At 45.7% G+C, this 53,151-nt stretch carries 44 protein-coding genes and 4 pseudogenes; 21 read left to right on the forward strand and 27 right to left on the reverse strand.

The features are described 5' to 3' along the window. Window positions 1-207 (forward strand): hypothetical protein (locus tag ACE1CM_RS03445; RefSeq protein ID WP_374876014.1); only part of this gene is annotated, 207 nt, incomplete at its 5' end. A gap of 30 nt (window positions 208-237) precedes the next feature. Here ACE1CM_RS03445 and ACE1CM_RS03450 read toward each other — a convergent pair. The 3 genes from ACE1CM_RS03450 to gpmI all read right to left on the reverse strand — a co-directional run bounded on the left by ACE1CM_RS03450 (window position 238) and on the right by gpmI (window position 3,070). Next, on the reverse strand, window positions 238-1,065 hold the full coding sequence (locus ACE1CM_RS03450; RefSeq protein WP_374876015.1) for a peptidase: 828 nt from the start codon (window positions 1,063-1,065) through the stop codon (window positions 238-240). An 11-nt stretch (window positions 1,066-1,076) separates the two neighbouring features. Next, window positions 1,077-1,310, reverse strand: a complete 234-nt coding sequence (gene secG / locus ACE1CM_RS03455) for a preprotein translocase subunit SecG (protein WP_374876016.1) — start codon at window positions 1,308-1,310, stop codon at window positions 1,077-1,079. A 161-nt stretch (window positions 1,311-1,471) separates the two neighbouring features. Further along, the gene (gpmI, locus tag ACE1CM_RS03460; RefSeq protein WP_374876017.1) at window positions 1,472-3,070 is read right to left on the reverse strand and encodes a 2,3-bisphosphoglycerate-independent phosphoglycerate mutase; all 1,599 of its coding nucleotides are present in this window, start codon (window positions 3,068-3,070) and stop codon (window positions 1,472-1,474) included. 595 nt (window positions 3,071-3,665) lie between these two features. On the opposite strand from gpmI, the gene ACE1CM_RS03465 reads away from it, so the two are divergent. Then, entirely contained in the window at window positions 3,666-5,048 is a 1,383-nt protein-coding gene (locus tag ACE1CM_RS03465) for a cytochrome P450 (protein WP_374876018.1), read from the forward strand. Window positions 5,049-5,139: 91 nt separating this feature from the next. On the opposite strand, the gene ACE1CM_RS03470 is transcribed toward ACE1CM_RS03465, so the two are convergent. Then, window positions 5,140-5,556 carry a hypothetical protein gene (locus tag ACE1CM_RS03470; RefSeq protein ID WP_374876019.1) on the reverse strand — a complete coding sequence of 139 codons (417 nt, stop codon included), beginning with the start codon at window positions 5,554-5,556 and terminating at the stop codon, window positions 5,140-5,142. Window positions 5,557-5,747: 191 nt separating this feature from the next. Between ACE1CM_RS03470 and ACE1CM_RS03475 the strand changes: the two genes are divergently transcribed. Both ACE1CM_RS03475 and ACE1CM_RS03480 read left to right on the forward strand, forming a co-directional pair. Continuing rightward, window positions 5,748-5,903, forward strand: a complete 156-nt coding sequence (locus tag ACE1CM_RS03475) for a plasmid partition protein ParG (RefSeq protein WP_374876020.1) — start codon at window positions 5,748-5,750, stop codon at window positions 5,901-5,903. 411 nt (window positions 5,904-6,314) lie between these two features. Then, the gene (locus ACE1CM_RS03480) at window positions 6,315-6,479 is read left to right on the forward strand and encodes a ribbon-helix-helix protein, CopG family (protein ID WP_374876021.1); all 165 of its coding nucleotides are present in this window, start codon (window positions 6,315-6,317) and stop codon (window positions 6,477-6,479) included. 11 nt (window positions 6,480-6,490) lie between these two features. On the opposite strand, the gene ACE1CM_RS03485 is transcribed toward ACE1CM_RS03480, so the two are convergent. The 6 genes and pseudogenes from ACE1CM_RS03485 to ACE1CM_RS03510 form a co-directional block, all read right to left on the reverse strand. Next, window positions 6,491-6,844: a hypothetical protein gene (locus ACE1CM_RS03485; RefSeq protein ID WP_374876022.1), complete on the reverse strand. Its 354-nt coding sequence runs from the start codon at window positions 6,842-6,844 to the stop codon at window positions 6,491-6,493. Between the two features lie 148 nt (window positions 6,845-6,992). Further along, on the reverse strand, window positions 6,993-7,466 hold the full coding sequence (locus tag ACE1CM_RS03490; RefSeq protein WP_374876023.1) for a helix-turn-helix domain-containing protein: 474 nt from the start codon (window positions 7,464-7,466) through the stop codon (window positions 6,993-6,995). A 79-nt stretch (window positions 7,467-7,545) separates the two neighbouring features. Then, window positions 7,546-7,872: pseudogene (locus ACE1CM_RS03495) on the reverse strand (ATPase domain-containing protein); the annotation flags it as partial. A 41-nt stretch (window positions 7,873-7,913) separates the two neighbouring features. Then, window positions 7,914-8,399 carry a helix-turn-helix domain-containing protein gene (locus ACE1CM_RS03500; protein ID WP_374876024.1) on the reverse strand — a complete coding sequence of 162 codons (486 nt, stop codon included), beginning with the start codon at window positions 8,397-8,399 and terminating at the stop codon, window positions 7,914-7,916. Between the two features lie 93 nt (window positions 8,400-8,492). After that, a complete protein-coding gene (locus ACE1CM_RS03505) occupies window positions 8,493-8,978 on the reverse strand; it encodes a helix-turn-helix domain-containing protein (RefSeq protein WP_374876025.1) in 486 nt (161 codons plus the stop codon). A gap of 324 nt (window positions 8,979-9,302) precedes the next feature. After that, window positions 9,303-11,009, reverse strand: a complete 1,707-nt coding sequence (locus ACE1CM_RS03510) for an ABC-F family ATP-binding cassette domain-containing protein (protein ID WP_374876026.1) — start codon at window positions 11,007-11,009, stop codon at window positions 9,303-9,305. A 185-nt stretch (window positions 11,010-11,194) separates the two neighbouring features. Here ACE1CM_RS03510 and ACE1CM_RS03515 point away from each other — a divergent pair, with 185 nt between their 5' ends. Continuing rightward, the gene (locus ACE1CM_RS03515) at window positions 11,195-12,184 is read left to right on the forward strand and encodes a transposase (protein WP_374876027.1); all 990 of its coding nucleotides are present in this window, start codon (window positions 11,195-11,197) and stop codon (window positions 12,182-12,184) included. A 285-nt stretch (window positions 12,185-12,469) separates the two neighbouring features. On the opposite strand, the gene ACE1CM_RS03520 is transcribed toward ACE1CM_RS03515, so the two are convergent. After that, the gene (locus ACE1CM_RS03520; protein WP_374876028.1) at window positions 12,470-15,217 is read right to left on the reverse strand and encodes a C2 family cysteine protease; all 2,748 of its coding nucleotides are present in this window, start codon (window positions 15,215-15,217) and stop codon (window positions 12,470-12,472) included. Between the two features lie 236 nt (window positions 15,218-15,453). Continuing rightward, window positions 15,454-17,136, reverse strand: coding sequence for an iron uptake porin (locus tag ACE1CM_RS03525; protein ID WP_374876029.1), 1,683 nt, complete (start codon window positions 17,134-17,136; stop codon window positions 15,454-15,456). Window positions 17,137-17,482: 346 nt separating this feature from the next. Here ACE1CM_RS03525 and ACE1CM_RS03530 point away from each other — a divergent pair, with 346 nt between their 5' ends. Then, window positions 17,483-17,758: a hypothetical protein gene (locus tag ACE1CM_RS03530; RefSeq protein WP_374876030.1), complete on the forward strand. Its 276-nt coding sequence runs from the start codon at window positions 17,483-17,485 to the stop codon at window positions 17,756-17,758. Between the two features lies 1 nt (window position 17,759). Here the strand turns inward: ACE1CM_RS03530 and ACE1CM_RS03535 are convergent, their stop codons facing one another. The 4 genes from ACE1CM_RS03535 to deoC form a co-directional block, all read right to left on the reverse strand. Continuing rightward, the gene (locus tag ACE1CM_RS03535; RefSeq protein WP_374876031.1) at window positions 17,760-18,908 is read right to left on the reverse strand and encodes a glycosyltransferase family 4 protein; all 1,149 of its coding nucleotides are present in this window, start codon (window positions 18,906-18,908) and stop codon (window positions 17,760-17,762) included. A 164-nt stretch (window positions 18,909-19,072) separates the two neighbouring features. Further along, window positions 19,073-20,710 carry an MFS transporter gene (locus ACE1CM_RS03540; protein ID WP_374876032.1) on the reverse strand — a complete coding sequence of 546 codons (1,638 nt, stop codon included), beginning with the start codon at window positions 20,708-20,710 and terminating at the stop codon, window positions 19,073-19,075. Next, on the reverse strand, window positions 20,694-21,539 hold the full coding sequence (gene recO / locus ACE1CM_RS03545; protein WP_374876033.1) for a DNA repair protein RecO: 846 nt from the start codon (window positions 21,537-21,539) through the stop codon (window positions 20,694-20,696). The genes ACE1CM_RS03540 and recO overlap by 17 nt, the downstream gene beginning before the upstream one ends. A 66-nt stretch (window positions 21,540-21,605) precedes the next feature. Further along, window positions 21,606-22,298, reverse strand: coding sequence for a deoxyribose-phosphate aldolase (gene deoC / locus ACE1CM_RS03550; protein ID WP_374876034.1), 693 nt, complete (start codon window positions 22,296-22,298; stop codon window positions 21,606-21,608). A 154-nt stretch (window positions 22,299-22,452) separates the two neighbouring features. Between deoC and ACE1CM_RS03555 the strand changes: the two genes are divergently transcribed. From ACE1CM_RS03555 to ACE1CM_RS03585, 7 genes and pseudogenes are all read left to right on the forward strand, one after another. Next, entirely contained in the window at window positions 22,453-23,313 is an 861-nt protein-coding gene (locus ACE1CM_RS03555) for a class I SAM-dependent methyltransferase (protein WP_374876035.1), read from the forward strand. Window positions 23,314-23,437: 124 nt separating this feature from the next. Next, a pseudogene (locus ACE1CM_RS03560) lies at window positions 23,438-24,790 on the forward strand (selenium-binding family protein). 164 nt (window positions 24,791-24,954) lie between these two features. Further along, a pseudogene (locus ACE1CM_RS03565) lies at window positions 24,955-25,278 on the forward strand (2Fe-2S iron-sulfur cluster-binding protein). Between the two features lie 324 nt (window positions 25,279-25,602). Beyond that, entirely contained in the window at window positions 25,603-25,854 is a 252-nt protein-coding gene (locus ACE1CM_RS03570) for a hypothetical protein (protein ID WP_374876036.1), read from the forward strand. 8 nt (window positions 25,855-25,862) lie between these two features. Next, window positions 25,863-26,078: pseudogene (locus ACE1CM_RS03575) on the forward strand (sensor histidine kinase); the annotation flags it as partial. 159 nt (window positions 26,079-26,237) lie between these two features. After that, on the forward strand, window positions 26,238-27,197 hold the full coding sequence (gene cysK, locus ACE1CM_RS03580) for a cysteine synthase A (RefSeq protein WP_374876037.1): 960 nt from the start codon (window positions 26,238-26,240) through the stop codon (window positions 27,195-27,197). 397 nt (window positions 27,198-27,594) lie between these two features. Further along, on the forward strand, window positions 27,595-28,380 hold the full coding sequence (locus tag ACE1CM_RS03585) for a phosphate/phosphite/phosphonate ABC transporter substrate-binding protein (protein WP_374876038.1): 786 nt from the start codon (window positions 27,595-27,597) through the stop codon (window positions 28,378-28,380). Between the two features lie 100 nt (window positions 28,381-28,480). On the opposite strand, the gene ACE1CM_RS03590 is transcribed toward ACE1CM_RS03585, so the two are convergent. Next, window positions 28,481-28,879 (reverse strand): hypothetical protein, encoded by a 399-nt coding sequence (locus tag ACE1CM_RS03590; RefSeq protein ID WP_374876039.1) that lies wholly within the window; start codon window positions 28,877-28,879, stop codon window positions 28,481-28,483. Next, a complete protein-coding gene (locus ACE1CM_RS03595; RefSeq protein WP_374876040.1) occupies window positions 28,880-29,701 on the reverse strand; it encodes a hypothetical protein in 822 nt (273 codons plus the stop codon). It abuts the gene before it with no gap. A gap of 425 nt (window positions 29,702-30,126) precedes the next feature. On the opposite strand from ACE1CM_RS03595, the gene ACE1CM_RS03600 reads away from it, so the two are divergent. Continuing rightward, a complete protein-coding gene (locus ACE1CM_RS03600; protein WP_374876041.1) occupies window positions 30,127-30,744 on the forward strand; it encodes a beta-class carbonic anhydrase in 618 nt (205 codons plus the stop codon). Between the two features lie 119 nt (window positions 30,745-30,863). Beyond that, on the forward strand, window positions 30,864-31,355 hold the full coding sequence (locus ACE1CM_RS03605) for an NIL domain-containing protein (protein ID WP_374876042.1): 492 nt from the start codon (window positions 30,864-30,866) through the stop codon (window positions 31,353-31,355). Between the two features lie 217 nt (window positions 31,356-31,572). On the opposite strand, the gene ACE1CM_RS03610 is transcribed toward ACE1CM_RS03605, so the two are convergent. From ACE1CM_RS03610 to ACE1CM_RS03625, 4 genes are all read right to left on the reverse strand, one after another. Further along, a complete protein-coding gene (locus tag ACE1CM_RS03610; protein WP_374876043.1) occupies window positions 31,573-33,642 on the reverse strand; it encodes a response regulator in 2,070 nt (689 codons plus the stop codon). Between the two features lie 11 nt (window positions 33,643-33,653). After that, on the reverse strand, window positions 33,654-34,121 hold the full coding sequence (locus tag ACE1CM_RS03615) for a response regulator (protein ID WP_374876044.1): 468 nt from the start codon (window positions 34,119-34,121) through the stop codon (window positions 33,654-33,656). A 325-nt stretch (window positions 34,122-34,446) separates the two neighbouring features. Continuing rightward, a complete protein-coding gene (locus tag ACE1CM_RS03620; protein WP_374876045.1) occupies window positions 34,447-38,457 on the reverse strand; it encodes a PAS domain S-box protein in 4,011 nt (1,336 codons plus the stop codon). Window positions 38,458-38,903: 446 nt separating this feature from the next. Beyond that, on the reverse strand, window positions 38,904-39,866 hold the full coding sequence (locus ACE1CM_RS03625; protein WP_374876046.1) for a metal ABC transporter substrate-binding protein: 963 nt from the start codon (window positions 39,864-39,866) through the stop codon (window positions 38,904-38,906). Between the two features lie 102 nt (window positions 39,867-39,968). Here ACE1CM_RS03625 and ACE1CM_RS03630 point away from each other — a divergent pair, with 102 nt between their 5' ends. From ACE1CM_RS03630 to ACE1CM_RS03640, 3 genes are all read left to right on the forward strand, one after another. Further along, a complete protein-coding gene (locus tag ACE1CM_RS03630) occupies window positions 39,969-40,781 on the forward strand; it encodes a metal ABC transporter ATP-binding protein (RefSeq protein ID WP_374876047.1) in 813 nt (270 codons plus the stop codon). A 4-nt stretch (window positions 40,782-40,785) separates the two neighbouring features. Next, the gene (locus ACE1CM_RS03635) at window positions 40,786-41,631 is read left to right on the forward strand and encodes a phytanoyl-CoA dioxygenase family protein (RefSeq protein WP_374876048.1); all 846 of its coding nucleotides are present in this window, start codon (window positions 40,786-40,788) and stop codon (window positions 41,629-41,631) included. A gap of 119 nt (window positions 41,632-41,750) precedes the next feature. Further along, entirely contained in the window at window positions 41,751-42,641 is an 891-nt protein-coding gene (locus tag ACE1CM_RS03640; RefSeq protein WP_374876049.1) for a metal ABC transporter permease, read from the forward strand. A gap of 99 nt (window positions 42,642-42,740) precedes the next feature. Here the strand turns inward: ACE1CM_RS03640 and ACE1CM_RS03645 are convergent, their stop codons facing one another. Both ACE1CM_RS03645 and ACE1CM_RS03650 read right to left on the reverse strand, forming a co-directional pair. After that, window positions 42,741-43,517, reverse strand: a complete 777-nt coding sequence (locus ACE1CM_RS03645) for a choice-of-anchor E domain-containing protein (RefSeq protein ID WP_374876050.1) — start codon at window positions 43,515-43,517, stop codon at window positions 42,741-42,743. An 807-nt stretch (window positions 43,518-44,324) separates the two neighbouring features. Further along, window positions 44,325-45,083, reverse strand: a complete 759-nt coding sequence (locus ACE1CM_RS03650; protein WP_374876051.1) for a choice-of-anchor E domain-containing protein — start codon at window positions 45,081-45,083, stop codon at window positions 44,325-44,327. A gap of 338 nt (window positions 45,084-45,421) precedes the next feature. Between ACE1CM_RS03650 and ACE1CM_RS03655 the strand changes: the two genes are divergently transcribed. Further along, a complete protein-coding gene (locus ACE1CM_RS03655) occupies window positions 45,422-45,883 on the forward strand; it encodes a peroxiredoxin (protein ID WP_226593685.1) in 462 nt (153 codons plus the stop codon). A 519-nt stretch (window positions 45,884-46,402) separates the two neighbouring features. On the opposite strand, the gene hpf is transcribed toward ACE1CM_RS03655, so the two are convergent. Continuing rightward, window positions 46,403-47,044 (reverse strand): ribosome hibernation-promoting factor, HPF/YfiA family, encoded by a 642-nt coding sequence (gene hpf / locus ACE1CM_RS03660; protein ID WP_374876052.1) that lies wholly within the window; start codon window positions 47,042-47,044, stop codon window positions 46,403-46,405. Window positions 47,045-47,632: 588 nt separating this feature from the next. Here hpf and lipB point away from each other — a divergent pair. Together lipB and ACE1CM_RS03670 are read left to right on the forward strand one after the other, a co-directional pair. Further along, the gene (gene lipB / locus ACE1CM_RS03665; protein WP_374876053.1) at window positions 47,633-48,316 is read left to right on the forward strand and encodes a lipoyl(octanoyl) transferase LipB; all 684 of its coding nucleotides are present in this window, start codon (window positions 47,633-47,635) and stop codon (window positions 48,314-48,316) included. Between the two features lie 6 nt (window positions 48,317-48,322). Continuing rightward, entirely contained in the window at window positions 48,323-49,612 is a 1,290-nt protein-coding gene (locus tag ACE1CM_RS03670; protein WP_374876054.1) for an endonuclease/exonuclease/phosphatase family protein, read from the forward strand. Between the two features lie 648 nt (window positions 49,613-50,260). Here the strand turns inward: ACE1CM_RS03670 and ACE1CM_RS03675 are convergent. Further along, on the reverse strand, window positions 50,261-51,223 hold the full coding sequence (locus ACE1CM_RS03675) for an aldo/keto reductase (protein WP_374876055.1): 963 nt from the start codon (window positions 51,221-51,223) through the stop codon (window positions 50,261-50,263). A 91-nt stretch (window positions 51,224-51,314) separates the two neighbouring features. Further along, a complete protein-coding gene (locus ACE1CM_RS03680) occupies window positions 51,315-52,922 on the reverse strand; it encodes an alpha/beta hydrolase (protein WP_374876056.1) in 1,608 nt (535 codons plus the stop codon). Between the last annotated feature and the right edge of the window lie 229 nt (window positions 52,923-53,151).

Below are 53,151 nucleotides of genomic sequence, written 5' to 3' on the forward strand. Positions count from 1 at the left end.
CGGCAGCAGAAAACCTTCGCGTTTTGGGCAAAGCTTATTGATGCCTTGTCCCTACATGACAATCAAAATTGGCGGTCGGGACACGGCAGCAGAAAACCTTCGCGTTTTGGGCAAAGCTTATTGATGCCTTGTCCCTACATGACAATCAAAATTGGCGGTCGGGACACGGCAGCAGAAAACCTTCGCGTTTTGGGCAAAGCTTATTGATGCCTTGTCCCTACATTTTGACGGCTGGTTTTATTCTGGTAAATGCCATCCTAGTCGCGTTGACTGTTGGTAAATCCGCTTGAGAGTGTTGATATCTCTGGGGGAAATTAAGGGAGGATTCCGAACTTGGGAAAAGTAAAGCGCATCTGTTTCTAACGGGCTGTGTCCCCAAATACCTAATGCATGACCGAGTTCGTGACGGGCGCTGGCTAAGATCGATTGTGGTGAAGCGTTAGGATTTAAATTGATTGTAAATCGGTGCGATAAAATTCCTGATGGGCGAATGTATAATTCGTAACGCGCTTCTGCTGAACGGGCACGTTCGATTTGAAATTGTCCGGTATTGCGATTAAAAGATGCTTGGAGGGGAGGGCGCGATCGCACTACCACAATATCCGCCCCAGCAGCCTCGCTAACCACCTGCAAAGGCAAGTATACCCCCCACTCCCGCACCGCCTGTAACACTGCGTCAACCCATGCTTGAGACGCATCAGAGTTCAGCTTCGGACTCAGGAGGCAGAGCCTCCCTAACTCGTTCCCAGGCTGAGCCTGGGAACGAGATCCCAGAGGCTCTGCCTCGCTACCCTTGCGTGAATGCGGCTCAGACAGGCTTGTAGCTGGCTCTAGGTAGATTTTTACGGGGAAATCCGACCAAACTAAATAACCGACTTCCGTCGGTTTTACAGCAGAAAAATAATCGCCGCTATTGGTTGAATCTTGCCATTGTACCAGGGTTGACGGCACGGGATGTTGTTGGAGGGGGGGTAAATTTGCTGGAATTGCCGCTAATTTATCCGCTGCCAAACATAAAACGGCGGTGCTGATGGCTAGTGCGATCGCGATCGATAACCGCCCCATTCTCAACCTAACTATTTAGGTAACCAACCGGCACTTAAAACCACAGTTAAACCCATAAAAATGGCTGTCAGCGTCCAAGTGATGCGGTTGAGGGTGGTTTCTGCACTCTTAGTGCTGCTAAACAACTGCGCTTGTCCCCCAATGGCTGCAATTCCATCGCCTTTGGGACTGTGCAGCAGCACTAAAATAACTATACCTAAAGCAGAGATTGCCCAAATAATTTCTACAACGTTGGTGATGGTCATGGGTTTGGTAATGGGTAATGGGTAATGGGTAATTGCTAATTGCTAATTGCTAATTGGGAGAAGGACTGGGGTAGAGGGAAGTTAATTTCTGTTTTCCCTTGTCCTGTTTCTTTTCTTTTTTCCTATTAGCCATTAGCCATTAGCCATTAGCCATTACCCAATTATAGAGAAAGACGCACGGGGGTTCGATTCAGTTTGACTTGAAATTCTGCTGGTAGCAGCATCGAGTTACCTGTCATTTCCGCCGGTTGCGGTAGTCGTAAAATTTCTAAGATGGTGGGAGCGATATCGCACAGACGACCATCGCTTCGCAAGTTGACTTCGGTGCCGTATCCGGGAATTTTCACCCCTTCGCCTTCTACCAGGATAAAGGGAACCGGGTTGGTTGTGTGCGCTGTCCAGGGGTTGCCTTGAGAGTCCCACATGTATTCGGCGTTACCGTGGTCGGCGGTGATTATCGCTGTTCCCCCGGCTTTAATAATGCTTTCTAGCAGGTGTCCCAAACTGCGATCGACGGCTTCTAAGGCGCTAATGGTGGCTTCCCAGATGCCTGTATGTCCCACCATGTCTGGGTTAGCGTAGTTGATGACAATTAGGGAGTATATGCGTTTTTCGATGGCGGCGATCGCCACATCGGTCACTTGTTCGGCAGACATCCTGGGTGCTTTATCATAGGTCGCCACCATCGGACTTTGCACTAATTCTCGATCTTCTCCTGGAAATGGGTCTTCTAAACCGCCGTTGAAGAAATAGGTAACGTGGGCGTATTTTTCCGTTTCTGCGGTGCGTAACTGCTTTAAACCCTGCTGGGAAATGACTTCTCCCAGCAAATTTGTCAGGTTCTGGGGTTCAAATGCCACCAATACGGGAAATTCTGGATCGTATTGAGTAAAGGTAACGTAGGTCAGGGGTTGGATAAGACTGCGCTCAAACCCGGTAAAATCTGAACTAACAAATGCTTGCGTTAACTGTCGCGCTCGATCTGGGCGGAAGTTAAAGAAAATAATCCCATCTCCCGCTTCTACTGCACCCGGTGCAATGCGAGTCGGGATCGCAAACTCATCCGTCACCCCTGCTGCGTAAGAAGCTTGTAAAACCTCAACCGCAGAACGTCCATCGCCTTCGCCTTCTTGGGTCATCAAGTCGTAAGCAAGTTTAACCCGATCCCATCGTCTGTCGCGATCCATCGCGTAATAGCGACCGCTAATAGTAACGATACGCCCTACACCGATGCTGTCGATGTGGTCTTGAATCTTTTGAATCGCTCGATCGCCTTCTTTGGGATTGGTATCCCGCCCATCGGTAATCGCGTGAACGCACACTTGGGAAATTCCCCATGCTTTGGCGAGATCTAGCAATCCCAGTAGATGACTTAGATGGGAATGCACCCCACCGTCCGAACACAATCCCATCAGGTGCAGCTTGCTTCCCCGACTTTTCACATCTTGGCAAACTTTCACCAACGCTGGGTTACTTTGTATGCTGCCATCTTCCACAGCATCCGAAATCCGAACTAATTCTTGCGGGACGACTCTGCCTGCGCCTATATTTAGGTGTCCGACTTCCGAGTTACCCATTTGGCCTTCTGGTAACCCCACAGCCTTCCCGGAAGTGCGGATCAGCGTGTGGGGATAGGCTGCCCAGAGGCTATCCATTACGGGTGTGTTAGCAGCCGCTATGGCGTTTCCTTCGGTTTCTTCTCGGTAACCCCAGCCATCCAGTATTATTAGCACTACTGGAGAAACAGGCGCTTGCGCCATACTAAATCGCCCTTTGTTCAAGTCTTACTTCGGAAATGATACCACCCACTTTGGGGTTCTTACTTCAGGTTATACCTAGTTTCTTAGCTTTTATATCTACCCCTTGGAGTGTTTTACCAGTCCACAAACCCTTTTTTATCGGGAATGCTTGACCATTTCTCAGTCGCTTACCTCCTGGTTCTTCCCTTGAGCCTTGTTAAATCTAGAACATTCTCAATATTAGTTTACTAAATTTACTCGTTCTTAAATTGTTTCTCAGAAAGCGCTCTAGTACGGCAGTAGGGAATTCTTCAGGATGTTAGTGTATCGAATAAGTCATTTGATTGAGATGTTGCACCAATCTAATAACCCGCCAGGGAATAAATTCCCACAGCGAGCAGCGCCAGACCGTTAAAACAAACTGGTTTGATGGCATTGAGTCGGTTTTAACCGACTTGAGCTAAAAGCCTTTGAAATTTATTTCCGGGCGGGTTGGGAGACTGATGCCAGATCTGAATTGACAAAAATATCTCCTACCAAATCTCTCTTTGTGATGAGGACTTCAATTCAAGAAGCAATTATTTCTTAAAGCAGTTGGCAGCGGAGGCTTTTCTCTATGACTCAGGATGTGTTTGAACTACCAGGACCAGAGGGTAACTCAATTGTTGGTAATTTGCTAGACCTGGGACAAGATCCGTTAGGATTTCTAGAGCGTTGTCGCGATTATGGTGATATTGTACCTTTGCGTCTGGGACTCACACCTGTTTGCTTATTATTTAATCCTGACTACATTGAAGAAGTGCTAAAAGAGCGGGACGCTTTTATTAAAAGTAGGGGATTTCGCGTCTTAAAAACGCTTTTAGGTGAAGGGTTGTTAACTGCTGAGGGAGAATCTTGGTTTTGGCAGCGTCGTCTTGCTCAACCTGTATTTCAGCAAAAGCGGATTAATGCCTATGGCGAAATTATGGTGGAATACGCCGCTAGGATGTTGCAAACTTGGAAAGACGGCGAAGTCCGCGATATTCACGCAGATATGATGCGCCTGACTTTGCAAATTGTGATGAAGTGTATTTTCAACGCCGATGTGGATAATCGAGAAGCTCAAGTCGTCGCGAATGCTTTGGATGTGGCGATGCATTGGTTTGAGAGCAAGCGCAGGCAAAATTTCCTCGTGTGGGAATGGTTTCCCAGACCAGAAAATATTCGGTATCGCCATGCGATCGCCCAAATGGACGAAGCAATTTACAACCTGATTCGCCACAGTCGCAACCGCACCGAAAAAACAAACGATCTGCTCTCAATGCTAATCGAAGCCCGCGATGAAGAAACGGGTCAGCAAATGGATGATAAACTGTTGCGCGATGAAGTTGCAACCCTCATGTTAGCAGGTCACGAAACTACCGCTAATGCCCTTAGTTGGACGTGGATGCTGTTAGCTCAACATCCCGAAGTTAAAGAGAAACTGCAAGCGGAACTAAAACAAGTTTTGTCAGGCAAGTTGCCAACTGTAGCTGATATTAAAAGCTTGCGCTATACCGACCAAATCATTAAAGAATCGATGCGTCTTTATCCTCCCGTCGCGATGTTTGGGCGCGAAGCCGCACGGGATGCCACAATTGGCGATTACTCGATTCCTGAAGGCACAACAGTGATGATTAGTCAATGGGTAATGCATCGACATCCAAAGTATTTTGACCAGCCAGAAAAATTTATGCCGGAACGCTGGACAGATGAGTTTGAAAAACAACTGCCGCGAGGTGTTTATATTCCCTTTGGCGATGGTCCGCGTATTTGTATAGGTAAAGGTTTTGCTCAGATGGAAGCGACTTTGCTTTTGGCTGCGATCGCGCAACAATTCGAGTTAGAGTTAGTGCCGGGATTCCCCATCGTCCCTCAACCCTCTATTACCCTACGTCCTGAATACGGAATAAAGGTGCAGATCAAGCAAATCAGCAACCCGCCTAAATCTGAATCAAGAGAAGTAGCCGCATCTTTGTAGAGTATCAATAAATTGAACACCGGGCGGGCGAGACGCCCACCCCACAAGAGATGTGAAATTCTTCTGGGATAAGCATTGGAGCTTGCCCTTGTTAAATTGATTCAGATGCCTCAAACACAATTTCAAATACTCCATTTGGCACATATCGCCGCAAGGATCTTGCATGGTCTTCGGCGTCTTGGCGGTTGGCGAAACGCGCGATCTGGTGCGTTTTGGTCTGAGGCAAGATTTGCACGATCGCCCAAGGTCGTTGCAATTTTTCGCGGTTTCTGACAATGTTCAAGTAACTGGCAAGTACCGAGCCTTCGACGTTTACACACAACTGCTCAATTAGCAACGTGGCAATGCTTTGAATTTCTGGTGCTTTTAGACACATCCGCTGGGCATCGAAATCGCGATCGCTATAATTCCCAATCCGCGATAGTAGCTGCAAGACGCCAAAATCGCTCAATGCTTGGTGATAGCCTTGGGGGCGATCGCTTAAAAAACCGCCAATCGGTTCTACCATTGTTATAGTCTCCTTTGATTTTTGGAGCCAAAAGCCAGCGTCAGCCCTCGGAAAGTTGAGCGCTGGCTTTTGACATTTTGAGAGTACGTTTGGTCTTTAAGGTAAGTATAGTACTTTTAGCCCATAAGTACCATAAAATATTTCGTAGCCAGATGAGACAATAGGGCTAAAGGTTATATTTGGTCTTGAAATTGAGCGAAAAGCAAAAGCTAGTCATAGTAAAAACCTCGATTCCCGAAGAGTTGCGGAACTCTTTCAAAGCTGTTTGTGCTAAGGAAGGCAGAAACATGAACGATGTATTGTCCAACTTGATCGAGCAATATGTAAAGCAGCGCGAAGACAAGTAGACTCGTACAATGCTTGGTGATAGCCTTGCGGGCGATCGCTTAAAAAACCGCCAATCGGTTCTACCATTGTTATAGTCTCCTTTGATTTTTGGAGCCATAAGCCAGCGTCAGCCGTCGGAAAGTTGAGCGCTGGCTTTTGACATTTTGAGTCTACATTTAGCCCCAGTTAGGGCTAATCTGACGATTACGCTTAATTTTTTAACTGTTTAATGGTCAGTTTGTATCACCTGTTTAAGAGTTTTCAGCCTCTTTAAGAGTTACAAATATCGCACTAAACAAGCGTAATAGCAGTATACGACTGAGCTTTAAACTTGTCAACAAAAACCTCGATAAAATTGAGTAAAAATACACGGGTTTTGTGTGTTTCTGTGTGGGTTTGTTTATTTAAGGTTAAAACACACAGTAAAGCGTATGATTCATAACATGGCTAAAGTGACGGTAACAATTTACGTGGATGAACAAGACAAAGAAGCTCTGCAAAAATTGGCAGATGCTCAAGAGCGGTCTTTATCTAAAATGGCATTGTTAATCATTAGGCAAGCCATTAGAAAAGCCGAACAGGAAGGAAAAATTTAGATGCGATCGCATTACGTTTGTTGACGGAGCGATAAATCCGCATATCGTTGCTGGTACATGGTTTTGAGGCGCGCGATCGCATCTTCCTGATATCGCTCCTCTTCTGGCAAAATCGACTGCCAAAGCTCGTTAAGCGTGCTTAAGCTTGAGCAACAGCGAATCAGAGTGCGACAAGCGGCAATCCATTGCTCTAATTGGCGGTAACTGACAAAGTAACCGCCAATTCCTTTAATATGTACCCATAAAACGTTATGCCATTTTTCCCAGTTGAGAATCCGCTCTTGGCTGATTTTCAGGAATTTGGCAACTTGTCTGAGGGTGATAACAAAGGTTTTGGGGTCAATCCTGCGGCGTAGAGGTTGCATGGCTATTTTCCTTCACTTCTAGGCATTCCGTCAGCGGGAAAATATACAGCTTGGGATTTGCTACAATGAATTTTCATACTTTACCGAATATTTTGTTCGATATATATGCATGATATTCGGTAAGGTTTAATATGTAAATACCCTAGTTTCAGATTTGGAATCCAGCCTGCTCTGCAATTAGGGTGAGATATTTTGATGTAGCCAGGGTTGGCTCATAAGCACTGTTTTCCCACTGGCTAACCGTTGCCTGACGCACACCAAGCGTTTTGGCAAACTCTGCCTGTGTGAGTCCCATATGGAGACGCAGTGCTTTGATCAGCATACTGTTCCAAAGTACGGTGCCATCGACGCGCTGAACTTGGTAGCTAGTAGGAGGTTTGCGAAAGGTTACGCACTTTTGATTAAAATCGACATCCTCAACGCGATAGCCTGCTTCCATCCATGCTTCAGCATGGAGTGCCCCTTTGGTGCGATTGCTCCACCATGCTTTATTGCTCTTCGCTGAGTTAGGCAAGGTGTCATTCATCAGCGCCTCGATTTCGGCAAAGGTCAGGATGACTTCGTTTTGATTGCTGCCACGCAGAAATTCGAGGAGTGGCTGGTATTTGCTGCCCTCCCTCATGCCGTTTGTCTTTTTTCTATGTAGTAGGTCACAGATTCAACGGTAGCAAAATTTGAGGCTCCTGCTTAGCGATCGCACTCTATTCATCCTCATCTCCCGTTTTACCCTGAACCCCCTTAACAATGCGGGACAACTGAGTTTTCTCATCCACGGTAATCCGAGAGGGAGAACCGCTAATAATTCGCTCGTAGTTGCGGAAGGAATCTCTAATTTCAGCCCCGCGTTCGCTGATGGTATATTCCCGAATGCCTTTATCGTGCCAGGAACCTCGCATTTTAAACACGTTAATCGCCCGCGACATTTCGCCGCGAATTTCTACATATTGCAGCATTAAAATCGTATCTGTAATTGTAGAAATATGGGAATCTGTAATCGAATGCGACCCCATAAACTGAGCGGTCGTGTTATAACGTTACCGGCAAATTGTCAATAATGAAATTGAAACCTTCAGCTTTCTTCTTCTGGTGCGAAACCAGCTTTCTCAGCTACTAGATCCAAATGTTTGGACGTTGAGCGAGTCGGTTCATACAGTCCTCGTTCCCATTCGCTGACTGTTTGGTGACGCACACCTAGCTGTTTGGCAAACTCTGTCTGTGTCAATCCCATATGGAGACGTAACAATTTGATAGAGTAGCTGTTCCATAACAAATTACCATCTAGACGCTGTACTTGATGGTTGGTCGTAAATTTACGAAATGTAACCCTTTGCTCGATCAGATCGACATCTTCAACCTGATAACTCGCTGCCATCCAAGCTTCAGCTTGTAGTGCGCCTTTGGTACGATTGCTCCACCATGCCCGTTGTTCTTTGGCTGATTTGGGTAAGCGATCGTTTATCAGCGCTTCGATTTCGGCAAAGCTTAGGGTGACTTCTTCTTGATTGCTGCCACGCAAAAACTCCAGGAGTGCCTGATATTTGCTGCCCTCCCTCATGTCGCTTGTCTTTCTTATTCTCTAGAGTTAACAGATTTAACCGTAACAAAATTTGACACAACCAACAGTTATCTCGGAGGCGCCAATGTTGCTCTAGTCTCCGTTGATCGGTTTAAAACCAGCCTGCTGGGCGACTAAGGTTAGGTACTTTGATGTAGCGCGGGTTGGCTCATAGGCTCCTTTCTCCCACTGGCTAACTGTTTGCTGATAGACGCCCAGCTTTTCGGCAAACTCTGCCTGTGTCATCCCCATGTGACGGCGCAGGGCTTTGATTAGCACGCCATTCCAAAGAACCGTGTCACCTTTGCGCTTAACTTGATAATTGCTAGAAGGTTTGCAAAATGTAACACGCTGCTCGATCAGATCGACATCCTCAACGCGATATCCAGCTTCCATCCATGCTGAAGCTTGGAGTGCGCCTTTGGTGCGATTGCTCCACCATGCACGTTTTTCCTTCGCTGAGTCGGGCAAGGTGTCGTTCATGAGTGCCTCGATTTCAGCAAAGGAAAGGATAATTTCGTTTTGATTGCTCCCGCGCAGAAATTCGAGGAGTGGCTGGTATTTGCTGCCCTCCCTCATGCTGTTTGTCTTTTTTCTATGTAGTTCACAGATTCAACGGTAGCAAAATTTGACACTCTTACCCCTGATGCACTCACCTGACAAATGCCTGATAGCTCTTACAAAAGTTTTTTGCCGATAAAATTGTGGGGCAGGCGGGACGCCTACCCCACAAGAATCATTTTTTCTTGTGGGATGGGCATCCTGCCCGCGCCTACCCCACAAGAATCATTTTTTCTTGTGGGATGGGCATCCTGCCCGCCTACCCCACAAGAATCATTTTTTCTTGTGGGATGGGCATCCTGCCCGTCCGATCTATTTTTGTCAGAGATATGATCGCTAACACTATTTCCGCTTAGCAGCTTCTTTGGCTTTTTTGGCAGCATCTTTAGCTGCTTTTTTGGCGGCTTTTTCGGCAGCTTCTGCCGCCAACCTTGCCTGCTCTTTTTCTTCTGCTATTTTATCCAAATAGTAGTGATAATCTCCCAAATAAACCCGAAACTCCCCATCTCTTATTTCCACAATTTTGTTCGCCACTTGGGAAATAAAATAGCGGTCGTGAGACACTAAAATTGCTGTTCCGTCGTAGTTTTTTAGTGCTTCTTCCAGCATTTCTTTAGCGGGAATATCCAAATGGTTTGTCGGTTCGTCCAAAATTAATAAATTAGCTGGACGCAGGAGCATTTTAGCTAAAGCTAAACGGGCTTTTTCACCTCCACTGAGTGCTTCAACTTTTTTGAATACAGTATCGCCGCTAAATAGAAACTTTCCTAACAGGGTGCGGACTTCTTCATTATTCCAATCTGGCACTTCATCGTGAATTGTTTCCATGACAGTTTTGGACAGGTCTAAAGCTTCGGCTTGATTCTGTTCAAAATAGCCGGTAATGACGTTATGATCGCCTAATTTTACCTGGCCTTCCGAGGGTTTTTCCATGCCCATAATCAGGCGCAACAGGGTAGATTTACCGCAACCGTTGGGGCCGAGGAAGGCTATGCGATCGCCCCGTTCAATTAACAATTCCGCCCCTAAAAATAGAATCTTGTCGTCGTAAGTATGCACCAAATCTTTAATGATTACAACTTCTCTACCGCTGCGGGGTGCGGTCGGAAATCGGAAGTGCAGCGTTCTTAAATCAGAAATTGGCGCTTCAATTCTTTCGACTTTTTCTAATAGTTTCTCGCGACTTTTCGCTTGATTACTGCGCGTGGCACTGGCGCGAAATCTATCGACAAATGCTTGTTGTTTTTCCAGTTCTTTTTGCTGGCGTTCGTAGGCGCTTAATTGGGCTGTTTTGGCTTCTTCTTTTTGTTGTAAATAAGCAGAATAATTCCCCAAATAACTTGTAGAAACGCCCCGTTCTGTTTCGACAATTTGGTTGCAAAGACGGTCGAGAAACTCCCGGTCGTGGGAAACGATGACCATCGGGGTGGTTAAGCCTTTGAGGTAATTTTCTAACCACTCAATCGTTTCTAAATCTAAGTGGTTCGTCGGTTCGTCTAAGAGCAATAAATCGGGTTTTTGCAGCAATATTTTAGCCAAACCCATCCGCATTTGCCAGCCGCCGCTAAAGGCGCTGACCAAGCGATCGCCGTCTGCCGTCTCAAACCCCATTTCGGGTAAAATCTTGTCAATCTGGGCTTCTAACCCATAGCCGTCGAGGGCTTCAAATTGCCGCTGCAACTTATCCATTTTGTTGATCAGTTTGTCTAACTGTTCAGGCGTGGCAGTTTCCATGTCCCGATGCACCTGGGATAAAGCTTCGTGGACTTGGTTCGCTGCAGCGAAAGCCCGCCATAATTCTTCTTTTACGGTGCGACAGGGGTCTACGTCAAATTCTTGATTCAGGTAGGCGATGTGCAAACTGGCGGGACGGATGACTTCACCGGCGGTGGGTTCGATTTCACCGGCGATAATTTTGAGTTGGGTAGATTTACCCGCACCGTTGACGCCGACTAAACCGATGCGATCGCCAATTTTAACTTCCCAGTTAACATCCTTGAGGACTTCGCCAGTAGGGTAGATTTTACAGATATGTTCCAGTCGCAGCATTCAGAATCTCCGGGGAAGCAGGTGTGCAGGTGGGCAGGTGTGCAGGTGGGATAAATAATTGACTTGGGAGGGGTTAGCGCTCCATAGCCAGAGTCAATCTTAACAAAATTTAATCCAGGTTGAATATAGGGAGGCAACACCGTCCCGCTACGATAGATGATTCCGCTGCCAGAATTAAGGAATTTATGACTGAGCAACGCACGGATTACGATAGTCCTTGGAAAGAGGTGATAGAGGCATATTTTCCCCAGTTTTTGGAGTTCTTTTTCTCCTCAGCCTATACTGTCATCGATTGGACGCGCCCTTACGAATTTCTGGATACAGAACTGCAACAGCTAGAACCAGATGCAGAAATTGGTAAGCTTTTGGTAGATAAAGTGGCGAAAGTTTGGCTGCTTGATGGCGCAGAAGCTTGGGTATTGGTGCATGTGGAAGTCCAAGGCAGATATGATACCGAGTTTGCCAAGCGGATGTACACATATAATTACCGCCTATTTGACCGACATCAACAGCGGGTGATTAGTTTGGCAGTTTTGGCAGACGAACGACCAAATTGGCGTCCTTCAAGCTATGGTTACGAACTAGGGGGATGTCGCGTCAGCTTAGAGTTCCCCGCCGCGAAAATTTTGGACTACGAAGCGCAATGGGAAAGTCTAGAACAAAACACCAATCCCTTCGCGGTGGTGGTGATGGCGCATTTGAAGACTAAGGCAACGCAACAAAACCCAGAGAGTCGTTTACAGTGGAAAGTAAGCCTGGTTAGAAGTTTGTACGAACGAGGCTATAGCCGGGACGATGTTCTGCAATTGTTTCGGTTTATCGACTGGATAATGGTATTGCCAGAAGCATTGGCTCGTGGTTTTAAAGAAGTAGTGAAAAGTTACGAGGAGGCAGATAGAATGCGTTACGTAACCAGTATTGAAAGGTTGGCAATTGAGGAAGGAATTGAGCAAGGAATTGAACAAGGCATTGAACAAGGCATTGTCCAAGCGAGTCGAAACTATATCATTCAATTCCTACAGATTCGGTTTGGAGAAGTACCAAGTTCTATTGTCGATGTCATCAACGGGATAAACGATTCGGGTATACTGCGAAGTCTTTTTACTAGAGCGATCGTAATGAATTCGCTGGCAGAATTCCAGCAAGTATTAGATGAGGTTGTACCTGGGGAATAAGCGACGACTTTTGGCAGAAAACTAAAATTTAATCGCAGAAGTTTTCCGCCAGCATTGAGAAACCGGGTTTCTTTAGATAATACCTTCGCCTTGCATTCGACACCCGCGCATGGTGTCGCTATACAAACTTTGGCTGCCAGAGCAGCCTTCAAAAATTTTAGCCCACGAAGGTGTTGCTCTGTTTGTGAGCAAGAGGCTAAAGCCTGGGGGCGCGTTTCTGGGGGCGCGTTTCAGAAAATTGGCAAAGGTATTATTTAGAGAAACCCGGTTTCTACGCCTCACAAATTAAGCGATACCAGCGTCTTCAAAGTAGGTCTTGAATTCGTCGAAGGACAGGTCAACAAATCCATCGTCACGATCGTCTCGGCTGGTATAACCATCCCGTCCCCAAGGATTGCGTACCACAATCCGCTGTTCGCCAGATTGATTGACGTAGGCATTGGTTAAGGAATAAGCATGAGTGTCAACAATCAAACCCGCTGTAGTCTTCTTCACACCTTCGGGCGTGCCTACCTGAATCAACTGACCGCCAGCAAGAGCTGTTTGGATTTGCTCGAAGGTGAGATTGGCAGTGGAAAATTGCGTGGCGCGTCGTCCGGTGATGCGAGTCAGCGGCGGCGCTACGCCATCACCATTACCAATAGCGTTAAACCCTGGTTGACCAGTTTGGCTTGGATCTTGTCGATATTGAGCATAAGCGCGTTCAACCAGCGACACCCAGATTGCACCATTCGTCGGGTTAAGCGGATCTAACTGTTCTCCAGCTATGTTGGCACCAAATATGTTTCCTGGTTCGATGCCTGCATCTGGGTCTGAAACTGTTGCTACTGCGATGCGCCGATCGACGGTGACGTATTCAGCTTGTAACGTTCTGTCGTTGTAAAAGCGCACCGTGTAAGTGTTATCGCCATTGTCAACAATCATGTTGTTGATGATAGCGCTGGTTTGGTTGCCCGCATTATCAAATTGCGGCGCAAACGTTGCCCCTAAAGCAGCTAAGAAGGCACAGTTGCCCAATTGACCTTGGTTAATGTCACCAATCCTTGGTTGTCCAATGTTAATACCAAACAACGGGCCAGAGAGAGCGGCGTATTGTAACCGGAACTCTTTAGCCGGTTCACCCGTATCGGTTCGTGCTTCTTGATTGAATATGGCAGTTGGTGCTTCAGTTCCCCGGAACCAACGACCCACTATCGACTCAAATTCATCTGCACCTAAATCGGGGGATGCATCTTGAGTTACTCGATTGGTCAGGTAGCGGACAGAATCGGGAGCATTAAACAGAGTACTGTTGTTAACGATGAGTTTGAAATCGCTCAACTCATTAGCACTGACTATGCGATCGCCGCTAACTGAGTTATCGAACAAACTGAGCAAGTCGTTGCGATTTAAGCTGCCATCGGCGACTAGGTTCAGGGTGAGGTTTCGCAGTCCCGGATCGTTAAAGTTGTTGTTAATAAATTGCGTGACATCAGATGGAGTGTCATCGGGTGGAGCAGACGAAAGCAGAGGTGCAATGCTGAGGGTGTAATTGCCCGTCACTTCGTTTTCGTAAGAACTCACCCGAACTAGGTATTCTACCCCAGCTGCGGCGGTAAATGTTAGCTGAGAATTGATTGTATCCGGGTTCGCATCATCGTTAAAGCTAATAACTTGTCCCGTCGCTGCATTGACCAGTTGTAAGTAAGTATCAAATTCAGCCGAGTTGAGGTTAATTTGGACTATCTCACCCGCATTAATTCCGTTTAACTGATAGTCATCGCTAAAGCTACCTTCGTCTCCAGCATCTCGCAAATCGGTCTTGCTTAATGTGCCATTGATAGTTTGATCGGGAGCGATCGCACCTACAATCGGGCTACTGGTGCTAGTAGTTAGCGTGTAATTCCCCACGCCTTCGGCATCTTGGTCAAAACTCGTTACCCGAATCGCGTACTCTGCATCGGGTTCTACGGTAAAAGTCAGCCTAGAGTTAGTGTTGTCATCCGAGACATCATCATTTTCGACAATCAACTCATTGGTGATGATATTTACTACTTGGATATAAGTGTCGAACTCGCTCGAATTGAGGTTAACCGTTACTTCCTGACCAGCTCTAACATCAGTTAGCAGATATTCATCTGCGAAACTGCCAACCCGATCCCGATTGTCTGAATCGCTGCTTTCTAACGTCTCCTGAATCGTTTGATTGCCGCTAATGGTACGGAATACTTCTTGTGCGATCGCGCTGTCAGGATCGGCGAACAACCCCAACTGGTAAGCTGTATTGCCCTCAAATTGCGACACCCGCGCATAATAGGTCCCCGATGCCAATCTTCCCACACTCAGATATTCTGCTTCGGTTTCCCCACCTTCGGAGAAATCCAGCACTTCATTATCTTCCACCAACCCATTGTTGTTGATGTCTTGAATCAGTTCTATATCCGCATCAGCAGCTAAGCCAGTTAAGTAAGCTCCGAAACGGCTATCTCTGTCAATGGTAAAGCGATAGCAGTCATTGGTATCAGCAGTTCCTACAAAATCGCTCAATCTGACATCCACACCCAAAATGCCCAAATCGCGAGCATTACCCAGGGTATTACCAGCTCGATCTGGTGGGTCATTCAAGCGCGTTGCCTGTAAGTTCAACCTGTAGTTAGTATCCCCCTCAAACTGCTCGACGGAAACAATATAATTACCCGCATTTAAAAGAATGTCGAGTTGTTCTGCCTCAGTTCCAGCATTTTCAGAACTACCGATCAGCTCATCAACTTCGATCTCGCCATTGTTATTAGCATCCTGGTACAGATATACATCTGCATCTGCACTCAGGTTATTCATATTCAACACGAAATTACTCAATCCATCGACGCTGAAGCGATAAAAATCAAACGGTTCTGCATCCCCCACAAAACCGCCAACAGTGCGATTCCTGCTAAGATTCCCCAGATTCAACGCCGTATCTGGCGTTTCCCCAGCAGTGGGGGGTTCTGGCAAACCAAAAATCTTGGAGAACTCAGAAAATTTTGGCTCTCCTAAAAAGCGGTTATCGGTCATGACTCAATTATTTCCTTTTTCGTTAATTTTGAGCGATGAATTTGCTATTTCAGATTTTATATTTCAGATTTTAGATTTTTTCGATTAAACAAAACTTCGGTTGCAATCCAAAATCCTTGCATCCAAAATCTATCTATTCTAGAACCTGCGGCTAATCGCTATGTCAGGAAAAATGCTAAATTAGCCAGATGCCAATTAGCAATTAGCAATTAGCAATTAGCAATTAGCAACTTGCGTTAGAACCTAAATGTGGTTCGGATTGTACCGATGATGATGTCATCATTATCGGCATCTTGATTAGGCGCTGTGAGCCAGATTACACCAGGAGTAATAGAGATGTTATTTGTCACTTGAATCTTGTAGAAGCCTTCAACGTGAAAAGGAATATCATCCTTAAATAAATCATTGAGTTCATCAAGATTGGTCAGATAAGGTTCTACTCCCACAACAAGTGCAGCCACATTTCCTCGCTTACCTGCATCGGGGAATGCTAAAGCAACAGCACCATTCCAAATTTTGCCATCGATATCGTCATCGATCAGGTGTACATTGGTATAACCCGCCCAAGCATTTAGTTGAACGTGGCGATGAAGGCGCGCCGCCATTTGAATGCCTATCGAGTCGCTAGTAACCGGACTTCCAGTACCAATTAGGTTGGCTAAATTTGTGCCTGTAAAACCATTGCCAATGCCGTTGAGTGCGCCGTTATCAAACCCAAATTCTCTTCTACCAAAGTAAGCGCGATTGTAGGTAGCGGCGATGCCAAAACGACTGATAGGAGTCCAAGTAATTTGTCCTAATGCTGCATAAGATCCGTTAAACAAACCCCTTCCATCTAACGGACTCGATCCTTCAGGCGCTAGGTAACCCGCTGTGATTTCTAAACTCCGCGCTGGTTTGAAACTCAACCCGATGCCTTGTCCGCCGCCGATGCGATAAATTGGGTTGCGTTGGGCGAAGGCAGAAATCGATCCGCTACCGCCATCAAAGTCTTCTAAAAATGGGTTCAAAGTCGGGGTAAAATCTTCAAACCTACCGCGATTTGCTAGCAAAGTCAGAGTGAAGACATTCCCCACCGGAACTGAATACAACAGGGTGTCTAAAACAATATCGTTGCCGTTATTGCCAAACACTTGATGCGCTTGAAAACCTTCGCGAGTCGTGTTAATAAACTCGATGCCGTTGTTTGTGTTGGTAAAGTCTAAAGGATTGCCGTTTCCAGCTTGGAGGCGGGTTAGCAGCAAATCTCTACCGGAAAAACTGGTATTTAAGTTCAACCGGACTCGATTTTGAAAGACTGTATTGTTGTCGTTATCTTCCCCAAATGAATCTGTGAGGGCGAAAATTGCTTCTCCCGTCAGTTTGGTGGTGGTGGAAAACTGCTGCGCTTCCAGTTTGGCGGTGCGTGCTTCTAGCGAGTCTACGCGCCCCCGCAGGGTTGCGAGTTCGGCGGCAAATTCTTCTTGCAACCGCCGGATGGCGGCGATATCTTCTTTACTCGGTAAGTCGGCTACCGCTGCGGCGATTAGTTCTTGAATCCGGTCTAAGCAAGCATTTAACCCGGCGGCGAATTCGTAGCGTGTCAGCGCCCGGTTGCCTCTGTAAGTGCGGTCTGGGTATCCTTCTATACACCCATAACGCTCGACGAGGGATTGCAGTGCTTGAAATGCCCAGTGTGTCGGGTCTACGTCGGTCAACTGAGATACGGAAGTTACTTGCCCCAAGGGGTCGCTTTGCTCAAAACTGCTATTGGCTGGAGCAGATAAAGGTAGGTCTGACACTTGGGCTAGTTGGGTTTCCCCTGTTTGGGGTATATTTTGCGACAGTTCTTCTGCTGCTGCTGCCCCCGTACTAACCAAAAGCGCTGCAACCAATAGAGCTGGACTGACCAACCAAGCGCTATGAGTATATCTGGTCATTTTTTTTACCTCACACCCTTTGAAGTTTTACGGATACGGAACCCGGTAACACCTCGTAGTTTTTGAGTTCGCTAACCATCAACTGTGGGATGATGTATGGCGAAGCACATTAAGAATTGTAGCTCGATTAATTTCCACCAGTCTGAAATATTTGCGCTCGCAGATAATTTTGCCATATCGTCGAACCCTGACAAAAGGGTCAAATAGGTAACGACGATACAGAATTCAAAACACTTTTGACGTAAATAAAAGGAAAAGCACAACCCTAAATCGCTTCAGCATGAGCAGACATCTGGGGTTGAGTGCTTTGATTGGGACTTGGCCTTGCTCGTGAGGAGTGGTATCGATGGCCTTTCATATTTCAACCCTGGGAGCCGTCAGCGCTAAACTTCAGAGATATGCTGACGAGGATGGTTTTGTGCCAGAAATAGGCGATCGCTGGCAAAATTTCTCCTGGGAACGCGAAGTTATAGCGGTTTTTGCCGATAAAAAAGTTGGCGAAGCTTGCTGGCAAGTCTTTGTAGCAGACGCCCAAATGCAGATCGCCAAAGCACTCCGGGAACTAGAAGACCTAGAATGGAGCAACACCAAGCGCCTGAGGGTCCTTAGCTTCACCCGTTAAATCAGACGCGGCGACTCAGTTGAAGCCGAGGTTGCTGCAATACCTGGATATAAAGTTTTTCCAACTGAGCGATATTGCGGCTGAGGGTGTAACGCTCTAAAATCCGCTGACGCGCCTTTTGTCCTAAGCGGGCGGTAAATTCTGTATGCTCTCGCATTAAAGGCAGTAGCGTTTGCAACTCGGTTACCACCCGCTGGGGATTGATAATTACACCTGCTTGCCCTTGCAAAACTTCGCCATCTGCTCCCACATCTGTGGCGATGCAAGCTAGACCGCAAGCCATTGCTTCTAACAGAGACAAGGAAAGTCCTTCAACTAAAGAAGGCAAAATAAATACATCAGATCCCCGTATAATTTCGATCCGTCGCTGCTCGTCGGCGACAAATCCCAGCCAGAAGATGCCGTATTCCGAGTCGTAAAATGGCTCTAATGAGGAGCGAGTTGGGCCATCGCCGACGATGACTAATTTACACTCTGGCCCCATTTTTGCCTTCTGCCAAGCTTTGAGCAAAGCTTCTACATTTTTTTCTAAGGCTATGCGCCCTTGGTAGACAAAAATGCGTTCTGCTGGCAATTCTGACTTAAATTGAGAAGGTCCGGGGGAATATTTTTGTTCATCTACTCCGTTGGGAATTACCGCTACCTGCGCTGGCGGTACGCTCATTTTCGCCAACAGTTCTCGCTGTATTTCGCTAAAGACGATGACGCGATCGTAGTTAGCTAAAAAGGGGGCGTAGAGCTGATAGGCTAGCAGTTGCGTTCCCGATTTGAGTTTGGCTCCCTTGCGGGCGTAGGGAGTGTGGAAGGTTGCTACTAAAGGTAAATTTAACTCTTGGCAGATTTCTGGGAGGAGGAAATCTAACGGCGAAAGCGTTAACGAAGCATGTACCAAATCTGGCTTTAAGTCTCGCAAAGAGTCCATCAAAACTTTGCCCGATTTTGGTGTAGGAATTGTATAAACCTGAGATTTATACAAGAAGGGTAGGGAAACTTCTTGACACTCAGGCCAATTTTCCGGGTCGGATTCGTCAGTAGCAAAGTGGAGGAAACTAACCTTATGTCCTCTGTCTAGCAGAGCGTTGGTTATTTCCCGACTGTAGGTAACGTTGCCGCAAAAGGGTGATTTTTTTCCAAGCCAAGCGATATGCATTCAAGTCTTGGTGATGGGTAATTGGTAATGGGTAATTGGTAATGGGTAATTGCTAATTGCTAATTGCTAATTGCTAATGGGTAATTGTCAGTTGTCGCGGTTGACTTTTGACAAGTAATATCATTAGCTATTAGCCATTAGCCATTAGCCATTAGCCATATTTATCAGCTTTTGCTGACGTTGGAGCTTGTACGGCAAATATACCAGGTTAGGAGTCCTCCTGCGATCGCCGCCGCCCCTAATCCCAGAAAAACTGCTTGTAACCCAAACAATGTCTCGGCGACGCCTGCTAAAGCCAATGGTAAGGTGAGGGCGATGTTAATCCCGTTGTTTTGCAGCCCAAATACTTTACCGCGCATTTCCGGCGGGGTTTCTTTTTGGATGGTTGTCTGCATCGGCACGGCAACGAGGGCGCCACAGCCTCCCAGAAGCATCACCAACAGCAGTACGATCCACAGTTGGTGTGGCAGTAAGGCCAGACCGATCAGCGCGGCTGCGACGCCGCTAGAGCCAACTAAACTCAGCCAGGTATGGGAAACTCCCTGACCGAAGTGACCTAAAATTGCGGCAGAAACGCCCATACCGATGCCCCCTGCTGCCATTAAAAAGCCAAATTGGGAAGGTTTAAGTCCCGGAATCACTTCGGCGAGGCGAACCGCCAGAACGGATAAGGCGGCAAATATGGAAAATAAAATCACTAATTGGATTAGTGCAGTACGGACGCGGCGAGTGTGTTTAAGGTAACGCAGTCCGTCCCGTAGGTCTTCTAGGATATGAGGAGCTTCGCGATCGCTTTTAGTTTTTTCGTTGGTTTTGAGCAGTAAAAGTAATACACCTGCGAGCGCATAACTCCCACCTACGATTAATTCTTTGCCATTTCCTATACCCACGGAAGCCATCAAACTATCCGCCAGGTCTAATACAGGCTGACCTACGGCAAATCCTACAATCACCGATGCCATCATCGTGGTGGTGTAGAGCGAGTTTGCCGAGAGCAAGTGTCGCCGTTCTACAATTAGCGGAATTGCGGCTTGTTCTGCGGGGGCAAAAAACTGGGTCAGGGTGGAAACCAAAAACGTCACCAATAGTAGCAGGTAGAAGCCTGCTGGCAGTCCGGAGATGGTTCCCCATCCTTGTGAAAGCCACAGCAGCAGGGGAACCCCGACTACTAAGCCACCGCGTAAAAGATTGGTTGCCACCAGGACGGCGCGTTTCGACCAACGGTCTACAAATACACCGGCGAGGGAACCAAACAGTACCGCTGGGATGGTAAAAGCGATCATAATTGCCGATACCCAAGCACTGATCGTGCGATCGCCGCTATGAAAGTGGCTTTCTATCAGCGCGATCATCAGCACCAGGTATACTTTATCTGCTAGTTGGGAAAATACCTGACCGCTCCAGAGCGCTAAAAAGTTACGATTTCTCAGCACCGGCAAAAATCCCTGTTCTGGCGCGGCTTCGTTTTGAGCGCTAAGCGGAATTTTCGGGGGTGTCGCAGCGCCGTTGGTAGTTTCTGGGGATAAGCTGGTGTCTAGTGTATCTTCCCTTTGTATTTCTTTTGACACCTCCCCCGGTTGCGAGACGGAAGCTGGCTCAAAATGGCTCTTGATAGCCTGGGATGACCCACTGGGAGGGGGATTGCTTGGTTTTGAGTCAGCGCGAGAACGCCCAGTTTGGTCAACCTTGGTGTGATAGTTTGTCGGTGTGGCACCAGAAGCTACTCTTGCTGGATGGGAGTTGCTTTTGTGGCTTGGGGAGCAAACATTTGTTTTTAAATCGGGATCAGACTGTTGCAGCATGAGGCTCTGAAGTCGGCAGGGAGTCAAAATAGTTATCTATCAAAGCGGCAGAGCGAATTATCCGCCCAAAGTGATATTGAGTATAGTGACGCAAAATCCGCTCTACGGAAAGCCAGCTTAAGTAGGAAGATTCCTGCTGGCTTAAATTTGGTTGTAACTGAGGCAGGGAGCGGGAAGCTAGCTGCTGAAGCAATGTCAACTCGGTGGCGTTTAGTTGGAGTTGGGAGACGGGAGAGGAAGCTTCCCCCTCTTTTTTTATCGTTCCACCCGATGAGGGGCAAAATCCGACGCGCCAGTTTGGCTGCCTCAAATCTGGCTCTAGGGGGGACTTGGTGATGCAACAAGCCTTTACTTGGGGGGCAATTCCGGCATTGGCTAGCAGGTGGAAAACTGCTTGAGCTAGGTGAGCCAAAACTAAGTATGGGCGATGGTCACCACTTGTTTTGGGCAACTGCTCTAACCGTTTTAGATGTTCGCTGAGCAAGTAAAATATTTCCTCTTGGGGGTGTTCGCTCAAGGCGTGGTAGATGACGACTTCGGCTAGGTACTGACCCGCTGAGAGTTTCAGCAGGTCGGTACTAAGAGCTGGGTAGGATTCTAATGTTTCTGCTTCAGTAATTTTATCGAGCGATCGCCCCTTGGCTACCAGATACTCGTTTACCACAAACAGCCCACTCCTTCCACCCAACTTTGACAGGTGCTTGCGCGCCCCTGGAGCCACCACCCGAATTAAACCAAATTCCCGCGTCAAAATCGTCAGCAGGCGGTCATACTCGCCCAGGGGCATACTCTTGAGATTAATTCCGGTTGCTTTGTACGTGCGACTCATGAGATTGGGCGATTGGTAATTGGTAATTGGTAATTGGCAATTGGCAAGTATTTTTCCGATTACCCATTACCCATTACCGATTACCTCCTTATCCAGATTATCGCGTTGACGGATTAAATCTGGCCCTTTCGAGGTTCCTAGTCGAGTGGCACCCGCCATAACTAAATCCAGCGCTTGCTCTAAGGTGCGAATTCCCCCGGATGCCTTGATGCCGATATTGCCTCTGGTCAATTCCCGCAGGAGTTTTACATCTGCCACGGTGGCGCCTGTTGACCAGCCGGTGCTAGTCTTCAAAAACGCTACCCCTGCATCCATAGATATTTCCGCCGCCAGTCGTTTTTCTGCCTCTGTCAATAGAGCGGTTTCTAATATCGCTTTCACAATTTTCCCAGTTTCCGCGCAAATTTCGGCGATTTCCCGGTGCAGTTCCTTGGTTTTCCCGGTTTTCAACCAACCCAGGTTAATCACCACATCCAGTTCCTCTGCTCCATTTTCCACGGCTTCTTGCGCTTCGTAGAGCTTTACGGTGCTTGTCGTCGCACCCGAAGGAAAACCAATTACCGTACAAACTTTGGGTTTCTTGTTGTGGAGTAACTCAACGGCTTGGCGCACGTGGACTGGATACAGGCACACCGTTGCGAATTTATACCGCTCCGCTTCTTCGCACCACTGCTGCACTTGCTCTGGGGTGGCGGTGGGGATGAGCAGCGCATGTTCGATCAACGGCGCAATATCAATATCTGGCTGGTTTGTAGCCATTGTTTTTCTCCCAGCGAGCGTGGAAATGGTGTATATTTATAACCAAGCTTATGCAAAAAAACAGACCTGTGAAATCCCCCAAATATTCTTCATTTGGGTAAATTGCGATCTGTAAACTTTACTTTGTGTTTTGATAACCAATTGAGGTTTGGCGATGAATAATATTGATTTACTTGTTAATTCTATAATGGAAGAAGAATTTAAATTTTTTGAACTCGATCCTTTTGGGATTAAGAAGAATTATTCGGAAAATTCCGCATATCTTGTAGCACATCGGCACGAATATGTTCGGACCATTAAAGATATTGTTCAATTTGCCGAAGAGCATCGGGTAGAGACAGTTTTAGAAATTGGTGCCTTCTTCGGAATTGTCAGTATATGTCTCTCTAAGCTTGGCTTTCGCGTTTGTGCAGCGGATATTCCTGAATATATGTCGATGTCCGAGCAAAAAGAACGATTTGGTCGTTACGGAATTGAAATGGCTGAGGTGAGACTTCAGGACTACATATTACCATTTAACGATGAACGTTTTGATGTAATAATTATGTGTGAGGTCCTCGAACATCTCAATTTTAATCCTCTCCCCTTGCTCAAAGAAATTAATCGAATCGGAACTCCTAACTCTCTTTTTTACCTTTCCTTACCTAACTTAGCATATTATCGCAATCGATTAAAATTTCTTTTGGGCCACTCAATGCTCCAACCAATAGATGACTATTTCAAGCAGTTAGATCCTAACGATCTTCTGATTGTGAACGGACACTGGCGTGAATATACAGGAGCTGAAATAATAGAGATGCTGACACCACTGGGATATGAAATTGAACGCCAATACTACTTCAGTATAGTGGATAGTATGAAACAGCCTACGCTGAAGCAGCAACTGCATAAGCTTGTATTTGGGTTATTTCCTTCTTTCAAAGAAAACCAGACTACCTTAGCAATCAGAAAAGAACGAACTAAACTGAAATTTCATATCCCTAACACAGTGAGTGAAAAAGTGAAGGTGCTTTAATTAGACCTCACCTGAAAAAAGGGGCTTTTGCTGCCCCTGAAGTCTTGGATGGCAAAAGCACGGTAAATCGGTAGAGATACCGTATAATAAGCAAAAGTAGGCGAGATCGCCATGAGGTGAAACTATGGCACATGCATGTTGTGGCCCTGGTTATGCTTCGCCGGAAGCAGCAATGAAAGCAGAGAGAGAGAAACTGCTGTATACTATTGCCCTTTATACCGGGACGGGAATTGAAGCACCTGACTATTTAGCAACTGTTGATGTCGATCCAGAATCTCCTACCTACTCGCAAATAATTCATCGTCTACCAATGCCCTATATTGGCGACGAATTGCACCATTTTGGTTGGAATGCCTGTAGTTCTTGTCACGGAGACTCAACCAAATATCGCCGGTTTTTAGTCATTCCAGGAATTCGTTCCAGCCGCATCTATATTGTGGATACGGCTGAAGCAAAAGCACCTAAAATTCATAAAGTAATCGAACCAGAAGAAATTAAAACTAAAACCAATCTCTCCGCTCCCCACACCGTTCACTGTCTGGCAAACAGTCAAGTGATGATATCGATGTTGGGAGACGGGGAAGGTAACAGTCCCGGTGGGTTTTTGCTATTAGATGAAAACTTCGATATTATCGGTCGTTGGGAAAAATTTAACGATGTCATGAAGTTTAATTATGACTTCTGGTATCAGCCACGCCACAACATCATGGTCAGCAGCGAATGGGCCGCACCTAAAACCTTTTATCCTGGCTTTGACCTCAAGGATGTTGCGGCTGGAAATTACGGTCGCCAACTTTATTTTTGGGATTGGCAGAAACAGGAAATTGTCCAAAGCATTGACTTGGGTGAAGAAGGCTTAATCCCGTTAGAAGTTCGCTTTCACCACAATCCAGACAGCACGCATGGATATGTGGGAGCGGCACCGAGCAGTAATATTTGGCACTGGCACAAAAATAACGGACATTGGCAAGTTAGTAAAGCAGTTGATGTACCTTCAGTTGAATTAGAAGGTTGGTCAAATCCCGTGCCTTCGCTGATTACGGATTTGTTGATTTCTTTGGATGACCGCTATCTTTATTTTTCTAATTGGCTGCACGGCGATATTCGCCAATACGATATTAGCGACCCGGCAAATCCTAAATTGACCGGGCAAGTTTGGTGTGGGGGACTGTTAGATAAAAGCGGTGAATTCAAAGGTAAAAAATTGTTCGGCGGGCCGCAAATGTTGCAGTAGAGTTTGGATGGCAAGCGGCTGTATGTGACTAATTCGCTGTTTAGTACTTGGGATAATCAGTTTTATCCAGACTAGGCGAAAAAGGGTTCTTATCTGTTGCAAATTGACTGCGATCGCAACCAGGGCGGACTTTCTATAAATCCAGACTTTTACGTTGATTTTGGTGACGAACCCAATGCGCCGTCTCGCGCTCACGAAATGGGCTATCCAGGAGGCGATTGTACTTCGGATATTTGGGTTTAATAAATAACGTAAGTTGCTAGTTACCTTTTTAGGGTTGCTAATAGCTAATGGCTAATAGCTAATGGCTAATGGTAGATCCGGAAAATATTCCCATGAGCAATTAGCAATTAGCGATTAGCAATTTTTAAACCCATGATAGTTATAACTAGCAACTTTGTTTAAATATGATAAAAACCCATCGCATTGAATTAATCAATCGCTCCCACTTCACAATAGAAGTACCCGAAGATAGATACATTTTGGATGCAGTGGAACAAGCCGGACTGCGCTTACCTGTAGGCTGTCGCTACGGTGCTTGTATTACTTGTGCCGCTAAATTAATTCGGGGTAAAGTACAGCAAACCTCAGCCATTTGTCTTAAAGAATAACAAATTGCAATTGGCTATGTACTGTTGTGCGTTGCTTATCCCCTTTCGGATTGTCAGTTGGAAGTGGGGAGAGAATGTCAGGATGCACTTTATGTGAATCCCTTTAAAGGTTCGGGTTAGTTAATTGGAGGCGGGAGCCTATATGACTGGCGTTTCCAGGTAGAATCTGGGCAGGAGAGATAGCTGGCGTAGGCGGGCATCGTTTGTGTAGCCCCACCCTTAAGGGTGAGGGTGAAAAAAGCATATTTGCTATTAACCCAAGTTGCTAGTTATAACTTGTGACAGCGGTAATTGCTAATTGCTAATTGCTAATTGCTAATTGCTAATTGCTAATTGGGTTAACAGGCTTTTGCCTTCTTGACAACTACCCATTAGCCATTAGCGATTAGCCATTACCCGTACCGCTTGATGTAACTAGCAACTTGCGTTATTAGTCATCCTCAGATGGCGAATCTAACAAATCCACAGGGTGAAAGGTTTTTAGCTTTTTACCAAACCAGTACAAAACAAGTGGTAACAGTTCCTGACGGGGAAAACAAGTTTAAAATTGGTGAAAAAGCTGATTGTCCCGCTCAAAGCGGTTGCACTCGCATCGTTAACATTCAAAATCGCCGCTGGTTAATCCAACTGTTACTGACACCAGATTATAAAACGCCTGAAAAATACTGGCAAGCTTGGGTATATCATCATATATAACTGTGGGAATTGCTGATAACGGTAATCGGATGACAGAGCAGGTAAAAAATAAGTTATTTGACGCTTTTTTTACCACAAAGCCTGTAGGAAAAGGAACCGGATTGGGACTATCCATCAGCTATCAGATTGTGGTGGATAAACATCAGGGTTTGTTGTGGTGCGAGTCAGCACCGGGACAAGGAACGGAATTTTTCATTCAGATTCCCGTCCGTCACCCAATTTGATTCTATAGCGCTCGCGCAAGTTTTATTGACAAATTTGCCGCTTTATTGTAAAGAAACAAATGAACGGGGGGAATCTGTGAACTTTCTTAAAAAAATACAAAAACCCGATCAAGATACAGTAATTTAAAAATCAAGAGATAATATCCGGTTGAGAAACTTATGGCGATAGCTGACAGTATCACAGAGTTAGTAGGACGCACGCCTTTAGTGAGGTTAAACAAAATTCCCCAATCAGAGGGAGCATTGGCTCAAATTGTTGTCAAACTGGAAGGCATGAACCCAGCTGCTTCGGTAAAAGACCGGATTGGGGTCAGCATGGTGGAAGCAGCAGAAGCAGAGGGTTTAATCGAACCGGGAAAAACCGTTTTGGTGGAACCAACTTCTGGTAACACGGGGATTGCTTTAGCGATGGTAGCAGCGGCGAAAGGATACCGCCTGATTCTGACAATGCCGGATACGATGAGCAAGGAACGACGCGCCATGCTCAAAGCTTATGGTGCCGAACTGGAACTAACGCCAGGGTCGGAAGGGATGAAACGAGCGATCGCGCGTGCGGAAGAAATTGTCGCGGCGACACCCAATGCGTATATGTTGCAGCAGTTTCGCAACCCTGCCAACCCGAAAGTGCATCGGGAAACGACCGCCCTTGAAATTTGGGAAGATACCAACGGTGAGGTAGATATTTTAATTGCCGGAGTGGGAACGGGGGGGACAATTACAGGAGTAGCGGAAGTTATCAAGCAGCGCAAACCGGAATTTAAGGCGATCGCAGTAGAACCCGCCAACAGTCCGGTGCTATCGGGCGGCACTCCAGGTTCTCATAAAATTCAAGGGATTGGTGCGGGATTTGTCCCAGAAGTTTACCGAAAAGAATTGATTGATGAAGTGATTACAGTCAGCGATGAGAATGCGATCGCTTACAGTCGTCGTTTAGCTAAAGAAGAAGGATTGCTATCTGGTATTTCTGCGGGTGCTGCACTTTATGCTGCGATTGGTGTCGCCAAACGACAGGAATTTGCAGGTCGCTTGATCGTGATGATACAACCTAGTTTTGGCGAACGCTATCTCAGCACATCATTGTTTAAAGAAGCTGAGGATGAGTGGTTGGATAAATTGTAGGTAATGGGTAATTGGTAATGGGTAATTGGTAATGGGTAATTGGTAATGGGTAGTAGGGTCGGGTTTTACCAATCATTCTGTGGAAAGAAACCGGGTTTCTCTACAAAGAAACAAAGGTGATGCTCTCGTTAAACCCGCCCCTAAAACCCGCGCCTCCCTGATGCAACCGATTGCATAGGACATGATATTACCCATCACCAATTACCAATTACCAATTACCTAACGCAAGTTGCTAGTTATAAACTTTGCCGTTGCTAATTGCTAATTGCTAATTGCTAATATAGGATTTTTACTGACATTAGCCTCGTGACCACGGCAGAGCCTAGTAACGCCATTAGCCATTAGCCGCTCCCAGAGAGATAACTAGCAACTTGAGTTACCTATTCAATATAAACCTATGAATTTTAAAATTGTTTCCTATCTCGCTCCCAATTGGTTTTGGTTCTATGAAGCTGTTGCAGCTTACTTGGGGCGATATCTAAAAATAGAGACGCAAATTATCTCAGGTGAGTCCGATCCTTTGCTAGATTTGATGCGAGCGCAAGATGAATTCGCGCTGGCATTTATCTGTGGTTTGCCGTTCATCCGGTACGATCAAATGGTGCCGAATCAGTTGCAACCAGTGGTTGCGCCTGTAATGGGTTCTCCCCGCTATCAAAATCGTCCGATTTATTTTTCGGATGTGATTGTCAATGCTGCCAGCAATCTCACCAATTTTGCAGATTTAAAAGGTAAAATCTGGTGCTATAACGACCCAGGATCGAACAGCGGCTACAATTTACTGTATTATCATTTGTTCCAAAGTGGATATGCTTTTGATTTCATTGGCAAAGCGATTCAATCGGGTTCCCATCAGCGTTCAATTCGTTGGATAGTTGAAGGAAAAGCCGATTTTGCCGCGATTGATAGCACTGTTTTAGAACAAGAACTGCGCGATTTTCCTGAATTGTCTCAAGATTTGCGAGTAGTGGATTCAATTGGTCCAAATCCGATGCCGCCTGTCGTTGCTAAGGTCGATCTTGGTGCAGAATATATTCATCGCATTCAGTCTGCTTTGCTGACGCCCGATGCAGAGTTGTTAGCAGCGATGGAAAAAGCAGGAGTGCAACGTTTTGCGGCGGTGCAGTCAAGAGATTATGATGCGATCGCGCAAATCTACTATTTGGTAATGGGTAATGGGTAATGGGTAATTGGTAATGGGAAGAAAACCAATTACCAATTCCCAATTACCTATTAGCAATTAGCAATCACCAATTAGCAATTACCAATTACCCCAGTCACAACTATACTATAGCAAAACGATCTCGGAGCAACATTGAAGTCGCTTTCAGGGCATCAAAGTAAACTTGATCGAATAGTTGGCGTTGAGCATGACTGCCGCCAATTTCTGACAATTTGGGTAAAACAGGTTTAAGCAAATCAACGGTTTTTGACCAGTCGCCATGGGCATGAGCAATCATTCCTTGAGCTGCCGGAATTGCGACTTCAGTCCAAGCTCGACTTGCAGTTTTAGCATGTTTTTTCATACTCGTTAACATCTCGCTTACTGCTTCAGAACTTCCTGTACGTGCCAGGGCATAAATGTAGTGTAAGTCTTGAAAAGCCAGTGCATGTTCGTGAATCCGAGGACGCAAATAAGCCGCCAATTTTTGCCAGCGATCGCTCACGTTTACCCCGCGCAATTATAATCGCAACAGTAAAGAAATTGCTCCCACTTGGTCTTTAGGTGTTGCCTTTCTCGCTTTGCCCCAAACTTTTGTATCGTACAACTCTAAAACCTTCTCCATGTCGCCTCGTTCTAGGTAATAAAGCGCCACATGCCACCAATTATGGGTGTACAACATCGAATTACAATTTTCCCAAGTTGAGGCTAGACTTTCCATCCAAGCGATGCCTTCATCTACCCGTCCTTGCGTTTCCATGACATGGGCAACGGCATGGTGCGCCCACGGGTTTTGGCGATTGATTTCTGTAGCTTTACGACCCATTTTTTCGGCTTGGGATAACCGATGGCACTGTTCTAACCCAAAGGCAATCATCCCATATAAATAATGATTATTTGGATTAGCAGGTAACACTTTTTCAGCTATTTTCAGCAGTCTTTCTTTATCGCCTAAATAGAAATACTGGTACTGTCCTTGCTGCACTGAAATTAAATCTTGGGGAAACTCGGAGGCGATCGCTTCGTGTAATGCGATCGCTAAGTCAATTCTCTTACTCCACCACGCTGCGATCGCATCTACATACATCTTTTCTCGCTTAGTTATATTTTTCGAGTACTGTTGTGCCAATTTCACGTGGATAGTCGCTTCCTTCCAACCAATCCCATTTTCTAATGAAAGATAATATGCCGCCGCATAAGCGCGAGCAATAGCACAAGTCGGATCTGCCCCTATTGCTTCTAATATTGCTGTTTCTGCATCTTTACCATAGGAAAGCGTTTGCTCAATCCAGCGATTTATTGCTGCGATCGCTTCCTCTGAATCCGTTGTCACTGCTAACATCTGCAATTCCTCAATGCAACCTCGACTCAAATCGCTCCCAGCGATCTGAGTTTGAGTAAACCTCTTTTCTACGGTAATCTGGTCGAAATACCGTATTTACTAAATGAAGTATGGCATACCCGGCTTTATCCTGCAAGATCAAAACCGCTATTTCGGTTATGTACGGTAATCCGAGCGGAAAACAAAACTTTTTAGTAAAAGTCTTGCTTTATCCATTCGGATGTGCCATACTCCTAAATTATTCACATTAAGTACGGTATCTTTACTGGATTACCGTATATTAAACAAATAGACACTGACAGACGGGCAGAATGCCCATCCCACAAGAGGTATTTTTTCTTGTGGGGTAGGCGACACGAGCAGCCGGGGAATTTTCTCTGGGGTAAGAGAACAGCGGAATAATTAGAATTAGGAGAGATAAAGCGATGTTGTATCAACAAATCGACGATAAATTAGACGAAAAACGCGATTGGGCGTTGCGGCGACAGTTAGGCATTCCTAACAACAAGAAGTTGTGGGTTTTAGCTTGCATGGATGAAAGATTACCCGTAGAGAAAGCATTGGGAATTGGGGAAGGGGATGCCCATATTTTCCGCAATGCTGGGGGATTAGTAACAGATGATGCGATTAGGTCTGCGATGCTGACAACGCAGTTTTTTGGCACAAAAGAAATCATCGTACTCAACCATACCGAGTGCGGCATGATGACGGCTTCGGGAGATTTTCTCAGCGAGGTTTTGCAAGATAGAGGTATTGATGTTGATGCGGTTGAAATTGACCCCGCTTTGCCAGAATTGAAGTTACCCAAAGGTGTTTTTTCTACTTGGATTAAGACGTTTACTGATGTGGAGGATATTTGTTTAAAACAAGTAGAATTGCTGCGGAACTCTGCATTAATTCCCCAGGAAGTCGCGATTCACGGCTATATTTGGGAAGTGGAAACGCAAAGTTTGCGCCGTCCTTACGAACGCCTGAGCGAAAAGGTAAATACAGCTTTAGCAATGGGCGCAAAAACTACACAACGTGTTAAAGTTTTGACATAAGTTGAGCTGGACATCCGCTTGCCAGTAGCAGGTGGTTGGCTCCTTTTTCTACCTGCTACTTCTTTTTTTGATAAGCGATCGCTGTGATTACCCCCATTGAAGATGGGTGAGAGGTGGGGATGTTTTTTGAGCGAATTGAACGAGAGTTAACAGCGGGTGAAGCTTGGGGAGAAGAATCTTTTAACCAAGTTGAACCAAGTTGGGAAATCCGAGATTGCTGGGAAATAGAGAGCAGACAACCTCGCCATTGTAGCCGTATATTTTGGAGCGTTAGCTACCAAAAGCTGGCGAATTTGTTGTTAAAAATTTGGCTTTTAAAACATCAAATCAACGGAGAGGATACTATGCCTGCTGGCATTCAAATTATCCAAAAACGAATCAGGATCAGAATTCCGAAGCACTATCACCAGGAACCTGTAATTTCTCGGTTGGTGTCTAACTATAATCTGACGGTGAACATCACTGCGGCTGTTTTGGGAGCGAATGGGAATGGAGATGGTTGGTTTGACTTAGATTTACAGGGAACTAATCCCGAAATTGAGAGTGCTATGACTTATCTATCCGAGTTGGATTTGGAAATTTGGCATGATGTTCGCGCAAGTATTTGGTGAAAGGGTTAACAATCGCGATTGGCATTAATTCACCCCAAATTTGATAACAATTCTGTTTTTTTCCGTTTCGCGTCCAGTTCTCCTCTACTATCCTCTCCTCGTTGAGAGGGTTTTTTTTGTTGATTTGGTAAAAGAAACCCGGTTTTTTGAAAAAACCGGGTTTTTTGTGCGGCAGAGGTGAAAAAATATAATTAAATACCCTGGCGATCGCTCAATATTAACTACTAACATAACTGCCCAACAAATTAGTAACAACTGTCACCAACTCTTCTGGTTCTATTGGTTTGGCTACGTGGGTTTGAAACCCAGCTTCTAAGGCGCGAATTCGGTCTTCGGTGCGGGCGTAGGCGGTTAAGGCAATAGCTGGAAGCGTTGCGCTTTTATCTGCAAGATTGCGGACTTTACGGATAAGGTTGTAGCCATCTTCATTTGGCATCCCGATATCGCTGAGGAGTAGATCTGGTTGAAATGATGGGATAACTTCAAGTGCGGAAGCAACTGAAGCAACGGCACAAGTTGTTGCCCCATATTGTTCTAAGGTAAAAACTAGAAATTCTTGGGTGTCGGGTTCGTCATCGACGACTAAAACTCGTTTCCCCGCTAAGGGAAATTCTTCCTTGTCTTCCTTGTCTTTCTTGTCTCCTTTTTCCGCCTTATCCTCTTTCCTCTCCAACAGGGGAAGTTCTACGGTAAAAGTTGCGCCTTGTCCTTCCCCTGGACTTTCGACGCTAACAGTTCCACCGTGGAGTTCTACTAGGTGTCGCACAATGGCTAATCCCAATCCTAACCCGCCATGTTGCCTGGTAATCGATGCATCTGCTTGACGAAAGGTTTCAAATACATAAGGTAGAAATTCACCAGCAATGCCTTTCCCAGTGTCTTTGATTGTAATTTGGGCGTAATTGGTAATTGGTAATTGGTAATTGGTAATTGGTAATTGGTGATTTTGATTACTGCTGACGGTTGATAGTTCTATTTCTACTCGTCCACCTGCTGGGGTGAATTTGAGCGCGTTAGATAGAATATTCCAAACAATTTGCTGTAAGCGACTGGCATCTCCATTGACTATAAATTTGGTATTGGGAAGTTTACTCAATCCCCAATCGCCAGTTCCTAGTTTCTTTTCCCCGTTAATTAAAAATTGCAAATCGATGGATTTTGCTTCTGCTGCTAGACGTAATGTATCAATAGATGCGGCTATTGCCGTAACCAGACTGGTGGGTTGAGGTTGTAAGGTTAATTTACCGCGAATAATGCGCGAAATATCTAATAAATCTTCAATTAACTGCGTTTGTAACTTGGCGTTGCGTTCTATTGTTTCTATCGCCTTTGTTACGGTAGCTTGGTCGAATTGACGGGTTCGCAATAGTTTTGCCCAACCCAGGATAGCATTGAGCGGACTACGCAATTCGTGGGAGAGCATGGCTAAAAAATCATCTTTGATGCGATTCGCTTGTTCTAGTTTTTCTGTTTGTTGTCGCAGTTGCGCTTCGCTTGCTTCTAGTGCTTGCTGGGAAAGTTTGTGTGGCGTAATATCCCGACTTATGCTCAGCAAAGATTGCACCGATCCATCGGTAGCAAATTCCGGTACTATCCGCACGTCAAAGTAACGAATTCCATCGGGTGAAGGATACTCAAATTCAAAAAAGCATTCTTGTTTAGTGGCGATCGCCTCCTTCAATCTTGCCAACAAGGGTACGTAAATTTCTTCTGGAAACCCCAATTCGCCAGGTGTTTTGCCAACAATAGCTTCACTGGGTAATTTTATCGCCCGTTCTATTGCAGGATTCACGTATAAATGCCGCAACTTTGTATCAAATCTGGCAATCATATCGGGGGAGTTTTCCGCTAAAGCTCTAAACTCTTGCTCGCGACGGTGCAATTCTGCTTCTGCCCGTTCGCGGGCGCGGCGTTCTTCGGATTCGCGCAATGCTCGCAATACTGAAGGCACTAACCGCGCCAAGCGCTGCTTCAAAACATAGTCAGTAGCTCCTTGTTTAAGCGTTTCAATTGCTACTTCTTCCCCCAAAGTGGCGGTAACGAAAATAAACGGGATCTGGGGACAAATATTTTGGGCAATTCCCAAGGCGGTGATGCCATCAAAGCCGGGTAAGGCATAATCTGCCAAAATTAAGTCAAAACCGCCTTGTTCTATGGCTGTTTGAAATTCGAGGCGGGTTTTGACTTGGATTAACTCGCAGTCAATTCCGCGTTCAGTTAAAGTGGCGCGGATTAGTTCTGCATCGAGGGGACTATCTTCTAATAAGAGAAACCGTAGTTGAGACATCACCTTATTCCTTAAACTGAGCGCTCGTTGCGTGGGGAAGGCATGGAACCAGGAGGAGGTTCGTTTATTATTGCCCAAAACAAGCCTAAATTTTTGATTACATCGACAAATTCGTGGAAATCGATCGGCTTGACTACATAAGCATTCGTACCTAATTCGTAACAGCGGGCTAAGTCTCGTTCTTCGCGAGAAGAGGTCAGCACCACAACTGGAATCACTCTTAAATTTGGGTCAGATTTGAGTCGCCCCAAAACTTCAAATCCATCGACTTTGGGTAATTTAAGATCGAGCATAACCACGACTGGGTTACCTTCTCGCCGCAGGCGAAATACGCCGCGTCGATATATGTAATCCAATGCTTCTTCACCATCTCGCACCACAACAACTTCATTGCCTAAGTTATTTTCAGCTAGGGAGGTAAGGATGAGTTCGATATCGTTTAAGCTATCTTCAACCAGCAGGATGCGCTTGAGTTCCATCGACGTTTAGAGAAGAGTTAGGACTGAACATTTAGGAGTTAAGAGTTAGGAGTTAGGAGTAACAAGTCTATCGTCAAGTAGAAACGAATAATACGAAATCCGGTTTGATTATTCCCAGTCCGCGTAGGCGGACTTAGTTTGTATAGCCCCACCCTTAAGGGTGGAGGCGCGCAACAGGAGCGATCTTTGATTATTCCCAGTCCGCGTAGGCGGACTTAGTTTGTATAGCCCCACCCTTAAGGGTGAGGGCGCGCAACAGGAGAAATCAAAGCGAATTTGCCATCAATCGATTCGTTTGTACCGACTCAAGAGCCAAAAAAGCTCCCTAGTCCACAATCCCCAGTCCCTTTTCTGGTTGTGCTTCCGGGTTTAAAGGCAAGGAAAAATAGAAGGTTGCACTTTTGTCAAGTTCGCCTTCTGCCCAGACCCGTCCGCCGTGACGGTGTATAATGCGCTGGACGTTTGCCAGTCCTACCCCGGTGCCTTCAAACATGGGGTCGCTGTGCAGGCGTTGAAAAACGCCAAACAGCTTGTGGACGTAGCGCATATCAAAGCCAACGCCATTATCTCGCACAAAGAATACCACTTCTGCATCGCTGCTGGTGCTGGCAACGGTAATTTCTGCTATCGGGCGCGTTCGGGAGTATTTGAGCGCGTTTTCTAGCAGGTTGCGGATAACTAGGCGCAACATCGAGGAATCGCCTTTTACTTGCGGTAAAGGTTCGATTCGCCAGTTAATTTCCCTGTTTTTGGTTTCTGATTCTAGGTCGTGCTGTACCTCCCGTAATAATAAATTCATGTCAACGGTGCTGTAGCGCATCTCGGCGCGTCCCATGCGAGAGAATGCTAACAAATCGTCGATTAATTTACCGGCTTGTTTGGTAGCTTCGACGATGACTTCGATGTAATGGCGACTGGTGTCGTCTAATGCGGTTTTTTCCAGGCGTTTTCGCAGTAAATCGACAAATCCGGTGATGTGGCGCAAGGGGGCGCGCAAATCGTGGGAAACTGAGTAGGAGAAGGATTCTAATTCTTTGTTGGTGGCTTCGAGTTGGGTGGTGCGCTGTTTGACTCGTTCTTCGAGGGTTTCGTTGAGTTGGCGCAGTTGAGATTCAATTTGTTTGTTGCTGGTGATATCAAAATTAACCCCAATCATTTGTAGAGGTTTGCCATTGCGATCGCGAATAACGCTACCCTTGCCTACTAACCAGCAAATTTTACCATCGCCTCGAATAATGCGGAATTGAGCTTGATAATCTGTGCCTTCCTCGAGTGCTTGATTCAACGCGCGTTTAACGCTAGCGAGATCTTCAGCATGAATCAAATCCATGAATGTATCGGCGCTCAAGTTTCTCCTGTCTGGAGAGATACCGCACAGTTGATACTGAATGGCGTTCCAGTGTACCGCATTTGTCTGTATGTTCCATTCCCATGCTCCCATTTCTCCTGCTTCCAAAGCCAGACGTAACCTTTCCTCACTCTGCCGTAAAGCAGCTTCAGCAATTTTGCGATCGCTTATCTCTAAAGTAAACGCCATCAACTCTTCTCCCGACTCCCCAAACGCGGCGCACCCCATCAATACGGGAACGCGAGTGCCATCTTTGCGGATATACTCTTTTTCATAATAAGATGATGTCCCCTTAGCCCTAGCTTCGGCAATAGCTGCGAAATCTAACGGTAAATACTCCGGCGGCGTAAGTTCGTTCCACCGCACTTTACCTGCACAGAAATCTTCGCGGGTATAGCCAATAATCTTTAAATAAGCATCGTTGGCTTCTCTCAGGTTGCCATGCTCATCGCCAGCTGAAAGGCCAATTAAATCTGATTCTACAAATAGTTGCAGCCGTTCTTCGCTTCTCTTAATCGAAAATTCTGCTTTTTTGCGTTCTGTGATGTCTACGGACACCCCGATTATACGAGTGGGTTTGCCTGTTTCATCCGCTAGGACTTTGCCCTTTGCTAACACCCACCGCCAATCTCGATCTGGGGTTTCCCTAAGCCGATGTTCTACCTCAAAATAGCCTTTGTTGGCAATAGCTGATTCGTTGGCTTGATGTACTTTTTCCCTGTCGTCGGGATGTATCCAGGTAAGCTCTTCGCTATATGAGATGACTTGCAGCTTTGCCGGATCTTTTGCTTTAGTTGTGAATATTAAGCTATTGCTAGTCAGATCCCGTTCCCAACATACAGTCTTTGTTGCTTCTAGGGCTATCTTTAAGCGGGTTTCGCTTTGTTGTAATTCGGCTTGTATCTGTTTCTGTTGGGAAATGTCGAGAACGAAGCAAACGCTATAGCCATCATTTTCTCTTTCGGGCATCAGAGCGATCGCCAGTATTATAGGTATGCGGCGACCATCTTTACGCATGTATTCTTTTTCAAACGGAGTGCAAATCCCCGCCGTTTGCAGTTCTTGAATTTTTTCTCGATCTAGTGCTTGGTATTCCGGTGGAGTCATGCTATCCCAGCGGAGAATACCCGCTTGCAAATCGTTTCGGGTATAGCCGAACATTTCTAGAAAAGCATCGTTGGCTTCGCTAATTTCACCGCTAAAATTGCCGAAGTAAATGCCTACAATATTCGATTCAAAAATCCGTCTAAACTTGGCTTCGCTTTCTTGCAGTGCGGCTTCGGATCGTTTGCGATCGCTTAAGTCTACAATAAACGCAACATGTTCGTCTGGTTCGCCATCGATCCGAGTACCGCTAACTAAAACTGGAAGGCGGGAACCGTCTTTGCGAAACAGTTCTTTTTCCACAGAATTAAACTCACCAGTTTGTGCGAGTTCTGCAATTGCTTGGAAATTGATTTCGCCATATTCTGGGGGCGTCAAGGTGTGCCAGTTCAAACCTGGGGAAAACATTTCCTCGCGGGTATAACCCAGCAATTCCAGTAAGGCGTTATTCGCTTCAAACACTTCTCCCGTTGAACTGGCGAAAGCAATGCCAATTTGCGCGGTTTCCACCATCCGCTGCAAGCGTTCCTGACTTTGGCGCAATTGTTCCGAGGTGCGCTTTTGGTCATCGATATCAGTACAAACACCGAACCACTTTTTAATCTTGCCGCCTTCATCCCGCAGGGGGATACAGCGACCTTTAAACCAGCGATAAACGCCGTCAGCGCGGCGAAAGCGGTACTCTATTTCAAATATCTGTCCGGTTTGAAGCGATTCCATCCACTGCAACCGACTGGGTTCGGCGTCGTCGGGATGGAGTGCGCCCATCCAACCAAATCCTTCTGCCGATCCGGGCGGCATTCCGGTATATTCGTAAAACCGGGGACTCGTGTAATCGTTCCAACCGTCGGGTAGGTTGGTAAAAAGAATTTCCGGTACGTTTTCTGCCAGGATACTATAGCGGGCTTCGCTTTCCCGCACTGCTACTTCGGCGCGAAAACGCTTGCCATCGAGTTGGTTGAGAAACGCGGCATTGCGCCAAATTAAAGCTATATAGATGGCGCACATCAATACTGCCAACAACGACATCCCAAACGCGGGATCGTAGTAATTTGCTTGTTGTCCTTGCAAGATTATCCAGCACAAAATTAGGGGGAGAGCGATCGCGCTTGGTATCATGCGACGAGCAACTATTCCCCCATTCAAATCGCTAGTAATTATTTTGATTAACCCGCGTTCGGGACGAGCAAATAACACCCCTACACCCAGCGCTACAAACGCTACTGATGTATGCAATGCCATTGAGGTAGTGTAAGTGCTGAACTTGTAAAAAACTTCTACTTTATAAGCATAGCCAACGATCGCTTGTACCGCGATTAAAATCGCCCCTAAGCTCAACCCTTGAGCTAGCAAAATCAAATTATCTTTTTGCCCACTTTCGCTTTCGCCTTTATGCAATAGCAAAAGCGCCCCACCCACGAGGGAAAAGTTGATTGCGGTGTTAATTCCCATCCGCCCTGGATGGGATGTTGCTGGAGATAGGGGCGAGTCGCGAAACAACAGTTCGTCAATCCCCAAATTCCACCCAAAGAGGTATTGACTGAGGGTGAGTATTGCGATGGTGGAGGATGCGATCGCGCAGGTTTGAGCAACAAGCACCCGGTAACGCCGTAACGTTTTCTTTTCCGGCCTTGGTACAATTTGCGGAGAATCTCCGCGTCCCCCCATCGCCCCGTCTCCGCCTCCTCTTCCGGTCAACCACAAGGACAACCCAGCTAAGATAAAACAAACGGCTGTATTGGCTTTCATCGTCGCCGCACCTGGAAATACGCTCTTGAGGATAGCTATGTCTAACCCCCACCCAACCAGGACGAGACAGGCAATAAAGATAGCAAAGGCACTTGTCGCGGCTGAAATTTGTTTACTTGTGGCGAAATTAGGCATCTTTTGCCTTCCCACCGAGAACTGCTTTATTTTTATTTACTGTAATCGAAAGTCACTTCTTTTCTCTTGATTTTGCCAAAAAATCATTAAAACCTGGTAAATCCTACCTTAAAGCGGTTGGCAACTCTAACAAACCTTCCCTGAGATAGATTTAGATTGTGAATGGGGTATGGGGAATTAAACCTCATGCATCAATGCTTTGAAATATCAGGCTGTAGGGGCACGGCACCAGACAATCTCGGGTAAAAATCACAATTTATTCCCCGCCGTGCCCCTACAAACCGGGCGGATTTATACCAGTTGTCCCTCATGGCATAAATGATTGATATCACCCGCCCCTACACTGGAAATCTGCCGGGAAATCAATTTACAGCTGTAGGGGCACGGCACCAGACAATCTCGGGTAAAAATCACAATTTATTCCCCGCCGTGCCCCTACAAAGGGGTTAATTCGCATTAAAAGGCGCGGACTTTCCCCCCAATGCTTCTACAATGGTGCGCGTGTTTGCTTCCATCATTTTGATATAACTATTGGCGGCGCTATTCGGTGCGCCAATTGAATCCGAGTAAAGTTGCTGCGGCGCTAATTTTATCCCAGCTTCTTGCGCGACTGTATTAATCAAAGCGGGATTAATTGTAGTTTCGGCAAATATTGCCGGTACTTGCGTTTTTTTGAGCGCTTCTACTAATTGCTGCACGGTTTTAGCGCTGGGTTGTTCTTCCGTACTGATGCCAATTAATGTCCCAATAATCGCAAGTCCATAAGCACGAGCATAATATTGAAAAGCATCGTGGGTGGTTACCAATTTGCGCTTTTCGGGCGGAATCGTTTGAATTTGTTGAGCAATCCAAACATCTAGCTGCTTTAATTCCTTTTTCAGTTGCGCCGCATTTTTTGTAAATGTTTCTCGGTCTTCTGGTGACAGTTCAATTAACGCATCTCGAATCCCATTAACCATTTGAATCGCGTTTTCTACATCTCCCCAAACATGGGGGTCTGGAACTGTTTCTTTGCCATCTTTCTTTAACTGTAAAGGCTTTACCACCTCCCCGACGGCTACTTTTCTGCTTTTTATTCCCGCCGCGTTCATCAGTTTAATTAACCCCGGCTCCAAGTTATACCCGTTGTATAAAATTAAATTTGCTTTCTCCAATTTCTGCGTATCTTTCGGTACGGGTTCGTAAACGTGGGGGTCTGAACCCGCTGGCAATATTCCGGTTAGCTCAATTTCACCTCGCCCGACTCGCTCGGTCAAGTCGGCGATGATAGTGCTGGTTGCTACCACATTTGGTTTATTATCTGCCCCTGAGTTGGTGCGGTTGGCGGTTTGTCGATCGCAGGCATTGAGCCAAAATGCGAGTAAAACCCCAACTGCCGCTTGCCATCTGCGTTTGCTGCTTTGTTGCACTATTAGTCTCGCTTATGGTGTAAATTACTCCTATTAATAGATGTTTTCATAATCTTTTCATTTTTATAATACGCTAAAGAATAGCCAACTCATCATCTGATTATGAAAACTGTTACCGACTCACCGGATACCGATTGGACGAAGTTAGTCTGTCACCTGAGAATCGTGCCACCCGATGCAGGTGCAATTATTACGGTTAACCAGTTAAGCGTCTACTACCGTGCGGTAGAGGCACTCAGGAATATTACCTGCGAGATTCTACCAGGTCGGTTAACGGGTATAATTGGCCCCAACGGTGCTGGTAAAAGTACGTTGCTGAAGGCAATGTTGGGGTTGGTTCCGGCGACTGGCGGGACTGTGCTGTACGAATGCGAACCATTGGTACACAAAATAGATCGGGTGGCGTATGTACCGCAGCGATCGCAAATCGACTGGACTTACCCCGCCACCGTCTGGGATGTAGTGATGATGGGAAGAGTGCGAAAAACTGGATGGTTTCGCCGCTTTTCTAGTGTCAGTCGCCGGATTGCCGCCGACGCCCTAGAGAGGGTAGGAATGAGTCAATATAGCGATCGCCCGATCGGTCAACTATCGGGAGGACAGCAACAGCGAGTCTTTCTAGCGAGAGCTTTAGCACAACAAGCGGATATTTTCTGCTTTGACGAACCCTTTGTCGGTATCGACCAAAAAACCCAAGCGGTAATTTTTGATATCTTTCACGACCTCGCCCGCGAAGGTAAAACCGTCCTCGTTGTTAACCACGACTTGGGAGAATCTATCTCTCACTTTGACGATTTGATTTTACTCAATACTGAACTAATTGCAGCGGGTTCCCGCGCACAAGTGCTGAGTCAAGAAAACCTCTACCGCGCCTACGGAGGTCACGTGGTATTTTTTGCCCCAGAAGCGGCTTAAAATTATGACTGAATATTTAACTGGCAAGCTGCCGACAGAGCAACAATTGCATGAATGGATAGAATTCTTTCATGCCAATGGTTTTCTAGTCATTCCCAATGTTTTAACCCCCGAACAATGCGAGGCGCTGAGAAACGATCTGGATGCAGCTTTAATTGCGGATGTGGGTGAGTCAGAATCCAGAACATCTTGCAAGATAATGAAACGAATGTTCGAGCATTCTAACTCGAACTTAAATCTGTTTGATTTAGAGCCAATTGTCACCTTTGCCGAACAATTAATCGGAGGAGCAAATGGCCCGGGTTATGCGATAAACGAGGGAATACCCAATGCGAATGTCATTCATGTAATCCACAATAATTCTTTTAAAATTGCTCCAGAAACAGATGGATTAGATCGCAATAAATGGCATCAAGATGATACGCCCCATATCCTATCCCTTGACGGGAAACCTTTAACTAACCTGCGGTTAAACGTGTTAGCTTTTACCGTAAATTATTACTTGAATGATGTTTTGAGTGAAGAAAATGGGCCAACGCAAGTTATACCGGGTTCCCATTTGTTTGGCAAATTTTGTGATGGGGATATTGCAGCTTATGAAGATATAGTTTATAGCTGTTTAGGGGCGATGGGTGCGGCAGTTTGCTTCAATAACCAAGTTTGGCACAGAGGTTCGAGAAATAATTCAAAGGTGACGAGATATATTACCCAAGTGACTTATGGAAAAAGGCTAGTCGGTCATAAGTATAATCCGTTCATGAATTATCAAATGCCAAGTCATTGTTATGAAAGTGCAAGCCCTAAATTAAAACAATTATTGGGATTCTTACCTACTGGGGCTTACGATTAGTAAACTCAATTTGCTAGGGATATCATGTATAGTCGCGGCTAATTTCATAAAAAATGCTCCCATTAGCAATTAGCAATTAGCAATTAGCAATTAGCAATTACCCAAAGTGAAATAAAGTAATGTTAGAAGCATTAATTGAGCCATTACAGTACGGTTTTATGCAGCGATCGCTCATCATCGCCATTTTAGTCGGTCTTCTGTGCGCGGTCGTGGGTAGTTATTTAATGGTACAGCGACTGGCGCTGCTGGGAGATGCCATCGGACACTCAGTGTTACCGGGGTTAGCGATCGCATTTATGCTAGGAACCAATATCTTTGTCGGGGCGTTTATTGCCGGGGTGGTGAGTACAATGGCGATCGCATGGATTAGGACGCGATCGCCGATTAAAGAAGACGCCGCAATGGGCATAGTTTTTTCCGCTTTCTTCGCCCTCGGCATTACCTTAATTACCCTAATCCAAAAAGACAATAAAATCGACCTCAATCACTTCCTCTTCGGCAATATTCTAGGCGTCACCATCGAGGAAGTCCGCGACACTGCCATCATCGCCGCAATTGTTCTATTAGTTGTCTTTCTGTTGTACAAACAACTGCTTTTCTACACCTTTGACCCTTTAGGCGCTCAAGCAGCGGGGTTGCCAGTAAATTTACTCAATTTTGGCCTGATGGTGCTAATTGCCCTCACAATTGTCGCTAGCATGAAAGCAGTAGGCGTAATTCTAGTTTTATCTTTGTTAATTACACCAGGGGCAACGGCGTATTTGTTAGTTAAACGACTGCATCAGGTAATGATTTTAGGAGCAGGGATTGGGATTTTTTCCAGCATCAGCGGCATGTATCTCAGTTACTTTTTTAACTTGCCCTCTGGTCCAGCTATTGTATTAGTTGCATCGGGATTATTTTTACTGGCGTTATTATTCAGCCCCAGTTACGGTATTTTTACCCAACCCAAGTCTAATTCTAAACAGTTACCAGGGGTGTGGCGGGAGTTGAAACAGCTAATTCGGTGAGAGCGATATGCCTCCCTTCCGCACTCGCGTTCGCAGATTGCAGATTGCAGATTGCAGATTTTAGATTTAATTCAAATCTGCAATCTCAAATCTAAAATCTTAAATCTTTTTCAAGATTTTCTTTTTCTGCGACAACAACCCCAGTCCAGCAACTAAACCAAGCCCAAGAGTAACAGCAGGTTCTGGTACTTTTGTCGGTGGTTGATCTGGTACTTCGTATTCGTATTGAACTGTGACAAACGCTTTGGCAAATGTATTGATTTCAGACGCTATGTTGGACGACCCTTTAACCGTTGATATGCCTGAAGCTGAGAATAAAAAGTCCAGGTTGCCAGTGCCGATGAACTGCAACAAGTCGCCGGGATTTTGGTAAGTCAGCTGTTGCAACGGTACCAAGGCTTGCAGTCCACTAACTGTACCCGCCGAAGCGCCAGTAAAATCTACAGTCCCATCAAAGGGAGCGAGATTTGGCACCGTAGTTGAGGCAACCGACGACTCATCAAATAAAGACGTTCCATCTAGATTTAATTTGAGATCTCCCTGCAAATCTACTGAGATTGTTTTCGGCAGTTGATTTTTATTTTCAACCTTCCCATCTCCCAAGACATCTCCCGAAAATCCTATCGTTACCTTCTTGAGCGTACCTAGAGTTGGGTTGAACTGTTGAAGCGTGAGAGGCGCGTCTATGATATCTGTACGACCATAACCCTGACTCAGGAAGGGTTGAGGCACGTTATTCAGATCGAAGGCAGTCTGTTGGTAATTAGCGGTTTGCAGCGGCGTGGTGAAAATAGCCGCGTTAGCAATATCAGAAGTAGCCAAAATGCCTGTAAGTGCAGTTGCAGCAGTTAAACCTGTTAAAAGTGATGCTTTCATAAATTTGTCATCCGCAAGACTACTATTTCTCTATGCAGATGCACACCTGGAAAATCTGAAGCTTGCTGACTGTGAGTTTAAGCTGCGGTACTTACGCAAAGAAACCAGGTTTCTTTGAAAAATCGTCGTTTTGTCAACCAGAGATCTAAGCAGAAACCCTGTTTCTACGAGCGTCGTGCGTAAGTCCTGAGCTTGTTTCTCAGCCGCTTCATCAAAAATTTATCCTTGTTGCCAAGTTAGAGCAATTTCTGTTTAAAAACAACTATTTTTTTGTGAAATTTTATAAATTTAGTCGCTTCAGTTTCTACGTAAAATACTTAAACTCAAGATAGCTCCGAATCCGTATTATCTAAATCTTCACAAATAATCCGTCGAATTTTAATGATTTACTCTTAAGTATAGTTAAGGATATTTAAGTAGAAATGCTTATTTAACTGCCAGTGGGGGAGCGATGATGAGGATTTCTACGTAAATACCGATCTGTGTAGCATTGGGTTGGCGATCGCCAGTTCCTCACAAAAATTAGCATTGTGCAGCGTTTCCCCCTTCTCTAAAAGCGAAGCAAGTTATATTTTCCCGTCCCCCCCTTTTAAGGGGGTTTGGGGGGATCTGTATGAGAGACTGACGCCAAGAAACCGGGTTTCCTAGAAACCCGGTTTCTAAGATCGTCGTGGGTCAGTCCTGATTCTGTACAAGAGAAGATTTTACGATCGCCGTGTCCCTACTCGTCATGGGTCAGTCCTGAAAACAAAAAATTCCCCCCTTCCCTACAAGGGAAGGGGGGTTAGGGGGGTTAGGGGGGTTCGATTAAGCCTTTTTCCAGATTTTCTTTTTCTGCGACAACAACCCCAGTCCAGCAACTAAACCAAGACCAAGAGTAGTAGCAGGTTCGGGGATTTTGCGAGGGAGTTCCTCATATTCGTATGTCACCATGAGCGCGGATCTAGCAAATGTATCCACATAAGTGGATAAGTTTCCAGAGCCTGTAAAACTTGAGGTGGCTGTAGCTGAAAACATGAAGTTCATGACGCTATTACCCATGAACTGCTGCAAGAAGCTGCTATCGGTGAAGGTTCTCTCTCCGGATCCGCTGGCGGTTAGTCCCTCAAACGTCCTCCCAGAATTACCCGCAAAATCTTGCCTTCCGTCATATCTGCTGACATTGTCAAAGGTACGCGAGTTAGTTGGATTCAAATCAAATAAAGATGTACCATTAGGCAATTTTAATTCCAGTTCGCCTAAAAGATTGGCTGTAACTGTCTGCGATCGCGCATCTCTGTTTTCTAAACCTCCATCTACAGTAATATCTCCGGAAAAGTTGATCTTTACGCTTCTGAGCGTACCTTGCGAGGGGCTGAACTGTTCGATACTCATAATTGAATTGAGAATGTCTGTACGACCATAACCTTGATCCAGGTAGTTGGTCGGCACGTTGTTTAGATCAAATTGGGTCTGTTGGTACACCGTACGGCGCGTCAGCGTGTTGGCGTTGGCAATTTCAGCAGTTGCGATTCCGCCTGCAACTGCGGCGGCGACGGTTAGACCTGTTAATAGCTGTGCTTTCATTCAACTTCGTTATTGATGGACACCTTTTCAATCTAGCCACTGGTTTTTTAAATTACCAACGTTATTCCACCTAAATTTGCTCAAATTGTTTTTTTCAGGTTTTACGCGAATCTAATTAAGTAGATGAAATGATTATTATGTAATATCTATAGCCTCTATCGGACATTCTCGCCTTAATTATTCGGAATTAAGTATACTTAGAAATAATAGTACTTTAAAATACTAAAATGATGCCTGAGAAGCATAGGGTAACTACTGATGCCGGTAGCCTTGGTTGTGGCGAGCGCGATACCATAACAAAAGTTAACATTCGTCTCAGGTTGCAGGGATTAGCAGCTATGGCAGTAAAAGTAGGAGATGTCGCTCCCGATTTCACCCTTCCTTCCCAAACTGGCGAACCCGTCAGCCTTAAGGACTTCAAAGGTAAAAAATCCGTCGTGCTGTACTTTTACCCAAAAGACGACACCCCAGGATGTACCACCGAATCCTGTGCATTTAGAGATAGCTATGAAGTCTTCAAAACTGCGGGTGCAGAAGTGATCGGCATTAGCGGCGACTCAAGTACCTCGCACCAGCAGTTTGCCACCAAATACCAACTGCCTTTCATATTATTGAGCGACACTGGCAACCAAGTCCGGAAGCTATACGGAGTTCCCGCTACTTTAGGTTTGCTTCCAGGGCGAGTTACCTACGTAATTGACGCAAATGGAGTTGTGCAGCATATTTTTAACTCCCAGTTCAACTTCAAAGGGCATGTGGAGGAGTCGCTCAAAACGCTGCAAACAATTCAGATTGGGTGAATTTGTAGGGGCATCTTTGACCACAGATGGGTGCCATAATCGACAATTGATCCAATAACCTGTTGCAACAGTAGGGACACGGCATGTGAAACATTGGTTGTCAACCCCGAAATATTGATCGTGCCGTGTCCCTACCAGGTTGCGGGTAAAACCATCGTCAGTCGTTACGGTATGGATTTGACCAACAATGGGTGCCATAATCGACAATTGATCCAATAACCTGTTGGAAAACTAGGGACACGGCATGTGAAACATTGGTTGTCCAACCCGAAATATTGATCGTGCCGTGTCCCTACCAGGTTGCGGGTAACACCATCGTCAGTCGTTACGGTATGGATTTGACCACAGATGCGTGCCACAATCAACAATTGATCTAAACCCGTCCCCCAATACCCAAAAAAAAGTCAGTCTCAACCCAATGAAGGTGTTTAGACTGACCGCTGCATGGTCTTGATCCCAAACCTGTTTCTCTTGGGTAAAGCTTTAATATTTTACGCTCAACCCAAAAGCTATAGTTATTTAGCGTTTAGCTTCCGAAGCGCTACTGCTAGCGTGGGCTGTTTTGCCATTTTTGTGGTTACCATTGCCATTTGGACGGGGTTGAATCACACCATAGCCGCCGTGGTTGCGTTCGTAAATCACGTTAATTTCGCCGGTTTCGGCATTGCGGAACATGTAGAAGTCGTGCCCCACCAGCTCGAGTTGTTCTAAAGCTTCTTCAATTGTCATTGGGGGCATAGCGAAATACTTGGTACGCACGACTTCTGAGGGGAGTTCGGGTGTGCGCGAACCAATTAAATCGGTTTCCACAGGTGCTTGCTCCACCACGTCGCTGGTTTTAACCTGTGTTTGGGTCTTTTTATCTAAACGCCGTTCTTTGTATTTACGCAGTTGTCGGGCTATTTTATCGGCGACTAAGTCTATGCTGGCGTAGAGGTTTTCGCTGCTTTCTTCCGCACGAATCACCGCGCCGTTAGCATAGACTGTCACTTCAGCGGTTTGCTTGGAGTCTATCCGGGGATTGCGAGCCACGGAAAGATGCACGTCAATTTCATTCGTTGTATTCAGAAAGTGGTTCGCCGCCTTTTCAATTTTTTGATGTACGTACTCGCGAATTGCATCAGTGATTTCAATATTTCTGCCATGAATTACGAGCTTCATATCAAATGCTCCCGCTTGGATACTCCATATTTACAGGCAAGTTTTCTGCCTGCTTCTACCTTTGGTTGGATAGAAAAGCGATATGCCGACCGCACGCACTCGCGTTCGCCACGATTGCTGCTTTCCCATCTCACCCATATGCTTGCCCGTTTTATTTACCAAAACTTCGGTCATTTTTTCCACAATTCTTGTCGGCGAAAAACGGAGCCGAAACTTATACGAGCGCTTTCTTTGGTTTGCATTGTTTTTAGGCAACCAAAGCACTCATATTTTTACACGCACGACCTTGAGCTTACACCCACCCTCGGACTGGAACCTGGTTGTGTAATCAACCAACGCCAGCTTGCCTTTATCTGAGCGGGGATCGCTATCTCAACGGGGTGGGCGTCTTTATTCTCTTTGAAGAGGCTTCCTCCCGATCCAGTTTGAGCTTATATCTAAAACACTAGCATTTTGTATAAGAGTGAACATCGACTGTTGACTTCTCTTTAGAATCTTTTGCATCCCTTGACAATTCTTGATTAGAGTATTGCGACTTTTACCCAAATTTAATTGAAAGCCCTATTGATTTTTGTTATGGTTTCGAGTATGTATGGTGATTTTGGCTCCGACGCTGGCAATTCAAGACGTTTGTGTTGGCTGCACAACCAGGGGCTAGTGCCTTATTCGGTGGCGTGGGAGTTGCAGCGAAGTCTGGTGACGCAGCGCCTGCGCGGGAGCGGTCTCAATGACGTTCTGATTTTGCTAGAGCATCCGCCTGTTTACACGTTGGGAACTGGCTCCAGTTTGGATTTTCTCAAGTTCGACCCCAGCCAAACCGAATGGGAAGTTCACCGGATAGAACGGGGTGGGGAGGTGACGTATCATTGTCCCGGTCAGCTGGTAGGTTACCCAATTCTGAATCTTTTGCATTATCGGCAAGACTTGCACTGGTACCTGCGCCAGTTAGAGGAAGTGCTAATCCAGGTGCTAGCGGTTTACGGATTAAAAGGGGAACGAGTTGTAGGTTATACCGGAGTTTGGTTGGAGGGACGCAAGGTGGCGGCTATTGGGATTAAAGTCAGCCGCTGGATTACCATGCACGGCTTTGCTTTAAATGTCTGTCCCGACTTGGAAGGGTTTAAAAGCATCGTACCTTGCGGCATTTCAGATAAACCTGTGGGCAGTTTGGCTGAGTTTATACCGGGAATTGAATTTGAGCAGGTGCGGAAGCTTGTGGCGTCTGCGTTTTCAGAGGTTTTTGAAGTTGAGTTAATCGAACCGCAACTCTAGAACAGTATGGATGAACTGATCAAAAAATTGATGACTCTAGGCGTGCCTGGTTCGCTATTATGGCTGGCGATGATGGCGAGTGGGAAAACAGGCGACGCAGGGATTTGGACGGGTTTAGCCAACATTGGTGTAATCTATGGCCCAAGAGGAGGTCTGCTGGTTTTGTTAATGGTGGGGTTAGTGACCAACGCTTTGAGTCAAGTCGCTGTTGATGGTTTACTCGTTAGTTTTTATCAGAAACGACGACAGTCAGAACCCTCAGAACACCTGCTAGGGGAAATCGACAGATTGCCCATCTCCCAAGATTTGAAGATTAAGCTGAAGTGGGCAGTTCTTCATCACTATATGATCCTGCCGCCTTACTTGATTCGGTGGGTTTTTATCGTCGCGACTGTTTTACTGGTTATATTGTCTTTAACTGGCTATCTGGGAGAATTCGACTATCGTTATGACTTAACTTCCCATTTCAAACTGCAATATCTCTTAGCTGGCTTTTGTCTGTTCTTTTTCTTTTTGGTTACCAAGCGAAAAGTTTGGTGTATTGTTAGTTTCTTCTGCATTTTGCTCAATCTGATTGAAGTGATGCCTTGGTATCTGCCTGCAAGAGCGATTGCTACCAATGCAAACCCACAACCCTTGCGAGTGCTTCAATCGAATGTTTTCTTCAAAAACAAGCAATATTCTGAAGTAATATCTATGGTGAAGGCAGAAAACCCGGATCTCGCTGTTTTCCAAGAGGTTACCGATGCTTGGGCGAAAGAGCTAGCAGCTTTACACGATATTTTGCCTTATTCTATTGTTCCCCAAGATACCAATAAATTTGGGATTGTCATCTACAGTAAACTGCCGCTGGAAAACTCATCTATTCAAGATTTTGAATGCGTCATAAGAAGCATATTTGCTGACGTAAAGATCCAAGATCGAGTTGTTTCAGTTATCGTAACTCATCTGACTATTCCTATTACACGCTCTAGTTTTGAGCGGCGAAATAAACACCTAATAGAAATCGGCAATTCTGTAGCTAAAATCAAAAACCCCGTCTTGGTACTTGGAGACTTTAATATAACGATGTGGTCGCCGTTTTATCAGCGCTTTATCCAGCAAGCAGGACTGAAAAATGCCCGTTCTGGTTTTGGTATTATACCGACTTGGTCAACTAAATTGCCGCCCTTATCTATTCCCATCGATCACTGTTTGGTTAGTCCAAATGTCAATGTTTTGCAAATGCGGGCGGGGCGGTATGTTGGTTCGGATCATTTGCCTTTAATTACCGATTTGGTCATTGGTAATGGGTAATGGGTAATTGGTAATAACGCAAGTTGCTAGTTACATCAAGCGGTACTGGTAATGGCTAATCGCTAATGGCTAATGGGTAGTTGTCAAGACGGCAAAAGCCTGTTAACCCAATTAGCAATTAGCAATTAGCAATTAGCAATTACCGCTGTCACAAGTTATAACTAGAAACTTGGGTTAATATCATATCCGGTTGTATCGGTTGTATATAGTCGATTGTGCGAAAAGCTGTTTTTTTCCCTCCCACCTGCCCACCTGCCCACCTGCTCACCTTTCCTAGAAACCCGGTTTCTTTGGGTAAGTCCTGCGATCGTTACCTGTGCTACCCAAAAAACATTTTAGGGTCTAGCCAAAGGTGACTAGACCCATCAGAGTTCAAGAGTTGGTTTGGACAATCAAAAAATCAACTAGGGTGGACTAGACTTGCAACTCCAGCATAGCTTCATCTTTCCGGATATGGGTTTGGCTTAGCCCTCTAAACTAGGGTTTTTGACCACTTGTTGAACTATGCTGCGAAATTGCTTCAACTGCCTTAGACAGGGGACACTGGTCTAGGCTGAATTGGTTTTGTTTCAACTTATCGTGTCCTATCTTTAAGTTATCACAAAGCCTTTTTAGTGCAACCCCCTGTTAATTAAACTTTACATTTAGCTAACTCCACTCCCACATGACTGGGTTGTCGTCCAAATGGTCGGTGACGATGCGTCCGATGGCGTCAATTTCTGCTAAATCGTCGGCGGATAGATGAACTTGGGCGGCTATTGCGTTATCGGCGGCTTGTTCGGCGTGGCGGAACCCTGCGATGGCACAAGTCTGTGGTTGTGCAATCAACCAAGCAAGGGCTAAGTTAGCCAATGTTGTTTGATGCCTTTGAGCAATCGGACGCAGTTTTTCTAAGGCTAGAAGCGCCCGTTCGTAATTTTCCCCCTTAAACAGCTTATTATCGGCGCGGTTATCGCCTTGCTCAAATTGATGTCCGGGTCCAAATTTACCCGTTAACAGTCCTTGTGCGAGGGGTGAATAAGCCCATATCGAGATATTATTCTCGATACAGTAGGGCATGGCATCTTTTTCCACATATCGCCAGAACAGGGAATAAGGCGGTTGCAAGCTATCGATGCGTCCGTATTGAGCCGCTGCTTCCAATTGGGCGCGAGAAAAATTAGATACACCAATTGCCCGTATTTTCCCTTGCTGCTTCAGATCGTTCAAGGCTTTCATGGTTTCTTCAATCGCGACTTTTTCGCTTTTGAACGAACCGCTGGGCCAGTGAATTTGGTATAAATCGATATAGTCGGTTTTGAGGTTTTGCAGCGAGCGATCGCAAGCCTCAATTACCTGGTCATACTTGAGATGGTTGACAAAAACTTTAGTAGCGTAGACAACGTTGTCCCGCACATCGTGTAACGCTTGGGCTACAATCTGTTCCGAGTGACCGTCCCCGTAGACTTCGGCAGTGTCAACCGTAGTGATACCCGCATCATACGCTGCACGGATAGCTTTTACTGTTTCCGCGTCTTCAATTCCCACCCACCAGCGTTTACCAGCTTGCCAAGTACCCATGATGATGGGGGTAATTTCAATATCGGAATTACCCAAACGTCGCTTTTCCATCTCTAACTCCCTGTACTGTTCTTCCTATCTATCTTTGCGTCCTAAAACGCTATCGCGTTTCGCTTCGCTATCGCGCCTTTGCGGTTCAATATTAAGGTTGATTTTTGCCCAAACATTGATTTTCTAACCAGCGAAAACCGGATGAACGCAACAGCAAAGCAGGTAGCATTATGATTTGTGCTACAAGTCGGACTGCTACAACAGTCGTTGATTGAGTCAGCAAACCCGTTCGCACCCGCCAAACGAGAACCGCTATCAAAACTAACATGAGTCCCGACAACAAAGCAATTGAACCTGGGGAAATTTTGGTCGAATTGAATGTTAAAGGTTGTCGCACCCAGGCAACAACCCGAACAGCAACTCGCTCTAAACTGGTTAAGATAATGCCTGGTTTAATTAACTCTAGCAGTACCGGAATGAATAGTAAATATCCCGGTTGCAACGCTTGGGTGTAAACGGGAAAGAGGATGGCTCTTAATCCCAGGTAAAAGTTGTATGTCAAAAAAATCGGCGTTTGGAGTAAGAATTGGGGAATGCCGAGCCAATATTGGGGATGGGTGAGGAGGTAGCCGCATCCCAAGAGCAAGGTAGTGGCAGTAAAAGACAATGCGAATAAAGCATAGTATAGTCCAAAGACGCGCAGAGCCGGGGTGAATTTTTCCGGATAGGGGAGGATATAATTGCTCGCTAATAACAGAGCAAGGCAGAACAGGATAAAATTACTAGCCCAGAGGCTGTCTATTAATCCGGCGATACATAGAGGGAAACAGGTGAGAGCGATCGCTATAATAAAACCGGGTATCCCACGACGCCATCTCTTGTGGCAAGCAACCTCTCGCACCAAATAACTACTCGTCAATAGGCTACCTATAAATGTGGCAAATAAACCCAAAATATACCAAGGCGCCACGAGGGTTATATTCTTTACACGAACATCAAAAGCTTGTTCGACCCAAGCAACAGATTCCTTAATTACCAGGGGGTCATAGGGTGCGGTGGGGTGGTCGGTCGTGGGAGAGATAACTAACATGCGAGCAGTTCCTTTGGTAAAATCCCCCACCTGTTGGAACTCGTTAATATTTTTACCTGTAGCTTGTCGCAACATTTCTCGCATTATCGATGGAAGATGAAACTGCTCGTAAAGACCAATTAATAGCAATAAATTCGGTGGGGTAATTCGGTTTGCTACTCCACTCATACTCCAAACTATGGTTGCTTGTAAATTGGTATCTTCCCCTGCCAGAGTCAGTGCGGTGGCGCCCCCTAGAGAGTGACCTGCAATGCCAATTCGCTTTAGCTCGAACTGCTGGGGGTGATTTCGTACAAAAGCAATAATTTCTTTGGCATCTGTGAGGTTATCTTCTTCATTTTCAGGTCGGGAATAGGATTCGCCCAAACCGCCAAAGTCAAATGCTAATGCAGCTATTCCATGCCTTGCCAGTTCAATGGCTAAAGGTGCCATCATTTCTTTTGTAGAACTGACACCGTGAATCAGCAACATCACTGGATATGGGGGTTTGATATTGTTAGGCGTATACAGCTTGCCAACTAGCTGCCGATTTTGATTTAAACTGATGACTAATGGCTGGGATTTGATGTCAGTGGGGTAGCAAACAAAAGACAGAACCAGTCCCATGCCCAGTACTATTAGGCTGAGGATTAATCCAGTCTGGCGGTAGATGAAAAGTTTTTGACTCAAGTCATTCACCTGCTTGAGGAATACACCGAACTAACTGCCGGTTAAAATAATGTACCACAACATCAATATTTCCGGAATATCAAACGACCAATCAAGCCAGAGTGTCTGTTTCCTCTGGCTATAGATAGGTTTATAACCAGATAAAATATCAGCGATTAACTGCTTTTAGAGAGAGGTTTGAATCAAAAAAGTATATAGGATATAATTTAGGCGTATATATTGAAGAACT

The organism is Microseira sp. BLCC-F43, assembly GCF_041929235.1.
Taxonomy (GTDB): domain Bacteria; phylum Cyanobacteriota; class Cyanobacteriia; order Cyanobacteriales; family Aerosakkonemataceae; genus Microseira.

What these genes read in the sequence shown, in the direction of transcription:
- ACE1CM_RS03450 (WP_374876015.1), bottom strand. Translation starts at nt 1,065, where the DNA reads ATGGGGCGGTTATCGATCGCGATCGCACTAGCCATCAGCACCGCCGTT.
- secG (WP_374876016.1), bottom strand. Translation starts at nt 1,310, where the DNA reads ATGACCATCACCAACGTTGTAGAAATTATTTGGGCAATCTCTGCTTTA.
- gpmI (WP_374876017.1), bottom strand. Translation starts at nt 3,070, where the DNA reads ATGGCGCAAGCGCCTGTTTCTCCAGTAGTGCTAATAATACTGGATGGC.
- ACE1CM_RS03465 (WP_374876018.1), top strand. Translation starts at nt 3,666, where the DNA reads ATGACTCAGGATGTGTTTGAACTACCAGGACCAGAGGGTAACTCAATT.
- ACE1CM_RS03470 (WP_374876019.1), bottom strand. Translation starts at nt 5,556, where the DNA reads ATGGTAGAACCGATTGGCGGTTTTTTAAGCGATCGCCCCCAAGGCTAT.
- ACE1CM_RS03480 (WP_374876021.1), top strand. Translation starts at nt 6,315, where the DNA reads ATGATTCATAACATGGCTAAAGTGACGGTAACAATTTACGTGGATGAA.
- ACE1CM_RS03485 (WP_374876022.1), bottom strand. Translation starts at nt 6,844, where the DNA reads ATGCAACCTCTACGCCGCAGGATTGACCCCAAAACCTTTGTTATCACC.
- ACE1CM_RS03490 (WP_374876023.1), bottom strand. Translation starts at nt 7,466, where the DNA reads ATGAGGGAGGGCAGCAAATACCAGCCACTCCTCGAATTTCTGCGTGGC.
- ACE1CM_RS03500 (WP_374876024.1), bottom strand. Translation starts at nt 8,399, where the DNA reads ATGAGGGAGGGCAGCAAATATCAGGCACTCCTGGAGTTTTTGCGTGGC.
- ACE1CM_RS03505 (WP_374876025.1), bottom strand. Translation starts at nt 8,978, where the DNA reads ATGAGGGAGGGCAGCAAATACCAGCCACTCCTCGAATTTCTGCGCGGG.
- ACE1CM_RS03510 (WP_374876026.1), bottom strand. Translation starts at nt 11,009, where the DNA reads ATGCTGCGACTGGAACATATCTGTAAAATCTACCCTACTGGCGAAGTC.
- ACE1CM_RS03515 (WP_374876027.1), top strand. Translation starts at nt 11,195, where the DNA reads ATGACTGAGCAACGCACGGATTACGATAGTCCTTGGAAAGAGGTGATA.
- ACE1CM_RS03520 (WP_374876028.1), bottom strand. Translation starts at nt 15,217, where the DNA reads ATGACCGATAACCGCTTTTTAGGAGAGCCAAAATTTTCTGAGTTCTCC.
- ACE1CM_RS03525 (WP_374876029.1), bottom strand. Translation starts at nt 17,136, where the DNA reads ATGACCAGATATACTCATAGCGCTTGGTTGGTCAGTCCAGCTCTATTG.
- ACE1CM_RS03530 (WP_374876030.1), top strand. Translation starts at nt 17,483, where the DNA reads ATGGCCTTTCATATTTCAACCCTGGGAGCCGTCAGCGCTAAACTTCAG.
- ACE1CM_RS03535 (WP_374876031.1), bottom strand. Translation starts at nt 18,908, where the DNA reads ATGCATATCGCTTGGCTTGGAAAAAAATCACCCTTTTGCGGCAACGTT.
- ACE1CM_RS03540 (WP_374876032.1), bottom strand. Translation starts at nt 20,710, where the DNA reads ATGCTGCAACAGTCTGATCCCGATTTAAAAACAAATGTTTGCTCCCCA.
- recO (WP_374876033.1), bottom strand. Translation starts at nt 21,539, where the DNA reads ATGAGTCGCACGTACAAAGCAACCGGAATTAATCTCAAGAGTATGCCC.
- deoC (WP_374876034.1), bottom strand. Translation starts at nt 22,298, where the DNA reads ATGGCTACAAACCAGCCAGATATTGATATTGCGCCGTTGATCGAACAT.
- ACE1CM_RS03555 (WP_374876035.1), top strand. Translation starts at nt 22,453, where the DNA reads ATGAATAATATTGATTTACTTGTTAATTCTATAATGGAAGAAGAATTT.
- ACE1CM_RS03570 (WP_374876036.1), top strand. Translation starts at nt 25,603, where the DNA reads ATGGCGAATCTAACAAATCCACAGGGTGAAAGGTTTTTAGCTTTTTAC.
- cysK (WP_374876037.1), top strand. Translation starts at nt 26,238, where the DNA reads ATGGCGATAGCTGACAGTATCACAGAGTTAGTAGGACGCACGCCTTTA.
- ACE1CM_RS03585 (WP_374876038.1), top strand. Translation starts at nt 27,595, where the DNA reads ATGAATTTTAAAATTGTTTCCTATCTCGCTCCCAATTGGTTTTGGTTC.
- ACE1CM_RS03595 (WP_374876040.1), bottom strand. Translation starts at nt 29,701, where the DNA reads ATGTTAGCAGTGACAACGGATTCAGAGGAAGCGATCGCAGCAATAAAT.
- ACE1CM_RS03600 (WP_374876041.1), top strand. Translation starts at nt 30,127, where the DNA reads ATGTTGTATCAACAAATCGACGATAAATTAGACGAAAAACGCGATTGG.
- ACE1CM_RS03605 (WP_374876042.1), top strand. Translation starts at nt 30,864, where the DNA reads ATGTTTTTTGAGCGAATTGAACGAGAGTTAACAGCGGGTGAAGCTTGG.
- ACE1CM_RS03610 (WP_374876043.1), bottom strand. Translation starts at nt 33,642, where the DNA reads ATGTCTCAACTACGGTTTCTCTTATTAGAAGATAGTCCCCTCGATGCA.
- ACE1CM_RS03615 (WP_374876044.1), bottom strand. Translation starts at nt 34,121, where the DNA reads ATGGAACTCAAGCGCATCCTGCTGGTTGAAGATAGCTTAAACGATATC.
- ACE1CM_RS03620 (WP_374876045.1), bottom strand. Translation starts at nt 38,457, where the DNA reads ATGCCTAATTTCGCCACAAGTAAACAAATTTCAGCCGCGACAAGTGCC.
- ACE1CM_RS03630 (WP_374876047.1), top strand. Translation starts at nt 39,969, where the DNA reads ATGAAAACTGTTACCGACTCACCGGATACCGATTGGACGAAGTTAGTC.
- ACE1CM_RS03635 (WP_374876048.1), top strand. Translation starts at nt 40,786, where the DNA reads ATGACTGAATATTTAACTGGCAAGCTGCCGACAGAGCAACAATTGCAT.
- ACE1CM_RS03640 (WP_374876049.1), top strand. Translation starts at nt 41,751, where the DNA reads ATGTTAGAAGCATTAATTGAGCCATTACAGTACGGTTTTATGCAGCGA.
- ACE1CM_RS03645 (WP_374876050.1), bottom strand. Translation starts at nt 43,517, where the DNA reads ATGAAAGCATCACTTTTAACAGGTTTAACTGCTGCAACTGCACTTACA.
- ACE1CM_RS03650 (WP_374876051.1), bottom strand. Translation starts at nt 45,083, where the DNA reads ATGAAAGCACAGCTATTAACAGGTCTAACCGTCGCCGCCGCAGTTGCA.
- ACE1CM_RS03655 (WP_226593685.1), top strand. Translation starts at nt 45,422, where the DNA reads ATGGCAGTAAAAGTAGGAGATGTCGCTCCCGATTTCACCCTTCCTTCC.
- hpf (WP_374876052.1), bottom strand. Translation starts at nt 47,044, where the DNA reads ATGAAGCTCGTAATTCATGGCAGAAATATTGAAATCACTGATGCAATT.
- lipB (WP_374876053.1), top strand. Translation starts at nt 47,633, where the DNA reads ATGTATGGTGATTTTGGCTCCGACGCTGGCAATTCAAGACGTTTGTGT.
- ACE1CM_RS03670 (WP_374876054.1), top strand. Translation starts at nt 48,323, where the DNA reads ATGGATGAACTGATCAAAAAATTGATGACTCTAGGCGTGCCTGGTTCG.
- ACE1CM_RS03675 (WP_374876055.1), bottom strand. Translation starts at nt 51,223, where the DNA reads ATGGAAAAGCGACGTTTGGGTAATTCCGATATTGAAATTACCCCCATC.